The sequence below is a fragment of the Blastococcus sp. SYSU DS0541 genome, from assembly GCF_054050875.1.
The window spans coordinates 57,672-113,281 of sequence record NZ_JBJHAD010000008.1 but is presented as its reverse complement, the minus strand read 5'-3'; the positions used below and the strand labels follow the sequence as shown (position 1 = coordinate 113,281).

Here is a 55,610-nt window from a genome sequence, read left to right as displayed (position 1 = left end):
GGCAGCTGCGCACGGTGCGCGCCACCCGCGAGGTGGTGCTCTCCGGCGGCGCGGTGAACTCGCCGCAGCTCCTCATGCTCTCGGGGATCGGCCCGGCCGAGCACCTGCGCGAGGTCGGCGTCGACGTCGTCCACGACCTCCCGGGGGTGGGCGCCGGCCTGCAGGACCACCCGCTCGTGCCGGTGGTCTGGAACGTGCGCTCGGGGAGGTCGCTGCGGCTGGCCGAGACACCGGTCAACCTCGCGAGGTGGAAGGTGGCCGGCCGCGGCCCGCTCACCTCGAACCTCGCCGAGGCGGGCCTCTTCACCCGCTCGAACCCGGAGCTCGCCGAGCCGGACCTGCAGATGCACTTCCTGCCCGTGAAGTTCTGGAAGCAGGCGGAGGTCGACCCCGACGCCGAGGCGTTCACCTCCGCCGTCGTGCTGGTGCGCGTGCACTCGCGCGGCTCGGTGCGGCTGCGCTCGGCCGACCCGACGTGGGCGCCGGCCATCGACGCCGGCTACCTCACCGACGAGCGGGACCTCGACGCGCTGGTGTCCGGCGTCGAGCAGGCGCGGGAGATCGCCCGGGCGGCACCGCTCGCGTCGGTTCTCGCCGAGGAGTGGTCGCCGGGCGGGACGGTGCACGGTCGGGAGGCGCTGCGGCAGTCGGTGCGCGACACCCTGGAGTCGCTGTACCACCCGGTCTCCTCCTGCCGGATGGGCGCCGACGACATGGCCGTGGTCGACCCGCAGCTCCGGGTGCGCGGCATCGAGGGCCTGCGCGTCGTCGACGCCTCGGTCATGCCGACGCTGGTGCGCGGCAACACCAACGCGCCGACGATCATGATCGCCGAGCGGGCGGCCGACCTGATCCTGGGCCGCTCCCCCGCGGCCGTCCTCGCGACCGCGCACTGACGCCGTCCCGCGCCGGGATCAGGGGACCTGATCCCGGCGCGTCCTCCCTCGCGGTCGGCGGTGAGGGAGGACGCGGCGCGGTGAGGGAGGAGCCCCTCGCTCAGCCGTGGGCCTGGGCGGCAGCCGCCTCCCCGCGCTCGGCCGGGAGCGCGGTCGTCGTGGGCGGGGGCAGGTTCCGGCGGATGGAGATCGACGCCGCCGCGGCCAGCAGGCACAACCCGCCGGCGAGGAACCAGGCCAGGTCGTAGGAGCCGGTGACGTCGCGGATCACCCCGCCGCCGAACGCCGCGACCGCCGCGCCGACCTGGTGGGAGGCGAAGACCCAGCCGAAGACGACGGGCGCGCGGGCGCCGAAGTGCTCGCGGCAGAGCGCCAGCGTGGGCGGCACCGTGGCCACCCAGTCCAGGCCGTAGAAGACGATGAACGCGATCATGCTGACGTGCAGGTCCGGCCCGAACAGGGTGGGCAGCGCGAACAGCGACAGCCCGCGGAGGCCGTAGTAGGCCAGGAGCAGCACCCGCGGGTCGACGCGGTCGGTGAGCCAGCCGGAGAAGATCGTGCCGGCGATGTCGAAGAGCCCGACCACGGCGAGCAGGCCGGCCGCCGTCGTCACCGGCATGCCGTGGTCGTGCGCGGCCGGGATGAAGTGCGGCTGCACCAGCCCGTTGGTCGACATGCCGCAGATGAAGAAGCCGGCCGCCAGCAGCCAGAACGGCCGTGACCTCGCCGCGAGCACCAGCCCCTGCACCGCCGCGCGGGCGGCCCCGGCGCGGACGGGCTCGACGTCGTCGGCCGCCGTCCCGCCGTAGGGGACGGCGCCCACGTCGCGGGGCCGGTCGCGGAGCAGCCAGGCCACCAGCGGGAGGACGGCGAGGGCGGCGGCCGTCGTCCCCAGGGATGCCGCCCGCCAGCCCCAGGCGGAGTCGATCCAGGCCACGAGCGGCAGGAACACCAGCTGCCCGGCGGCGCCGCCGGCGGTGAGGATGCCGGAGACCAGGCCGCGGCGGGCGACGAACCAGCGGCCGGTCACCGTGGCCACCAGCGACAGCGCCATGGACCCCGAGCCCAGGCCGACCAGCACGCCCCACAGCAGCACCAGCTGCCAGCTCGCGGTCATGAACACGGTCAGCCCGCTGCCGAGCGCGACGACGACGAGCGCGGCCATGACCACCCGGCGGATGCCGAAGCGCTCCATCAGCGCGGCGGCGAAGGGAGCGGTCAGCCCGTACAGCGCCATGTTGACCGCGACCGCGGCCGAGATCGTGGAGACCGACCAGCCGAACTCCGCGCGCAGCGGGTCGATGAGCACGCCCGGCACCGCGCGGAACGCAGCGGCCCCCACGAGCGCCAGGAAGGTCACCGCGGCGACCCACCAGGCCGGGTGGATCCGGTGCGTGCGCGGCGGGGCGAGGGCGGTCACGGCGGAGAGCATGACGGGCGGGCGGCCTGCCGGGCGAGTGGCCGGGCGGCCAACCTGTGCAAGGATCCGGCCATGCCGACGAGCGGTCGCCCACCGCGGCACGAGGTCGCCGTCCTGGCGCTGCCCGAGACCATGGCGTACGAGGTGGGCCTCCCCCACCAGTTCTTCGGCAGCGCCGTGGACGCCCGGGGCAGCAGGCTCTACCGGGTGCGGGTGGCCAGCCTTGACGGCGGGCCGGTGCGCACCTCGGCCGGCTTCTCGCTGCTCCCCGAGCACGACGCCTCGATCCTCGACACGGCGGAGACGGTCGTCGTCCCGGGCGTCCACGGCACCTCGGCCATGCGCGACGGCACCGTGCCCGAGGAGCTGGCCCGGCTGCTCCGCCGGGCGGCCGGGCGCTCCCGCCTGGTCTCGATCTGCACCGGGGCCTTCGTGCTCGCCGCCGCCGGGCTGCTCGACGGCCGGCGGGCGACCACCCACTGGGTGCACGCCCCGGCCTTCGCCGACCTCTTCCCGCTGGTGCACCTGGACCCCGACGTGCTCTTCGTCGACGACGGCGACGTCCTCACCTCGGCCGGCAACGCGGCCGGGATCGACCTCCTCCTGCACGTGATCCGCCGGGACCACGGCAGCGAGGTGGCCGGCCGGGTCGCCCGGCGCAGCGTCGTCGCCCCGTGGCGGGACGGCGGCCAGTCGCAGTTCATCGAGCGGCCCGTGCCCGAGCTCGGTGACTCCGGCACGGCGGCCACCCGCGCCTGGGCGCTGGAGCACCTCGCCGAGCCGCTCACCCTGGCCGACCTCGCCGCGCACGCGCGGATGAGCGTCCGCACCTTCACCCGGCGCTTCCGCGAGGAGACCGGGTCCTCGGCCACCCGGTGGCTGGTGCAGCAACGGGTCGCCCTCGCCCGCCGGCTGCTGGAGTCGACCGACGTGCCGGTCGAGCGGGTCGCCGAGCGGTCCGGCTTCGGGACGACGGCGTCGATGCGCCAGCACCTGCACGCCGCCATCGGGGTCGCGCCGCTGGCCTACCGCCGCACCTACCGCGGACCGACGGCTCACCCGATGTGACGGGGGACTCCCCCCACCTGGGACCACGACGCGGTGATCTCTGGTTGAGTACTACGTACCGGCGCCGCCCTCGCTCATCCGGAGCGGCAGGAATCGACGTCGGGCTGAGGCTGCGCCACCTTGGTGCGCCCGGCTGACCGACGTCTCGCCGACGATGCGACCCGCCCTGCCACCGTGCAGACGTGCCGGGGCTCGCACTCGCCGAGGTGCTCGTGCGGCCACTCGAGCGTCGAAGGACCCCAGTGACCTCCATCAGCAACTCCCCTGCCTCCTCCGAGACCCCCCGCCGCCGTCGCGGTGGGCGCGGCCGCGGCACCCGCCCGGCCGGCGAGCAGCAGGTCCAGCACAGCCCCGCGCCCGCGGCCGTGCCCGCGCCCGTCGTGGTCCCGGTCGGCGCCGACGCCACCGTGCTCCCCACCGACACCAGCTTCGAGGCCCTCGGCGTCCCCGCGCCGCTGGTCGAGGTGCTCACCGGCAGCGGCATCACCGCGCCGTTCCCGATCCAGGTCGCCACGCTGCCCGACAGCCTCGGCGGCCGCGACGTCCTCGGCCGCGGGCGCACCGGGTCGGGGAAGACCCTCGCCTTCTCGATCCCGCTGGTCTCCCGGCTCGCCACCTCCGGCTCCCGCCGGCAGGCCAAGCGCCCCCGCGCCCTCGTGCTGGTGCCGACCCGCGAGCTGGCCAACCAGGTCTTCGCCGTCGTCGACCCGCTGGCCCGCGCGCTCGGCATGAACGCCACCACGATCTTCGGCGGCGTCGGCCAGAACCCGCAGGTCCAGGCGCTGTCCCGCGGCGTCGACATCGTCATCGCCTGCCCCGGCCGGCTCGAGGACCTCATCGGCCAGGGGCACTGCGACCTCGGCGGCGTGGAGATCACCATCCTCGACGAGGCGGACCACATGGCCGACCTGGGCTTCCTGCCGGGCGTCAAGCGCCTCATGGACCGCACCCCGAAGACCGGTCAGCGGCTGCTGTTCTCCGCCACCCTGGACAACGGCGTCGACGTGCTGGTGAAGCGCTACCTGAGCAGCCCGGTGACCCACTCGGTCGACCCGGCCGTCGCCCCGGTCAGCACCATGACCCACCACGTCTTCCACGTGCAGACCGCTGACAAGGGTGAGGTCGTCCGCCAGCTCGCGTCCGGCCTGGGCCGCAGCGTGCTGTTCACCCGCACCAAGCACCAGGCGAAGAAGCTCGCCAAGCAGCTCACCGCCCAGGGCATCCCCGCGGTCGACCTGCACGGCAACCTGAGCCAGAACGCGCGCGAGCGCAACCTCGAGGCGTTCAGCAACGGCTCGACCCGGGTGCTGTGCGCGACCGACATCGCCGCCCGCGGCATCCACGTCGACGACGTCGCGCTGGTCGTGCACGTCGACCCGCCGACCGAGCACAAGGCCTACCTGCACCGCTCGGGCCGCACGGCCCGCGCCGGTGCCGGCGGCATCGTCGTCACCATCACCACGCCCGACATGGTCGGCGAGGTGCGCACGCTCACCCGCCAGGCCGGCATCAACCCGGTGGTCAGCCAGGTGCGCCCGGGTTCCACGGAGATCGCGGAGCTCGCCGGTCCGGCGGCCCCCTACGTGGAGCCGGCCCCCGCGCCCGAGCCGCAGCCGCAGGGCTCCGGCGGTGGACGCCGCCGGCGTGGCGGCTCGGGCTCCGGTTCGGGCTCGGCCGCGGCCAAGCCCGCCGGCTCGTCCGGGCGCAGCGGCGGCTCGGGTTCCGGCCGGCCCAGCGGCCCGGCCCGCACCCGCGCCGAGCTCGCCGCCCGGGCCGGCTCGTCGTCGGCCGCCTCGTTCAGCGCCCGCTCCCGCCGAGGCCGCTGAGCACACGGGTGGGGTGGCCGGACGTCTCCGGCCACCCCACCCGTCCTCCCTCACCGCCGCGCGTCCTCCCTCACCGCCGACCGTGCGGGAGGACGCTCGATGATCAGGTTCCCTGATCCCAGCGGCGGCGCGGAGTGCTCAGTTCCCGCTGGAGAAGGCGGCGTCGAACGCCGCGGACGGCGGGTCGAACGCCAGCCGGCGGACGAACTCCAGCGCCTCGGGGGCGCCGATCAGGCGGTCCATGCCGGCGTCCTCCCACTCCACCGAGATGGGGCCGTCGTAGCCGATGGTGTTGAGCATGCGGAAGCAGGCCTCCCACGGGACGTCGCCGTGCCCGGTGGAGACGAAGTCCCAGCCCCGCCGCGGGTCGGCCCAGGGCAGGTGGGAGCCCATCCGGCCATTGCGGCCGTTGCCGACCTGCTTCTTCGCGTCCTTGCAGTCGACGTGGTAGATCCGGTCCTTGAAGTCCCAGATGAAGCCGACCGGGTCCAGGTCCTGCCACACGAAGTGCGACGGGTCCCAGTTCAGCCCGAAGGCCTCGCGGTGCCCGATCGCCTCCATGGTGCGGACCGTCGTCCAGTAGTCGTAGGCGATCTCCGACGGGTGCACCTCGTGGGCGAACCGCACGCCGACCTCGTCGAACACGTCGAGGATCGGGTTCCAGCGGTCGGCGAAGTCGCGGTAGCCGTCCTCGATCATCGACTCGGGCACCGGCGGGAACATCGCGACGGTCTTCCAGATCTTGCTGCCGGTGAACCCGACGACGGTCTTCACGCCCAGCTTCGCCGCCGCGCGGGCGGTCAGCTTCATCTCCTCGGCGGCCCGCTGCCGCACGCCCTCGGGGTCGCCGTCGCCCCACACGCGCGGGTGCACCATGCCCCGGTGCCGCTCGTCGATCGGGTCGTCGCAGACGGCCTGGCCGTTGAGGTGGTTGGAGATGGCGAACACCTGCAGGTCGTGCCGCTTGAGCAGGTCGAGCTTCTCCTGGACGTAGGAGTCGTCGTTCGCGGCGCGCTCGACGTCGAGGTGGTCGCCCCAGCAGGCGATCTCCAGGCCGTCGTAGCCCCAGCCGGAGGCCAGCCGGCACATCTCCTCGAAGGGCAGGTCGGCCCACTGGCCGGTGAAGAGGGTGACGGGACGGGGCATCAGCTGTCTCCTCGCGGGTCGGTGATCATGAGGGGATCTCGGTCCAGGCCGAGCGGTCGGCGGCGCTGCGCTCGACGGCGTCGAGCACCCGCTGGACCTGCAGGCCGTCGGCGAACGACGGCGCCGGGTCCTCGCCGGCGGCGATGGCGGTGACCAGGTCGACGACCTGGTGGGTGAAGCCGTGCTCGTAGCCCAGGCCGTGGCCGGCCGGCCACCAGGCGCCGACGTAGGGGTGCTCGGGCTCGGTGACGATGATCCGGCGGAAGCCGGCGGTCTCCGCGGGCTCGCTGCCGTCGAAGAACTGCAGGACGTTCATGTCCTCGAAGTCGAAGGCCAGGCTGCCGGCCGAGCCGTTGATCTCGATGCGGATCCCGTTCTTGCGGCCGAGCGCGAAACGGGTGGCCTCGAAGACGCCGAGCGCTCCCCCCGTGAACCGCGCGAGGAAGGCGGCCGCGTCGTCGACGGTGACCTGTCCGGTCCCCGCTCCGCCCACGCCCCCGAGCTTGCCGCTCTCCGCGGGCAGCGGGCGCTCGGTCACGAAGGTCTCCAGCGCCGCGCTGACCCCGGTGAGGGTCTGGCCGGTGATGTACTGGGTCAGGTCGACGACGTGCGCCCCGATGTCACCAAGCGCGCCGGAGCCGGCCTTGTCCTTCTCCAGCCGCCACGACATCGGTGCCGACGGGTCGGCGATCCAGTCCTGCAGGTACTGCGCGCGGACGTGCCGGACCTCCCCGATCCGGCCCTCGGCCACCAGCTTGCGGGCCAGCCCGATGGCGGGCACCCGCCGGTAGGTGAAGCCGACCATCGACCGCACGCCGCGGGTCGCCGCCTTCGCCGCGGCCTCGGCCATCGCCTCGGCCTCGGCGACGGTGTTGGCCAGCGGCTTCTCGCACAGCACGTGCTTGCCGGCCTCGAGTGCGGCGATCGCGATCTCGGCGTGGGTGTTGCCGGGGGTGCAGACGTCGACCAGGTCGACGTCCTCGCGCTCGACCACCCGGCGCCAGTCGGTCTCGGTGCCGCGCCAGCCGAGCTTGCCGGCGGCCTCGGCGACCTTGGCGGGGTCCCGGCCGGCCAGCACGGTCAGCTCCGGGCGCAGCGGGAGGTCGAAGAAGTGGGGGGCGGTGCGCCAGGCGTGCGAGTGCGCGGCGCCCATGAAGGCGTAGCCGATCAGCCCGATGCCGAGGGTGGGGGTCATCTGCAACTCCGGAGCGGGGGTGGCGCGGCAGGGGAGCGCGAAGGCTCCCCTGCCGCACCGTGGACGGATCAGGACTCGAACGCGCGGTCGATGTAGTCCTCGACGTTCTCGGCGGTGACGACGGGGGCGTTGAGCACGATCTCCCGCGGGACCTCGGGCGAGACCAGGTCGGACAGCGACTTGCCCTGCGCGACCAGGCGGGCGAGCGCGATGCCGTCAGCGGCCTGGGTGTGCGGGTAGATGACGGTCGCCTGGAGGACGGAGTCGCCCTCCTGGATCTCGCGCATGGCGTTCGCCGACCCGGCGCCGCCGACCATCACGAACTCGTCGCGGCCGGCGTTCTCGATCGCGGCCAGGACGCCGACGCCCTGGTCGTCGTCGTGGTTCCACAGGGCGTCGATCTGCGGCGCGGCCTGCAGCAGGTTGGCCGCGGCCTCCTCGCCGCCCTCGACGGTGAAGTCGGCCGCGACGCGGTTGTCGACGTCGAGGCCGCAGTCGGCGAGCGCGTCGGCGAAGCCCTGGCTGCGGTCCTGGGTCAGGGGCAGCGAGTCGATGCCGGCGATCTCGGCGACGACGGCGTCGGGGTTGTCGCCCACCTGCTCGCAGATGTAGGTGCCGGCGGAGACGCCCATGCCGTAGTTGTCGCCCAGGATGGTGGCGCGGGCGGCGAACGGGCTGTTGAACTCGCGGTCCACGTTGATCACCGGGATGCCGGCCTCCATCGCCTGCAGCGCGACCGGGGTCATCGCGGCGCCGTCGAAGGGCAGCAGCACGATCGCGTCGACGCCCTCGTTGATGAAGGTCTCGACCTGGCTGATCTGCGTGCTGACGTCGTTGGTGCCCTCGGCGACGATCAGGTCGACGTCCTCGTAGTTCTCGGCCTCGGCGCGGGCGGCCTCGGTGATGCCCGCCATCCAGCCGTGGTCGGCGGCCGGTGCCGAGAAGCCGATCCGGACGGTCTCGCCGACCTCGTCGTTCGAGCTGGCGACCGCGTTCCCGCCGCCGCCACCCCCCGACGCGGGGGTCTCCGGCTCGTTGCTGGTGCAGCCGGCGACGAGCACGCCGGCACCGGCCAGGGCGACCGCGGTGGACATCAGGCGACGGTAGGGGCGCTGCCTCGCTGCGGACATGTTCTCTCCTCGGGGTGCTTCTCCGGCGGGTCGCCGGCAGGTGCGGGTGGGTGGGACGGGTGGTTCGGTCAGGGGGTGGGGCCGGCGCCGGGCCGGTCCCCGCCGGGGGCGCCGGGCACGCTCGTGCCGCCGGCCACCGCGCCCGCCGGGGAACCCCCGGCAACCGGTCCGCCGGAGGACGACTCGCCCCGGCCGGAACGAAGGCGGTGCAGCCAGCCCGAGCCGCCCCCGCGGCCCTCGGCGAGCCGCATCTGGAGCAGGACGGCGACCACGATGATCACGCCGCGCGCGACCGCCTGGACCGAGCTGGAGAGGTTGTTGAGCGTGAAGATGTTGCCGAGCGTGACGAAGATCAGCACGCCCAGGACGGTGCCGACGATCGTGCCGCGCCCACCGGTGAGCAGGGTGCCGCCGATCACGACGGCGGCGATCACCTCGAGCTCCAGCAGCGTGCCGTGGGTCGAGCTACCGGTCGTCGTCCGGGCCATGAGCATCACGGCGGCGATGCCGCAGGTGATGCCGGAGAGCACGTAGAGCTTGAGGGTGTGCCACTGCACCCGGATCCCGGCGAGCCGCGCGGCCTCGGCGTTGCCGCCGACGGCGAAGGTGTGCCGGCCGAACGTGGTGCGGTTGAGCAGGATCCAGCCGCCGATCGACACCAGCGCCCAGATGATCACCAGCATCGGGACGCCCAGGACGTCGCCGCCGAAGAAGTCGAGGAAGCCGTCGTTCTGCACGATCTGGGTCCGGCGGTTGGCGATGATCTCGGCCAGCCCGCGCGCCGCGGCGAGCATGGCCAGGGTGGCGATGAAGGCCACCAGGCGCCCGTAGGCGATGACGATCCCGTTCACCAGCCCCGCCCCGGCGCCCACCGCAATCGCCGTGAACACCATGACGATCCAGTGGAAGTCCTCGGCCATGGCCTGGGTCGCCAGCGTGGTCGCCCACACCGACGAGAGGGCGACCAGCGCACCGACCGAGAGGTCGATGCCGCCGCCGATGATCACGAAGGTCATGCCGATGCTGACCACGCCGACGACCGCGGCCAGCCGCAGGATGGTCAGGACGTTGTCGATGTCCACGAACCGCTCCGGCGCGGTCACCGCGCCGACGACGCAGAGCAGGGCCAGGGCCACGACGAGGCCGAGCAGCGGCCCCGCCGACCCGGCCATGAGACCGGGACGCTTGCCGTTGGTGCTCTCGGGTGCGCGGTCCTTGGAGGGCGCGGGCGCGCCCGCTCCCCCGGTCGTCGCGGTGCTGCCGGTCATGCCACGTCCCCTTCGTGCGGCTGTGCGGTGGCCTGCTGCCGGTTGCCGCGTGGGCGCGGGCCGACCGTTCCCTCCATGACGAGGTCGAGCACGGCGTGCTCGTCCAGCGCGTCGGCCGGTTGCTCGGCGACGACCGCTCCGTCGGAGATCACCAGCACCCGGTCGGCGAGGCCCAGGACCTCCGGGATCTCGCTGGAGACGACGACGACGGCGACCCCGCGGTCGGCCAGCTCGCGGATCAGCGCGTAGATCTCCGAGCGGGCCCCGACGTCGACCCCGCGGGTGGGCTCGTCCAGGAGCAGCACCCGGCAGTCGCGCAGCAGCCAGCGGGCGAGCACGACCTTCTGCTGGTTGCCGCCCGAGAGCGTCCGCACCTCGCGGTTGACGTCGGCCGGGCGGACGTCGAGGGCCTGCACCTGCTCCCGGGCGGCGTCCTTCTCGCTGCTGCCGGAGAGGAAGCCCCCGCGGGCGAAGCGGGCCAGGCTGGCGATGCTGATGTTGCGGTAGACGGCGTCGCCGAGCAGCAGCGCCTGGCTCTTGCGCTCCTCGGGGGCGAGCCCCACCCCGGCCGACACCGCGGCGGAGACGCGACCCGGCCGCAGTGGCTTCCCCGCGACCGAGACGGTGCCGCTGGTGGCCCGGCGCGCGCCGTAGATGGTCTCGAGGATCTCCGAGCGCCCCGAGCCGACGAGGCCCGCCAGCCCGACGACCTCGCCGGGCCGGACGTCGAAGGACACGCCGTGGAAGGTGCCGCGCAGGCCGAGGTCGCGGACCGAGAGCAGCGGTTCGGCGGCGGCGACCGGCCGGCGGTCGGGGAAGACGTACTCGATGTCCCGGCCGGTCATCAGCTCGATCACCTGGCGGGTGGAGGTGTCCCGCACCGGCAGCCCGGTGGCGACGGTGCGCCCGTCCTTGAGCACGGTGATCCGGTCGCCCACCTCGCGGATCTCCTCGAGCCGGTGGGAGATGTACACGACCGCGACACCGTCGCGGGTCAGGTCGCGGATGACCTCGAACAGGTGCTGGACCTCTTCGTTGTCGAGGACGGCCGAGGGCTCGTCCATCACGATGAGCTTCGCGTCCTGCGAGAGCGCCCGGGCGATGCTGACCATCTGCTGCGCGGCCGCGGGCAGCGAGCCGACCTCGGCGGTCGGGCTGATCTCCGGGTGCCCGAGGCGGGCCAGCAGCGTGCCGGCGGCCTCGTTCGCCGGTGCCGGGCGGGCCAGGCCGAACCGCGAGAGCTCCCGCCCGAGGAAGATGTTGTCGGCCACGGTGAGGCCGGCGACCAGGTCGAGCTCCTGGTAGATGGTGGCGATCCCGTGCTTCATCGCCGCCTGCGGGTTGGTCAGCGCGACGGGCTCGCCCCGCCACTCGATCCGGCCGCCGTCGGGCTGGTGCGCCCCGGCGAGGACCTTGATCAGCGTCGACTTGCCCGCGCCGTTCTGCCCGAGCAGGCAGTGCACCTCACCGGCGCGCACGTCGAGGTCCACGCCGTCGAGCGCCCGCACGCCCGGGAAGGTCTTGACGATGCCGTGCATCTCCAGCAGGGGCGCCCCCGCGCCGTCCCTGCCCCGTGCACCCGGTGCACCGGCCACGTCGCCACCTCCGGAAGACTTTTGCTCAGCACTGACCATTAGTCCGTTGAGGCGACAACATATGGGGGGTGTCACACGGGGTCAAGGCTGCTGGGCCGCGGTTACCGAACCGAGACCGGCGATGACTTCGTCGACCTCCCTGCCGACACCGCGACCGAGACGTCGCGGTCCTCCGGACCGCACCGCGGCCAGGTACCGTCCCGGCCGCCGCGGAGCCCGCTGCGTCGCGCCCGCGCGGAGCGCTCCGGGCCCCGCCCGGCCCGACCGGGCGCTACCTGGCGAGGGCGCCGACGGAGTCCTCGTCGAGGAACTCCTCGATGGCCATGAGCGCGGCTCCCACCCGGCCGGAGAGGTCGGGCGCCTCGCTCACGGTGATCTCCAGGGTCCGGGCGGCCAGCGGCATCGCGCGCCGGTAGACGGCCTCGCGGATCCCTGCGAGCAGCGGGACGCCGGCCTGCGCCACCCCGCCGGTCATGACGATGCGGTGCGGGTTGAAGAAGTTGACCAGCGAGGCGAGCACCGTGCCGATCGTGCGCCCGGCGCCCCGCACCAGCTCCAGCGCGACCCCGTTGCCCTCGGCGGCCAGCCGCACGACCTCGCGGACCGTCTCCACCGGCAGGCCCGCCGCGACCGCGTCGCGCAGCAGCGCACCGCCCCCGGCGATCGCCTCGAGGCAGTTCTCCTGCCCGCACCGGCAGACGACGGTGCGCCCGTCGGGCTGGGCCACGTGGATGTGCCCGATGTCCCCGGCGCTGCCCTGCGCTCCGCGGTAGACGCGGCCGTCGACGATCACGCCGCAGCCGATGCCGGTGCCGACCTTGACGACGAGCAGGTCCTGCGAGGAGCCGGCGACCCCGATCTCGCCCAGCGCCATCACGTTGACGTCGTTGTCCACGTAGACGGGGCACTCGTAGCGGCCGAAGGCGCTCGGGATGGGGTGGTCGTGCCAGCCCGGCATGATCGGCGGGTGCGACGGCCGGCCGGTCGAGAACTCCACCGGCCCGGGCACGCCGACGCCGACGGCGCAGACGTCACGCGGGGTCAGCCCCACGTCGGCGAGCACCTTCTGGGCCAGCCGGTCGACCTCGGCGAGCACCGGGCCCGGCCCGTCGGCGATGTCGATCGGGTGCCCCACGGTGCCCAGGATCTGCGCCGACAGGTCGGTGACGGCGACGTCGACGCTGGTGACCCCCAGGTCGACGGCGAGGACGCACCCCGCCCGGCTGTTGAACTGCAGCAGCGTCGGCGGACGGCCACCGGTGCTCCAGCCCCGGCCGCCCTCCTCCAGGAGGTTCGCCGCGATCAACTGGTCGACGCGCGCGCTGATCGTGTTCCGCGACGCGCCGGTGAGGGCCACGAGGTCCGCGCGGCTGCGCGCGCGGCCGGTGCGCACGTGACGCAGCAGCACGCCGGCCGAGGCAGAAGTGGACGCCACGCCGCCATAGTGGCACGCCCGCGGCGCCGTTCCGGGTGACGTGGACCGATGGGGGGACGGCGGCACGGTTGACGACCGGCGCACGGGGCACGCTCGTTGAGCACTGGACCAGCCCCCGACCCGAGAGGTGCACACCCATGGGCCTGCCCATCACCCTGTCCGAGATCGCGCCCCGCATCTCCGCCGGCGCCTTCATCCTCAACAGCGGCCTCGGCAAGCGCGGCGCCGACGAGGAGGCCGCGGCCGGCATGCACGGCTTCGCCGCCGGCACCTACCCGTTCCTGGGCAGCGTGGCGCCGCAGCAGTTCGCGAAGGCGCTGTCGACGGCGGAGATCGCCATCGGCGCCGCGCTGCTCACCCCCTTCGTGCCGACGGCCGTCGCCGGGGCCGCGCTCACCGCCTTCTCCGGCGGGCTGCTCGGCCTCTACCTGAAGACGCCGGGCATGCGGAAGGAGGGCAGCCTGGCCCCCACCGAGCAGGGGCTGGCGATCGCCAAGGACAGCTGGCTCCTCGGCATCGGCATCGGCCTGCTGGTGCGCGGCACCGTCGACCGCGAACCCCGGCGGGTGCGCAAGGCCGCGAAGACGCTGGACAAGGCGAACAAGCGGGCGGCGAAGGCCCGCAAGCGCCTCAACGGCTGACCGACCCCGGGGGCTCCTCCCCCGGCAGGTTCACCAGGCCGACCAGCCGGCGCCGGCGCCCGTCGCCGGGCCGGTTGGCCAGCCGCTCCCGCAGCACCGCGCGCAGGTCGGCCAGGAGCTCGCCGAACTCCGCGTCGGTGAGCCACAGCCCGACCTGGCGGTAGCCGACGCCGTCCCGGGCCAGGTCGGGCTCCCCGCGGTCGAGGTAGCGGTCGAAGTCGGCGAGCAACGAGGCGACGAAGGCGGTGAACGCGCGCCGGTGGTCCTCGGCGGTCATGGCGGCGAGCTCCTCGGCCGGCACGTCCGCCGCCTCGAGCACGAGCCGGTAGCTGCGCTCGGCGGCGCCCCGGACCTTCCGCTCCCCCACGACCGCCAGCACCCCGGCGTCGGCCAGGACGCCGACATGCCGGTACAGCGACGCGACCGGGACGTCGGGCAGCGCCGACCGCAGCTCCCCGGTGGTCAGCGTGCGGTCGCCGAGGAACGCCTGCACGACACGCAGCCGCACCGGGTGGAGCAGTAGGTCGACCGAGTTCACGCGTCACCGTTCTCATGTTTGACAACAGTCTCAGACTTGAGAATAGTGACTGGCATGGCCACGCTGCAACTGACGCCCTCCACCCTGTCCGTCCGCCTCACCCGCAGGGAGAAGATCGCCGGCCTCCTGCGGGACGTCGACGTGCCGCGCTCGGCGATCCGCTCCGTCGAGGTCGTCGCGGACGCCCTCCCCGCGACCCGCGGTCTGCGCGCCCCCGGCCTGGCCCTCCCCGGCGTCCGGAAGGTCGGGACCTGGCGGCGCCCCGGCGAACGCACGCTGGTCTGCGTGCGGCGCGGGCAGCCGGCCGTGCGGGTCCGCCTCGAGGGCCAGCGCTACGGCACGCTGCTCGTCGGCGCCGACGACGCCGCCGCCGTGGCCGCCTCGCTCCGGCCGGTCCGCTGACGTGCGCGACGTCCCGGTCGAGGTGCCCGGTCCGAGCCCGCTCGCCGGCGCCCTCGCGCTCCCCGACGCCGCGCTGCCCGTCCCCGCCGTGCTCCTGGCGTCCGGCTCGGGCCCGCTGGACCGCGACTCGAACCACCGCCGCGCCCGCTTCGACGTCGCCCGCCAGCTGGCGCACGCGCTGGCCGGGGCCGGGATCGCCTCGCTGCGCTACGACAAGCGCGGGGTCGGCGGCAGCCCCGGTGACTGGCGGGCCGCCGGCCTGCACGACAACGTCGACGACCTCGGCGCGGCCCTCGACCACCTGCGCGGTCGGCCGGAGATCGATCCCGCGCGGGTGCTGCTGGCCGGGCACAGCGAGGGCGCGCTCCTCGCGGCCTCGCTCGCCGCGCGCGGCGCCCCGGTGGCCGGGCTGGTGCTCCTCGCGATGAGCGCGACGCCCGGCGAGGAGCTGCTCCGGTGGCAGGCCCGGCAGCTCGGCCCCACGCTGCCGCGGCCGGTGCGCGCCCTGCTCCGGCTGCTGCGCACCGACCTGGAGACGAAGGTGATCGCCAACCACGAGCGGATCCGGGCCACGACCACCGACGTCGCCCGGATCGGCGGCGCCCGGGTCAACGCCCGCTGGCACCGCGAGTTCCTGGCCCACGACCCGCGTGAGGACCTGCGCCGGATCCACGTTCCCGTGCTCGCGGTCACCGGCACCAAGGACCTGCAGGTGCGCCCGGAGGACCTGGCGGTGATCGCGGCGACGGTGGGCGGGCGGGTCGAGACCCGGCTGGTCCCCGACCTCACGCACACGTTGCGCCGCCAGCCCGGTCGCGCCTCGCTGACCGCGTACCGGCGGGAGCTGCGCGGTCCCGTGGACCCTGAGGTGCTCAGCACGGTCGTCACCTGGTGTGAGCAGAAGGTCACACCCGCCGACGGCGCGACGCCCCGCTGAGCGGCGCGCCGGAAGCACTTCCGCCGCGGGGCGCCCGGCCGCAGGATCTCGATCCCACGATGGTCGCCGTCCGGTGGCCGGTCCGGAGGAGGTCCCGTGCGTTCCTGGAACAAGCGTCCAGCGGCCCATCGCCTGGCCGTCGCGATCACGGGCCTCGCCCTGGTCGTGGCCGGCTGCGGCTCCGACGACGGCGACACCGAGGCCGTGGCCGACGCCCCGGCCGAGGTCACCACCGAGTCGACGACGCCCAGCGCGGCCGAGACCTCGGCGTCCACCGCCTCCTCCGCGCCGGCCGGTGAGCAGGAGACGGAGACCGTCGAGGCCCAGCTGATCGACTTCGCGATCGAGTTGGACGAGGACAGCTTCTCGGCCGGCACCTACGAGTTCGCCGTCTCGAACGAGGGCGACGCCAGCCACGACTTCATCGTCGAGCGCGACGGCGAGGACGTCACCGGAACCCAGGTGCTGCAGCCCGGGCAGTCGGAGACCCTCACGGTGGAGCTCGAGCCGGGCAGCTACGTCTTCTACTGCTCCGTGGGCAACCACCGGGCGATGGGCATGGAGGTCAGCGTGGAGGTCGCGTGAAGACGACCCCTACCCGCGACCGGTCCGGGGCGCTCATCTGGCCGCTGCGTCTCATCGGCGGCGCACTGCTCGTCGCGATGGGCTGGCTGCACCTGGACCTGTGGCTGGACGGCTACCGGACCATCGACGTCATCGGCCCGCTGTTCCTGCTCAACGCGATCGCGGGGTTCGGCCTCGCCCTGCTGGTGCTCGTCACCCCCCGCCGGCTGCTGTGGCTCGCCGCGGCGCTGGGAGCACTGACCGCGCTCGGCACCCTCGCGGGCCTCCTGCTGTCGACGACCGTCGGCCTGTTCGGCTTCGTCGAGACCACCGCGGCACCGCTGTGGTGGGAGTCCTTCTGGATCGAGGCGGCGGCGGTCGTCGTGCTCGCGGTGCTCGCCGTCGAGGCCCGGCGGCGACCCGCCTGACCCGCGCGGGTGGGTGGGGGCGTCCCCACCCACCCGCGCGGGGCTGCGCTCAGCGGACGCCGAGCAGGTGCTCCATCGCCAGCTGGTCGAGCCGCTCGAAGTGCAGACCGCGGGCGCCGAGGGCCTCGGGGTCGTGCGCCTCGCTGCGCAGCGCGTCGAGCGACTCCCCCTCGCCCAGGGTCGGGACGGCGAGCTCGCCCACGCGCGCGGCCTCCAGGGCCTCGGCGACCTCGGGGTCGGCCCGGAACGCCTGCACCTTCTCCCGCAGGACCAGGTAGTTGCGCATGCAGGCGCGGGCGGTCTCCCAGACCCCGTCCATGTCCTCGGTCCGCGGCGGCTTGTAGTCGAAGTGCAGGTAGCCGTCGTAGGCCTTGCCCGTGCCCGAGCCCAGGAGTGTGTCGACGGTCCAGAACGCACCGCGCAGGTTGCCGGCGCCGAAGCGCAGGTCCTGGTCGAAGCGGGGGCCGTGCTGGCCGTTGAGGTCGACGTGGAAGAGCTTGTCGTGCCACAGCGCCTGGGCGATGCCCTGGGCGAAGTTCAGCCCGGCCATCTCCTCGTGCCCGACCTCGGGGTTCAGGCCGACGCGCGAGGGCTCCTCCAGCTCGTTGATGAAGGCGATGGCGTGGCCGATGGTCGGGAGGAGGATGTCGCCGCGCGGCTCGTTGGGCTTGGGCTCCAGGGCGAAGCGGATGTCGTAGCCCTTGTCGCGCACGTAGGCGCAGAGGACGTCCAGCCCCTCCTTGTACCGGTCGAGCGCGGCGGCGACGTCCTTCGTCGCGCCGGACTCCGCACCCTCCCGGCCGCCCCACAGCACGTAGGTCTTCGCGCCCAGCTCGGCGGCGAGGTCGATGTTGCGCAGCACCTTGGCCAGGGCGTACCGGCGGACGGCGCGGTCGTTGGCGGTGAAGCCGCCGTCCTTGAACACCGGGGCGCCGAACAGGTTGGTGGTGGCCATCTCCACGCCGACGCCGGTCTCGGCCAGCGCCTTCTTGAAGCGCTCGAGGGTCGCCTCGCGGGTGGCGTCGTCGGGCACCAGGTCGTCGTCGTGGAAGGTGACGGCGGCCGCGCCGAGCTCGGCGAGCCGGTGCACGGCCTCGACCGGGTCGAGCGGGGGCCGGACGGCGCCGCCGAAGACGTCGACGCCCTGCCAGCCGACGGTCCACAGACCGAAGCTGAACCTGTCGTCCTTGCGGGGGGTGTAGTCGCTCATGCGGGGATCTCCGTCCGGGTCGATCGGTGGGTCGTGCTCGGCTCGGCGCCCTCCGGCGCGCGCTGGCTCGCGCGGCCGTCGGCGGACGAGGGGGTGTGCTGCTCGCCGGGGGCGAGGGTGGTCACCAGGTCGGCGACCTGGGCGTCGAGGAAGCGGCCGCGGTCCGGGGCGGGCCGGGTGGTCACCGGGCGCCTGCCCCGGCCGGCTCGAAGGAGGGCACGGGGACCAGCGTCGGGTCGTCGAACACCGACTCGAGGGCGACGTGCGCGCCGCCGCGCACGGCGGCGGTGAAGCCCAGGGTGGAGAGGACGACGCGCGCGCCGGCCACCCCGGGCCCGAGCACCCGGACCTCCAGCTCGGCCATGAGCGGCTCCATCAGCCACTTCCCGAGCACCGCGAAGTAGCCGCCGAGGATGACCACCCGCGGGTTGAACAGGTTGATCAGGACGGCGGCGCCGGTGCCGAGGGAGGTGCCGACCTGGTGGAGCGCGGCGAGCGTGCGGGCGTCGCCGGCCTCGGCCCGGGCGGCGACCTCCGACAGGCGGGCCTCGAGGTCACGAGCCGGGTCGCCGACCGGGTCGCCGGGGTCGGCGGCCGCGCGCAGGAGTGCCGCCATGCCGACCACGGTCTCCCAGCAGCCGCGCCGACCGCAGCCGCAGACGGCGTCCGGGTCGCCCAGCGACGTGTGCCCCACCTCGCCCGAGAGCCCACCGGCACCGCGCAGCAGCCGGCCCGCGACGATGACGCCGCCACCGACGCCGACCTCACCGGTCAGGTAGACCAGGTCGGGGGTGCGCGCCTCCGAGCCCATGGCCCACTCGGCGATGGCGGAGAGGTTGGCGTCGTTCTCCACGCGGATCGGGAAGTCGGCATCCAGGCGGGCGCGCAGGCCGTCCAGCACCGCGACGTCGTGCCAGCCGATGTTGGGCGCCAGCGTCACCACGCCGTCGACGCTCCGGACCAGGCCCGCGACCGCGACCGTCAGGCCGGCCGGGCGGGCGCCGGTGGCGGCGGCCGCCGCGACGGCGTCGGACACCAGCGCGGCGACGGCGTCCAGGGTCCGCTCGGCCCCGAGCGCGGGGAGGTCGAGCGCCAGCCGCTGCTCGAACAGCACCCCGCCGCGGAGGTCGAGCACCAGCACGGCGGCGTAGTCGACGTTGAGCTCGACCCCGATGCCGCAGACGCACGCCCCGTCGAGGTGCACGGTCAGCCCCGGGCGGCCCACCGACCCGGCCCGGTCGACCTCGCCGGCGGTGACGAGGCGGCGGTCGGAGAGCTCGGCCACGAGGCTGGAGACCGTCGCCTTGTTCAGGCCGGTCTCCTGGGCGATGCGGGCCCGGGAGCGCGGCCCGTGGTCGCGCAGGTGGCGCAGGACCAGCCCAAGGTTGGTCCGGCGCACGGTGGCCTGGTCGGCCGGGGCCCGACGCTCCGACGACCCGTCGTACAGCGACGGCGCCTCCCCCATGCCCACCTCCCCGGACGTCGGACCCGAAATTCGTCGGATCAGCAAACAAATTAGGGGTCGCCGGTCGGGCGGTCAAGGCGGAGCGCTCCCGCGCGGCGCGGCGCCCTCCCGCGGGCGCGTGCCCGGCGGTCGGCCTAAGGTCCCGTTCCCATGACGCCCGTGTCCGCGCAGCCCCCCGCCGACCTCACCGCCACCCCCGGGCGGGAGCAGGTCCGATGACGCTCGTCGCAGGAGTCGACACCTCCACCCAGGCCTGCAAGGTGGTGGTCCGGGACGCGGCGACCGGAGAGCTCGTCCGGTCCGGGCGGGCGTCGCACCCCGCCGGCACCGAGGTCGACCCCCGCGCCTGGGAAGGCGCCTTCCGCGCCGCGGCAGCGGAGGCGGGCGGCCTCGACGACGTCGACGCCCTCGCCGTCGGGGGTCAGCAGCACGGGATGGTCTGCCTGGACGAGCAGGGCGAGGTCGTCCGGGACGCGCTGCTGTGGAACGACGTGCGGTCGGCCCCCGCCGCCGCCGAGCTCATCCGGGAACTCGGGGACGGCGACGAGGACGCCGGCCGTCGAGCCTGGGCCGACGCCGTCGGGCTGGTGCCGGTCGCCTCCTTCACCGCGACCAAGCTGCGCTGGCTGGCCGACGCCGAACCCGGCAACGCCGACCGCACCGCCGCCGTCTGCCTGCCCCACGACTGGCTGACCTGGCGGCTGCGGGCCGACCGCGACCTCGCCGCGCTGGTGACCGACCGCGGCGACGCCAGCGGCACCGCCTACTGGTCGGCGCGCACCGGCGAGTACCGCCTCGACCTGCTCGAGCGGGCCATGCGCGGGCGGCTCCCGGCGGTCCCCCGCGTCGCCGGCCCCGCCGAGGGCGTCGGCACCCTCGCCGGCGGCCGCGCCGTCCTCGGCCCCGGCACCGGCGACAACGCCGCAGCGGCGCTCGGCCTGGCGGCGCGGCCCGGCGACGTCGTCGTCTCCATCGGCACCTCCGGCGTCGTGTCGGCGGTGACCCCCACGGCGGTCGCCGACGTGACCGGCACCGTGGCCGGGTTCGCCGACGCCACCGGCAACCACCTGCCGCTGGTGGCCACGCTCAACGCCGCCCGGGTGCTCGACGCCGCCACGGCCCTGCTCGGGGTCGACCACGCGACCCTCTCGGAGCTGGCGCTCTCGGCCCCCTCCGGCGCCGACGGCCTCGTGCTCGTGCCCTACCTGGAGGGCGAGCGGACGCCCAACCTCCCCGACGCGACCGGCGCCGTCCACGGCCTCACGCTGCGCACCTCCACGCCGGCGCACTTCGCCCGCGCCGCCGTCGAGGGGTTGCTCTGCGGGCTGGCCGACGGCATCGAGGCCGTCGTCGCCCAGGGCGTGGACGTGCAGCGGGTGCTGCTCATCGGCGGCGCCGCCCGTTCCGAGGCCGTGCAGCAGCTGGCCCCGGGGATCTTCGGCCGGCCGGTCCTCGTGCCGCCGCCCGGCGAGTACGTCGCCGACGGCGCCGCCCGGCAGGCCGCCTGGGTGCTCTCCGGCGCCGACACCCCGCCCGAGTGGGCGCAGCCGGGGCTCCGGGAGTTCGACGCCCCGGCGGCCACCCACGTCCGGGAGCGCTACGCCGAGGTGCGCGGCCGCACGGACGGCCAGTAGAAGGACCTCCCTGCCCCCCACCACTCGCTGCGCTCGCGGTGGGTCCCTGCAGGGAGGCCGTTCCAGCACGTCACCACGCTCCCGGCGAGCCCCTGCAGGGAGGCCGTTCCAGCACGTCACCACGCTCCCGGCGAGTCCCTGCGGGGAGGCCGTTCCAGCACGTCACCGGGTCGACCTCGCGGTGCGCGGCGGGGTGGGGGCGTGCGGCGAGGACGACGGCGGTCAGAACGCGCCGAGCAGTGCGGCGAGCTCGGCGGGGTGGGTCTGCACGGTCATGTGCGCCGCACCCGGCAGCTCCACCAGCCGGCCGTGCGGCGCGGCGGCAGCCACCCGCTCGGCCCAGTCGTGGGGGCAGAGCGCGTCGCGGTCCCCGCGCACCACGACCACCGGCGCCGTGACCCCCGCCAGCCGGCCCTCGATCGCGTCGGGTGACGCCGACCGCCACAGGGAGCTCATCGCGCGCGGCCCCGTGCGCAGCCACTGCCGGAGGATCAACGGCACCTGCCACCACGGCTCGGCGAGGGCGGTCCGCACCCAGCGCGCCGCGAGCACCCGGAACCGGCGCATCCGCGGGTCGGTGGTCGGCCCGCACAGCAGGACGCCCACCACCCGGGGGTCGTGCGCGGCCGCCGCCACCACCTGGCAGCTCTGCGAGTGCCCGACCAGGACCACGGGCCCCGCGGGCAGTGCCTCGACGAGCCCGCGCGCCAGGTCGTCGACCGACGGCACCGGTGCGCGCCGCCCCATCCCCGGCAGGACGACGACGTCGACCGCAACTTCCGCGCGCAACCTGACCGCGGAACGTTCATCCAGGCCCAGACCGGGAACGAGAACGACGGACACCGATCGCGGCACCCGGATGGTCTACCGGGACCGCGGTCGACCCGCGAGCCGACCGAGGTCGACACGCTGTGACGTGCATCTCCCGGGGTGCTCCCGACCGGCACGGGGGCAAGTGGAAGGATGAAAACATCATGACGACATCACCAGCGCAGGCGTCCGCCCCGATCGACTCCCCCGGTGGCCGGCCTCGCGTCGTCATCGTCGGCTCCGGCTTCGGCGGCCTCTTCGCCGCGCAGGCCCTCAAGAAGGCCCCGGTCGACGTCACGCTGATCGGCAAGACCGCCCAGCACCTGTTCCAGCCGCTGCTCTACCAGGTGGCCACCGGCATCCTCTCCGAGGGCGAGATCGCGCCCGCCACCCGCGAGATCCTGCGCCGGCAGAAGAACGCGCGCGTCGTCCTCGGCGAGGTCACCGACATCGACGTCGCCGCCCGCACGGTCACCTCCGAGATCCTCGGCCGGAAGCTCGTCCACCCCTACGACGAGCTGATCGTCGCCGCGGGCGCCGGGCAGTCCTACTTCGGCAACGACCAGTTCGCCGAGTTCGCGCCCGGCATGAAGAGCATCGACGACGCCCTCGAGCTCCGCGGCCGGATCTTCGGCGCGTTCGAGCTCGCCGAGATCGCGAAGGACCCGGCCGAGGTCGACCGGCTGCTCACCTTCGTGGTCGTCGGCGCCGGGCCCACCGGGGTCGAGATGGCCGGGCAGATCGCCGAGCTGGCGCGCCGCACCCTGCGCCGCGACTTCCGCAACATCAACCCGACGGGCGCGCGGGTCATCCTGCTCGACGCCGCCCCGGCGGTGCTGCCCTCGTTCGGCGAGAAGCTCGGCGAGGCCGCCCGGCGGCAGCTCAACGACATCGGCGTCGAGGTGCAGCTGGGCGCGATGGTCACCGACGTCGACGCCGACGGCCTCGAGGTCAAGGACACCGACGGCCAGGTCCGCCGCATCCAGGCGGCGACCAAGATCTGGGCCGCGGGCGTGCAGGCCAGCGGGCTGGGCCGGATCCTCGGCGAGCAGACCGGGGCCGAGGTCGACCGCGCCGGCCGGATCTCGGTGCAGCCCGACCTCACCCTGCCGGGTCACCCGGAGATCCACGTGGTCGGCGACATGATGGCCCTGGGCAAGCTCCCCGGCGTCGCCCAGGTCGCCATCCAGGGTGGCCGCTACGCCGCCGAGGCGATCGAGCGGCGGGCCACCGGCAAGCAGCCGCAGAAGCCGTTCGAGTACTTCGACAAGGGCTCGATGGCCACCATCTCCCGGTTCTCGGCGGTCGCCGACATCGGGAAGTTCAAGTTCAGCGGCTTCATCGCCTGGGTGCTGTGGCTGGTCGTGCACCTCATGTACATCGTCGGGTTCAAGAGCCGCATCACGACGGTGCTGCACTGGATGGTCAGCTTCCTCGGCCGGGGCCGCTCCGAGCGGGTGGCCACCCAGCAGCAGGTCTACGGCCGGCTGGCCCTGGAGCAGCTGGGCCCCAACTGGGAGGTGTCCAAGACCGGCGGCCCCAAGGACGTCGACCCCTCGGACGAGGACGTCACCCAGCGCGACTCCGCCTGAGCCACCGCACCGGCGCGGGGCCCGGGTCCTCGCGCCGGTGCGTAACGGCCCGGGAACGGGTAGGCGCGCCCCGTGACGCAACGGGGACAGGCGAGCGCAGCACGATCGCAGGCACCTCTCTGGGTGTGGCCCGCGGCCAGCGCCGTGGTGGCCGCGGCCGCCGGGTGGGCCCTGGGCATGGTGGAACCCCGCGGCGGGTTCCTCGCCGCCCTCTGGCCGGCCGACACCAGCGCCGCCGGCACGCTCCTGCAGCTGGTGGCCACGGCCGCGGTCACCATCGCCACCCTGACCTTCAGCATCACGATCGTGGCGCTGCAGCTCGCCTCGCAGCAGTTCTCGCCCCGGCTGCTGCGCGACTTCGTCCGCGACGGGGTCACCAAGCGCGTCCTCTCGGTGCTGACCGCCACCTTCGTGTTCGCCGTCACCGGGCTGCGCGGCATCAACAGCTCCCAGCCGGTGCCGACGCTGGTGTGCCTCGTCGCTGCCCTGCTCGGCATCGCCTGCGTCGGCGGCCTGCTCGCCTTCATCAGCCACATGGTGCGCATGCTGCGGGTCGACACCATGATGACGCGGGTCCACGACGACGCGCGGCGGGCGATCGAGACGTTCTACGGGCCCTACACCGGCCACGGGCAGCGGTCCCCGGACGAGCTGGACCTGGAGACCAGCGCGGGGCGGCTGGTGAGCGCCGACCGCAGCGGGTTCGTCGAGGTGGTCGACACCGACACGTTGGTCGACGCCGCCCGCGACCACGACGCCGTCGTCCGCGTCGAGGTCCGTCCCGGCGACATGATCACCATGGGGAGCCCGATCGCGACGACCTGGGGCGGGGGCGAGGACCTGGGTGGCGTCGTCCGGGCGGCCGTCGTCCTGAACAACGAGCGGACGATCGACCAGGACGCCGCGTTCGGGTTCCGCCAGCTCGAGGACATCGCCGTGAAGGCGATGTCCCCCAGCATCAACGACCCGGTGACGGCGGCGACGGCGATCGGTCACATGGGCGACCTGCTGGTCCGGCTCACCGGCCGGCACCTCGGACCGACCCTGCACGCCGACGGCGACGGCGTCGGCCGGGCGATCGTCCCCGACCGGGACATCCGGTACTACCTGGACCTGACGTGCGGCCAGGTGGCCCGGTTCGGCGGGAGCGAGCCGACGCTGATCACCGCCCTGCTGCGGATGCTCCGCGACGTCGCCGTCGCCTGCCGGGACGACGAGCAGCGCGCCGAGGTGGAGCGAGCCGCCGACCTGGTCGCCGGGGAGCTGTCCTCGGACTGGAGCCGGACGGACGCCGACGGCGTCCGTCTGCACCGCGACCAGGTCACCGCGGCCCTCGACGGGCGGATCGCCGACGCCTTCGCCGACCGCGCCGGGGTGACCCGCTCGATGTGAGCCGGGCTCAGGCCGTGCCCAGCCACCAGTCCAGCGCCGTCACCACGCCGTCCGGCCGCACCACGTGCCCGCCGTCGAACTCGTCGTAGGTGACCTCGTAACCCGACGCGTCGAACGCCGTCGCCAGGCGGCGGCCGCAGCGGTCCACCGGCAGCACCCGGTCACCGGTGCCGTGGGTGATCCACAGCCGCGGTGCCCCCACCTGCGCCGGCGGGTGCGCGAAACCCGGGGAGAAGGCGAGGACGGCGTCGAACAGGTCGCCGTTGGCAGGGCCGACGGAGAGCGCGTAGGAGGCGCCGTCGGAGAACCCGCCGACCGCGCGGCGGGAGACCGGCGCCCGCTCGGCCACCTGCGCGAGGGCGGCGTCCAGAACGGCGACGTCCCGGCCCAGCCGCCCGGTGATCAGGTCCCAGGTGGACGCGCCCGAGCGCGGCGCGAGGACGAGGACGCCGCGCCCGGCGGCGGCCGCGCCCACCGCGGCGAGGCTCTGCGCCGGGGTCCCGCCGGCGCCGTGGAAGAACACCAGCAGCGGGCGCGGGACCGGCTCACCCGGCGGGACGGCGAGCAGCGCCTCCGCTCCCCCGCCGAGGTCCAGCGCGTGCACCCCGGCCGGCCAGGCCTCGCCCGGCGGCGTGGCCGTCGGGCGGCTGACCAGGCGGCCGGTCGCGGCGGCGGCGGGGTCGCTCACGCGTCGAACGCCCCGACCGGCACGTGCTCGTCGGCCCGCTCGAGGTGCAGCGGCTGCAGCGGCGTCGTGTCGTCGAGGTGGAGGAACGCGTCGTAGCGCTCGCCGAGGACCGTGGGCACGTAGTTGCCCCACTTCTCCCGCTCGGGCCGGTAGACGACGCCGATGGCCCGGTGGTCCAGCCGCCGGTCCAGCCACTCCGGCCGCTCCCCGCGCGGGAAGACGAGGAGCGCGTCCTCCCCGAGGGCGTCGTGCAGCAGGGCCTCCAGGCTGCCGGGCCGGGCCGGGGGAACCGTCATCCGCTCCATCTGCGCGCCCCACTGCCGCCCCGCGACCACGCCGCCGCGGTAGCCGCCGAACCCCACGAGGACGACGTCGTCGACGCCGTGCCGCTCGCGCAGCAGCTGCCCGACGTTCGTCATCCCGGCCGCGGCCATGTCGGTCGCCCGGGCGTCGCCGATGTGGGTGTTGTGCTCCCAGACGACGGCCTTCGGGCCGGCATGGTCCAGGAGCCGGTCGAGGGTGTCGACCATGTGCACGTCGCGGACGTTCCACGACTCCGCGGAGCCCCGCACCATGGCGCGGTAGTAGCGCTCGGCGCCCACCACCACGGCGGCGTTCTGCTCGGCGGCGAAGCGCGCGTCGGCCCCGGTGGCGGCCTCGGCGTCGCCCCGCCGCTCGCACAGCGCCCGCAGCAGGTCGACGGCGGCCTGCTCGCAGGACGTGGGCGCGAGCCGGCTGGCGAAGGCGTACTCCGCGCCGTCCTCGCCGAAGGGCTCGAAGCAGGCCAGCGCCTGCTTGGCCTGGTCGACGTGACCGGGCTCGTGCTCGGCGAGCCAGTCCACCAGCGCGTGCATCGAGTCCCACAGGCTGTAGACGTCGATGCCGTAGAAGCCGACGCGGCGCTCCTCGGGCAGCCCGGCGTTGTGGTCGCGCAGCCAGCGGCAGAAGTCGACGACGTCGTCGTTGGCCCACATCCAGGTGGGCCAGCGGGCGAAGGCGTCGAGGGCATCGCGGGGGTCCTCGTCGGCGCCGGCCCGCAGCCGCACGCTGCGGTCCACCCGGTAGCAGTCGGGCCAGTCGCCCTCGACCGCCACCAGGTCGAAGCCGAGCTCCTCGACCAGCCGCCGGGTCAGCGCCGCCCGCCACGCGTAGTACTCGTGGGTGCCGTGGCTGGCCTCGCCGATGGCCACGATCCGGGCGTCGCCGACCCGCTCGAGGAGGGGGTCGAGGTCGGCAGGGGCGCGCAGCGGCCGGGCGAGCTCGCGGATCGGGGCGTGCCCTGGACCTCTCATCGCCGGCTCCCTTCGTGCACGACGGCGGCGGCCACCTCCCGGAGGTCGCCGGTGCGCCGCCAGACGGACCGTTGCCGGTCGGCGGAGGTACCCCGCGCGAAGAGCCGGTCAACCAGGTCGCGCACCTCCCCTTCCTCCCCGCGGTCGGCCAGGTCGTCGGCGAGCTCGGCGAGCAGCCCGTCGACCGCGACGCGGGGGTCGACCAGCACCCCGGCGACCGGGTCGAACAGCGATCCGGAGAGGCCGTCCCGCGCGGCCCGCCAGCGCGCCGCGCGCAGCAGTTCCGATCGCGGCTGCTCGAAGGGCTCGTCGCGCCGCGCACGGGCGACGAGGACGCGGACCAGCGAGGCGGCGAGCGCGGCGTGCAGCACGGCGTCGTCGAGGTCGGTGCAGACGTCGGCCAGCCGGAACTCCACGGTGGGCAGGTGCGCCGAGGGCCGCAGGTCCCAGTACAGGTGGGAGGCGTCCTCGATGACGCCGGCGGCGACCAACCCGTCGACGACCGCCCGGAAGCGGTCCGCGGACCCCAACGGCTCGGGGATGCCGGTGTGCGGCCAGCGGCCCCACCACAGCGTCCGGTAGCTCTCGTAGCCGGTGTCCCCGCCGTCGTGGAACGGGGAGCTGCCGGTCATCGCCAGCAGCACCGGCAGGTACACCCGCGCCCGGTCGAGGACGGCGATCGCCGTGTCCAGGTCGGGGACGCCGACGTGCACGTGGCAGCCGCAGATGTCCTGGCGCTGGGCGAGCCCGGCCCACCGCCGCACCATGGCCTCGTACCGCGGCTCCGGGGTGATGACCTGCTCGCGCCAGCCGGCCCACGGGTGCGTGGAGGCCGCGAGGAGCGCGGCCCCGGCGCCGCCCGCCGCGGCCTGCGCCTCCGCCCGGGTGCCGGCCAGCGCGCTCCGCAGCTCGCCCAGGGTGCGGCAGATGCCGGTGGCCGTCTCCAGCTGGGTGGTGGTGATCTCGGCGTGCACCCGCTCGCCGAACTCGTGCCGCGCGGCGGCGCGGACGAGCTCCGGCCTCGGGGCCAGCGCGAACGACTCGGGGTCGACGAGGTGGAACTCCTCCTCCACCCCGACGGTGGCGCCCGCGGCACCCGGACGACCGGCGGTGGACTGCACACGCTCTCCTGTCCCGGGCTGGACCCCTGGGCGCACCGTACGGCCCCGGCGACGCCGCCGCACCCCGCTGCACCCCGCCGGACCGGCGTGACGGCACCACCCGGACGGGTCGTTCCCCCTCCCCCTCGGGCGCGCAGCCGGGCTCGCCCCGCAGGATGGAGGGGTCGACCTCGGGGGGAGGACGCGGAGGAACTGGGTGCACACCGGACCACGGACGGCCGCGACCCTGCTGGCGGTGGTCTACGGCATCAGCGGTCTCCTCTGCTGGTTCGGCGCCGCGGCGCCGATGGACGACGCCACACCCGTCGGGCTGCTGTGGGCCCTCGGAGGGCTCGGCCTGACCGCGGGCGCGGTGCTGCGGTCGACCGCCGGCCGTGTGCGGCCGTGGCTGCTGCACGCCGGCGTCGCCCTCCTCTCCGTGCTCATCGGCGTGGTCGCGTGGCGCTCGGCGACCGCCGTGGGCGTGGTCGGCCTCGGGCCGGCGCTGATCGCGGTGAGCCTGTACGCCGCGCACTTCCTGCCGCTGCCCGCCGCCCGGGTGCACGGCGCGATCGCGGTCCTCTGCGGCAGCGCCGGTGCCTGGGCCGCCGCCCCCTCGGACTTCCTGTCGGCGTGGGTCGCCGTCGTCGTCTCGGTGGTCGCGCTCACCGAGGTGCAGGGCCGGCTGGCCCGGCAGCTGCGCCGGGCCGCGAGCACCGACCCGCTCACCGGCGTGGCCAACCGCCGCGCCTGGGAGGAGCAGGCGTCCGGGCACCTGTCGCGGGCGGCGCGCACCGGTGAGCCGCTGAGCTTCGCGATCCTGGACCTGGACGACTTCAAGGAGGTCAACGACCGCGAGGGGCACCGCGCCGGCGACGACCTCCTCCGCGAGCTCACCGCCGGCTGGCGCCGCCGGCTGCGGCGGGCCGACCTGCTCGGCCGCTACGGCGGCGACGAGTTCGTGCTGTGCCTGCCGGCGACCGACGAGGCCGCCGCGTGGGAGCTGATGGTCGCCCTGGCGGGCACGCACCCCTTCACCTGGACCGCCGGGGTCACCACGGCCCGGCCGGGAGAGGAGCTCGCGACCGTGCTGGCCCGCGCCGACGCCCAGCTCTACCGGCGCAAGCGCGACCGGCTCAGCTGAGTTCCCGGCGCGCGGTCGCGGTCAGCCGCGGCGCCAGTCGTCGGCCGCCAGGTGGGACCCGGCCATGGGGCCCATCTGCAGCATCCCGCCGTCCACCGCCCACGACGCCCCGGTGACGTAGCCGGCCGCCGGCGAGGCCAGGAAGGCGACCACCGCGGCGACCTCCCGGGCGTCGCCGGGCCGGCGCAGCGGGACGCCGGGGCGCTCGTGGCCGGGTGCGGTCGGGTCGTCGTCCTCCTGACCGGTCATGGGGGTGGCGATCTCGCCGGGCGCGACGGAGTTGACGGTGATCCCGTGCTCGGCGAGCTCCAGGGCGGCGACCTTCGTGAGCAGGCCCAGCCCGCCCTTGGCGGCGCAGTAGCCGGCCGCGCCGACGCGCGGGGCGTGCTCGTGCACGCTGGTGATGTTGACGATCCGCCCGCCCTCGCCGGCGGCGACCATGCGTCGGGCGGCGCGCTGGAGGCACAGGAACGCGCCGTCGAGGTCGGTGGCCAGCACCTCGCGCCAGGTCGCGAACTCCAGGTCCAGCAGCGGGGTCGAGTGGCCGGTGCCGGCGTCGTTGACCAGCACGTCGACGCCGCCGAGCGCGTCGGCCAGCTCGTCGACGACGTCGGCGGCGCCGGGGAGCCGGGTGAGGTCGAGGTGGCGCACCTCGGCGCGCCGGCCGAGGGCCCGCACCTGCTCGGCGGTCGCCTCGCCGGCCGCCCGGTCGCGGTACCAGGTGATGCCCACGTCGCAGCTCTGCTCCGCGAGGGCGAGCGCGATCGCCCGCCCGATGCCCGACTCCGACCCCGTGACGAGGGCGACCCGCCCGCTGCTCCCGGCCATGCCGGCGACGCTAACGATCCCGTGACAGCCCCGCACCGCGACGCGTCCGGCGACCGCGCCGGGTAGGAGACCGGCATGGCCGCCAACGGATCCCTGCTCGCCCGGCTCCTGCTCGCGCTCGCCGCCGTCCTCCTCACCACCACCGGGTGCGTCGCCGTGGAGACCTCGCCCTCGCCCGGCGCCGGGACCGCGTCCGCACCCGAACCCGACGAGCCGCCGTCGGCCGAGGACGGCGACCCCGCCGCCCGGATGGCCCGCGACGTCTTCGACCGGGTGAACGACGAGCGCGCGGCGCGGGACCTGCCGCCGCTGGAGTGGGACGAGGGGCTGGCGACCGTGGCGCGGGCGTGGAGCGAGGAGATGGCCGGCGCCGGCGGGATCTCGCACCAGGACCTGGGTGAGGTGCTCGGCCGGAACGAGCTGGAGGGCTTCACCGGGGTCGGGGAGAACGTCTTCACCGCGTCCGGCCCGGTGTCCGCCGGAACGGCGCACGTCGGGTGGATGCGCTCGGACGGCCACCGGGTGAACGTGCTCAACCCCGGCTGGAACCGCATCGGCATCGGCTTCTTCTGCGCCCCCGACGGCTCGGTGTGGGCGACGCAGCAGTTCGGCCGCACGGCCGGCGCCGACCGCCCCGAGGTCAGCGACGAGACGCCGCCGGAGCAGCCGATCGCTCGACCGGAGGAGGACGGCCCGAGCTGTGGTTGAGGCCCGCGAGAGGGTCCGTCGACTCCGGGAACGGCTGGGGAAGGGCTACCGGCGGGTGCCCCGCCGGGTCCGGCGGTTCGTGGCCTGGCTGCGCAGCCCGGAGTTCCTCACCACCAGCGCGAGCCTGGCCTTCTACGCGATGGTCTCCCTGCCGCCCATGGTGCTGCTGGGGTTCTGGGTCGCCGGTCTGGTGGTCGACGACTCCGCGCTGCAGGACCTCGGGACCCAGGTGGAGGACCAGGCGCCGGACCAGCTCCCGGTGGCCGACGTGCTGCGCGCCCTGATCGACGTGGCGTCGACGACCGGGCCCGTGGCGGCCGTCGCGGCGGTCTGGCCGGCGACCACCTACGGCGCCGCCCTGGCCCGGGCGTTCAGCGCCGTCGCACCCGAGACCGAGCGGCGGATCCGCGGCTGGAAGGGGCGGCTGCTGGCGCTGGCGATCATCGCCGTGCTCCCCGTCGTGGTGTTCTCGGGGCTGGCCTCGCTCTACCTGGTGCCGCGGCTGCTGGGCTCGGGTCCGGCCCTGCGGATCACCCTGGGTCTGGGCGTGCTGCTGCTCCTGGGCCTCGTCATCGGGCTCATCTACACGCTGTTCCGCCTCTGGGAGGCCCGGGTCGTCGACGTCGTCGTCGGCGCCGCCACCGCCACCGGGCTGGTGGCCGCCACCACCGGCGGCTACCTCGTCTACCTGGAGTTCGCCGACTTCACCGCCCGCTACGGGGCGACGGCACTGGCGACAGCGGTGCTGCTCGGCCTCTGGCTGCTGCTGGGCAACGCGGCCCTGATCGCCGGGTACCGCGTGATGGCCCGCCGGGTGCACGCCCGGCGCGCCGCAGGAGCCGACGCCGGCCCCGTCAGCCGGCCGCCCGGGCGAACCGCTGGGCCCACTCGGCCAGCAGGGTCGGCAGCTCCGGGGGCGACTCGACGGTGAACCCGGTCCCGACCGTGCCGAGCGCGAAGGCGGCCCAGCCCAGCTGGTCGGTCTCCATGCGGACCCGGCAGGCCCGGTCCCCGTCGTCCTCGACCGCCGCCCAGGTGCCGATGCGCGGCCGGACCACCGCGGCCGGGGCGTCCACCCGGGCCACGACGGTGAACGACCCGGTGCGCGTGTCCGCGCCGGCCCGGACGAACGCCTCGGGGCTCTCGGCCGGCAGCCGGCGGGGCGCGAAGCGGGCGCCGGTCGGCCGGGGCGCGGTCACCCGGTCGAGGCGGAAGCTGCGCCAGTCCCCCCGCCCGGTGTCGTGGGCGACGAGGTACCAACGGCGGCCCAGGGCCACCAGGGCCGAGGGCTCGACGAGCCGCTCGGTGCGCGCACCGGCCGCGTCGGTGTAGCCGAAGGCGAGCCGCTCGGTGTCCCGGCAGGCCTCGGCGACCGTGGTCAGCACCCCCGGGTCCACGAGCGGCCCCCCGCCCCACGCCCCCCGGGTCGTCACGCGGTCGAGCGCCTCGGCCCGGCGGCGCAGTCGCGCCGGCAGCACCTGCACCACCTTCGTGAGGGCCCGCACCGACGCCTCCCCCATGCCTGCGACCGCCGTCTGCGCGGCCGCCTGCAGCCCGACGGTCAGCGCGACGGCCTCGTCGTCGTCGAGCACCAGCGGTGGCAGCACCGCGCCCGGTGCCAGCCGGTACCCGCCGCCGACACCCGGGCGCGCCTCCACCGGGTAGCCGATCTCGCGCAGCCGCTCGACGTCCCGCCGCAGGGTCCGGAGCGAGACCCCGAGCCGGTCGCACAGGTCGGTACCGGACCACTGGCGTCGGGTCTGCATGAGGGAGAGCAGTCGCAGGGTGCGGTTCCCGGTGTCGGCCACGGGTGCAGATCCTCCTCGATCGAGGCCGGAAAGTGGCACCGATGGCCCCTACCGTCACACCTGACCGCCCCACCCGACGGAAGGAACCTCCCGATGACCGACAGCTCCCTCAGCCCCGAGCGCGCCGACCTGCTGGAGACCCTCGCCGCGCACCGGTACTTCCTGCGCCGCACCGTGCAGGGGCTCAGCGACGAGCAGGCGCGGCAGCGGACGACCGCGAGCGAGCTGACGCTCGGCGGCCTGGTCAAGCACGTGGCCGCGACCGAGGCCGGCTGGGCCCGCTTCGTCGTGGAGGGCACCCAGGCCATGGCCGCGCCGGCCGACGCGGCCGGCGTCGCGGACTGGCAGGACGGCTTCCGGCTGCTGCCGGGTGAGACGCTCGCCGGCGTGCTCGCCGACTACGCCGAGGTGGCCCGGCGCACCGACGACCTGGTGCGCACGCTGCCCGACCTGGACGTCTCGCACCCCCTGCCGGAGGCGCCGTGGTTCCCGCCGGGCGCCACCCGGTCGGCGCGGCGGGTGTTCCTGCACATCGTCGCCGAGACCGCCCAGCACGCTGGCCACGCCGACATCCTGCGGGAGTCCCTGGACGGCCAGAAGACGATGGGCTGAGCCGCTCAGGTGCCCGGCCTGGCGACGGCGGCCGGGCTCTGCAGGACCGGTCCTCGGAACCTCCGCGCGACGTCGGGCGGATGCGGGCAGTCCGGCGCCCCCACCGGCAGGAGTTCGGTACCGGCGGCTCCGGTCAGCCGGTCCGGCTCTCCCGGTCGTAGTTGCGGCCGAGGAACTGCGGCACCCGCGCCCAGCGGAAGGCGAAGATCATGACGACGAGGGTCGCCACGTAGGGGATCACCAGGAGCAGCTGCCCCGGGATGTCGGTCCCTGCGATCTCCGTGCGCAGGGCGACCACCTCCATCGCGGCGAAGAACAGGGCTCCCGCCACGATGAACTGCGGGCGCCAGCCGCCGAAGAAGGTGAGCGCGATCGCCAGCCACCCCCGGCCACCCACGATGCCCTCGGTGAAGGTGCCGGTGTAGATCAGCGGCAGGAACGCTCCGGCGATGCCCATGAGGGCGCCGCCGGCCGTCGTCGTCCACAGCCGGGTGCGGACGACGGCGATGCCGAGGCTGTCGGCCGCCCGCGGGTTCTCCCCGACCGATCGCAGGTCGAGCCCGGCCCTGGTCCGGTAGAGGAAGAAGTAGAGCGCCACGGCGAGCACCCCGGCGAAGTACACCAGCGCGTTGTGCGAGAAGAAGACCGTGCCCAGGACGGGGATGTCGCTGAGCAGCGGGATCTCCAGCCGCGGCAGGGTGTCGGTGCGCGGAGTGGTCGCGGTCTGGCCGATCACCACCCGGTAGAGGAGCCCGGCCAGCCCGGTGGCGGCGAAGAACAGCGCCAGACCGACCACGAACTGGTCCAGTCGCAGGATGGTCGTCGCCCACCCGAGCGCGAAGCCGAAGACGGCGCCCACCCCCGCGGCGAGCAGGATGCCGAGGGTGCTGCTGTCCGTGGCGAAGCTGATCAGGAACCCGACCGAGGCGCCCAGCAGCATGATGCCTTCCTGGGAGACGCTGAAGACGCCGGCCAGCCCACCCAGCATGGTGCCCAGCGACGCCAGCAGGTACGGGACCATCGCGATCACCGTGAGCTGGGCCAGGGACGTGAACTCGGTCATGCGACTCTCCTCGCCAGACGGGCTGCGATCACGTCGGAGAGCAGCAGGAAGATCAGGATCAGGGCCTCGATGATCAGGACCATCTCGGCCGGGACGCCGACGGTGCGCTGCATCGAGCTCGCGCCGACCTCGAGGATCGCGATGCCGAAGGCGACCACGGGCACCCAGAGGGCGCTGCCGCGGGCGATCAGCCCGATGATGATGCCGAGCAGCAGGAAGTTGGCCTGCATGCCCTCGATGGCCCGGCCGTGCACACCGACGACCTCGAGGGCGCCGGCCAGGCCGCCCAGCGCGCCGCCGATGATCAGCGCGACGACGGCGATCTTCTCCACCCGGATGCCGTTGATCGCCGCCGCGCGCGGGTTGGTACCGGCCGCCCGCAGCTCGAAGCCCGCGGGGGTGCCCCGGGTGACCACGATCGTCGCCAGCGAGACGAGCACGGCGAGCAGGATGCCCGCGTGCACGCCGGGCGGCCCGCCGATGTCGGGCAGCAGCGCGCCGGCGCCGACGCGCTGGGTGGCCGCCACGCCCGCGGCCGGGTCGGACCAGATCTCGGTCGCGGCGTAGTCGACCACCTGGAAGGCGACGAAGTTGAGCAGGACGGTGCTGAGGATCTCGTTGACCCCGAACCGGCCCATGAGGAACGCCGCGATCCCGGCCCAGACCGCGCCCGCCAGCACACCGGCGACGATCGCCAGCGGCAGGAGGGCGGCGGCCGGCAGACCGGCGTAGACGATCCCGACACCGGCCGACGCGGTCGCGCCGACCAGGAGCTGGCCCTCACCGCCGATGTTGAACCGGCCGACGGCCAGCGGGATCGTGAAGGCGAGGGCCAGCAGCGTGAGCGGAACCCACTTGGTCAGGGTCTCGGTGAAGCCGAACCCGGTCCGGAAGGACGTCGTGAGGATGGTCCGGAAGGCCCCGCCGACGTCGTAGCCGAGCGCGGCGATGACGATCCCGGAGACCGCGAAGGCGGCCGCCAGGGCGAGCACGTAGGGCAGCAGGCCGCGCAACAGGCGGGCGAGCAGGCTGGGCGCCGCCGGTGCGACGGCGTCCGGCTCGGTGAGCACGGGGCTGGTCATGCGGTCTCCTGGACGCCGGCCATGAGGCGGCCCAGCGCGTATGCGTCGTAATCGCCGCGCCGGCGTTCGCCGACGATCCGGCCCGAGTAGAGGACCACCATCCGGTCGGCCAGCAGGCTGAGCTCGTCGAGGTCCTCGGAGATCAGCACCACCGCGCACCCGCGGTCGCGTGCCTCGTTGACGCGGTCGTAGACGAACCGGGCCGACCGCAGGTCCAGGCCGCGGGTCGGGTTCTGCAGGACCAGGACCGAGGGCTCCCGGTCGAACGCCCGCGCCAGCACCAGCCGCTGGATGTTGCCGCCGGAGAGGTTGCCGGCCGGCGCATCGGGCCCGGGGGTCTTGATGGTGTACCGCTCGATCGTCTGCAGGGCGTGCTCGCGCACCCGCCGCCACTGGATCAGGCCACCGCGGCGGTGCGCCGGGTTGCGTTGGGAGCCCAGCAGCAGGTTGTCGGTGACCGAGGCGGCGCCGAGGATGCCGTCGCGGTGCCGGTCCTCCGGCACGTAGGCGACGCCGGCGTCCAGCCAGTGCCGGGTCGGCCGGCCGGCCAGGCCGGTGCCGCCGATCCGCACCTCGCCCGAGTGCACCGGGCGGACCCCCGCCAGCGCCTCGGCGAGCTCGACCTGCCCGTTGCCGGCCACGCCGGCGACACCGACGACCTCCCCCGCTGCGACGCCGAAGTCCACCCCGTGCAAGGCCGGCACGCCCTGGTCGTTGTGCACCACCAGGCCGGAGACCTGCAGCAGGGTGGCGGACCCGGCCGTGGTCCCCGCGTGGTGCTCGACCGGCTCGGCGCCGACCGCGCCGAGCCCCAGGGCCGCGGCCAGGTCGGAGGACGGCTCGGCGAGCTCGCCCACCATGAGCGAGGCCAGCCCGTTCGCGTCGGTGTCGGCGCGGCGCACCGTGGTCATCCGGCGGCCGTCGCGCATCACCGAGATGCGGTCGCAGATGGCCAGCACCTCGCGGACCTTGTGCGAGATGAACACGATGCTGGTGCCCTCGGCGACGATCTCGCGCAGGGACGCGAACAGGTCGTCGACCTCCTGCGGCGTGAGGTTGGTCGTCGGCTCGTCGAGGATGACCACCCGCGCGCCGCGATACAGCACCTTGAGGATCTCCACCCGCTGCCGGGCGCCCACCGAGAGGCGGTCGGTCCGCTGCCGGGGGTCGACCGCGAGGCCGAACCGGTCGGACAGCTCCGACACCCGGGCGGCGGCGTTGCGCAGGCCGCCGGACCTGCCGCTCGTGCCCAGCACCACGTTCTCGACCACCGAGTAGGTCGACACCTGCAGCAAGTGCTGGTGGACCATGCCGATGCCCAGCTCGATGGCGTCGCGGGGCGAGCGGATCTGCACCGGGCGGCCGTCCACCCGGATCTCGCCCGCATCCGCCCGGTAGAGCCCGTAGAGGACGTTCATCAGCGTGGTCTTGCCCGCGCCGTTGCCGCCGACCAGGCCGTGCACCTCGCCGGGAGCGAGTTCGAAGTCGGCGTCCACGAGGGCGCGGACCGGTCCGAAGGACTTGCTGATCCCCGTCATCGTGAGGGGCCGGGCCTGGTCGGGGCCTGCGCCCCCGACCAGGCCGGTGGTTGCCGGGCCGCTCATTCGACCGGCGTCACGTCACGGTCGACCTCGACCTCACCGGCCGAGAGCTGCTCGAGGACCGTGTTCACCTGCTCCAGCACGGCCGGGTCGACGTTCTGTGGGTCCTGCAGCGAGATGCCCTGGTCGTAGGTCATCCCGAGGTAGCCGCCCGTCTCCCCCTCCTCGACCGAGGTCAGGATCTCGTCGAGCATGACCTCGAAGTCGTACAGCACCGAGGTCAGGTAGTGCTCGGGGGCGAGGTTGGACTTGTCGGTGTACTTCGCGGTCATGAGGGCCCCGGGCGGGCCGTCGCCGACCGCCTCGAACGCCCCCACGACGCCGAGGTTCAGCGACGTGAGGATGACGTCGTTGCCGGCGGCGAGGAGTTGGCTGGTGAACTGCTGCGCCCGCGTCGGGTCGTTGAAGTCACCGGTCCACACCGCCGTCAGGTCGGCATCCGAGCCGGTGTCCTCGAGGGCCTGCTCCACGGCGTGCACCTCGGAGTAGGAGAAGGGCAGGGTGACCCCGCCCAGGTAGGCGATCTGGCCGGTCTGCGAGGCGGCGGCGGCCAGCACCCCGAGCGGGTAGAAGGCCAGGTGGAAGTTCCGGTCGAGGACCCAGACGTTGTCCGGCACGTCGGCGGGCTCGGTGTCCTGCTCGGCGATGAAGACGACGTCGGGGGCCTCGGCGGCGACCGCGACCGTGGCGTCGTAGAACTGGCTGCCGTGCGTCCAGATGACGTTGTAGCCGTCGGCCACGTACTCGCGCAGGACGCGCTCGGCGTCGGGCACCTGGACGCTCTCCGAGTAGGTCGTCTCGGCGCCGTGCTCCTCCTCGGCGGCCTCCAGGGCCTGCAGGCCGAGGAACGTGTAGTCCGCGTCGGTCGTCACGCCGGAGAAGACGGCGGCGATCCGGGGCGCCTCACCGCCGCCGGTCGCACCCCCGCCCCCGGCCCCGGCGTCACCGGCTCCGCCTCCGCAGGCGCTGACGGTGAGCAGCATCGCGGCGCCGAGGGCGCTCGCGGACAGTCGGGCGGATCGCATGGACGACACCATCCTCGGGATCGGTGGACGTAGGAAGAGACACTTACCTCAGCGCTAAGGTGTGGCCCAGGGCACAGCCTGCACCGCAACGCAATCGAGATCGAGCTCCCCGCCCCCGCGCGGCGTGGCGGATCCACCTGGAGCAGGGCGGGCAAGGGCACGCTAGGTGCCCGGCGTGACCGACCTGTGGCGGGAACGTTTCCGGCTGTGACGTCTCGTGTTGCGATCCGGTCACGCTCTGCCGCTGACCACCTCTCCGACCCTGGACACCCCGTGCGCCACAGCCGGGAGGGAGCCCGCGGTACCGCCGGCCTGCCGAACAGGCGGGGGGCGCGGGGCGGTGCGCATCAGCCCGGCGCCTCGTCGGACAGCGAGGCGAGCCCGGCGACGGCGCGGTCGCGCGCCTCCGCCGCCTCCGCGGCGTCCCGCTCGGCACCGGCCCGCCGGCGCTCCTCGCGCCGCAGAGCCGCCGCCGCGTCCCCCGCCTGACGCTCGGCGTCGGCCAGCTGGTCGGCCAGCTCGTCGACGCGGGCGCGGAGCTCCTGCTCCCGGGCGGCCAGCTCCGCCGTGGCGCGGCGGTGCTCCTCCAGCACCTCCGCCGCCTCCGCGGCGGCCGCCTCCGCCCGGTCGACCGCCTCCTGCGCGGCGGCCAGCTCGCGCCGCCGCTTCTCCTCCGCGGCCCGGGCCCGCTCCTCCTCGGCCCGGCGTCGCCGGGCGGCCGCCGACTCCCCCGCCTCCTCCCGCTTCGCGCGTGCCGGCGGCCGGGCGAGCTTCTCGGCGGGCTTGGGGCGCGGTGGGTGGACCAGCCGCAGGTCGGGCCGGGCGACCGTCGTCCCCATGCCGCTGTAGGACATCGGTGAGGTCAGCCGGCCGGTGAGCAGGGCCCGGCCCGCCTCCGGGTCGGACATCGCGGCCCGCAGTGTCTCCTCGACCTGCGTCGCCACCGACGCGCTCACCGGGTGACCCTGGGCGTGCGCCAGCGCCCGCGCCTGGCGGGTCAGGGCGGTGAGCAGCTGGCGGCGCTGCACGTCCAGGGCCCGCAGCTGGTCGCCGGCGAGGTTCTCCTGGGCCTCCCGCAGCAGCTCGCCCAGCTCGACGAGGCCCTCGATCTCGGTGCGCTGCTCCCGCACGAGCACATTGCACGCCCACGCGGCGGCCGAGGCCTTGGGCAGCCCGCCGATCTCCTTGGCCAGCGCCTTGTCGCCCTCGGCCCGGGCCTCGTCCTGGCGCGCCTTCCGCAGGGCGACGAACTCCTCGGGCGGGACGGCGTACAGCTCGTCGGCCACCTCGTCGAGATCCACGGCGGCATCCTGCCCTCCCGTGTCGACCAGGTCACCTGGTCTCCTGGGGTCCCGGCTCACGGTCGGTGCCGAGCCAGGACCCCGAGCGGTGGGCCAGGAGCGGCGGGGGCTCCGCTCGTGCGGCGTCAGCAGCAGGCGGCGGCGGGTTGCGCGTCCGTCCGGCAGCAGGTGCCGTCCCCGGAGACGGCGGAGAGCTCCGCGTCCGTCCTCCCCTCCAGGTCGGGACGCGCGTCCGCCGTGACGGTGTAGACCTCCCACGGCTCCCCACCGGGCCCGGTCACCCAGACCTTGTCCTGGACGGCGTAGCAGCAGGTCGTGCCCTCCTCGGGCCGCGTGGCCAGTCCCGCCTCGGCGAGCCGGCCGGTCGCGGCGGTGACCTCGTCGGTCGAGGCGACCTCGACCCCGAGGTGGTCCATGCGGGTGGGCTCCCCGGCCTCGCCCTCCAGGAGCACGAGCTTCAGCGGCGGCTCGACGACCGCGAAGTTGGCGTAGCCGGGGCGGCGCTTGGCCGGCGCGGTGCCGAAGAGGCGCGAGTAGAAGTCGACGGCGGCGTCGAGGTCGGCGACGCGGAGGGCGAGCTGCACACGGGACACGGGGGCCTCCTGGAGGAAAACGTGACATAGACGGACGTCGATGTCTGAACGCAGAATGAACACCTTGTATCGATGCTTGTCAATACGATGGTCATCGTTACGATGGCGGTCGACGTCCGACGAAGGAGACCCGATGAGCGAGCCCGCCCTGGCCTGCTGCACCCCGCTGTCCGGCACCGCGATGTCCGCCGAGCAGGCCGAGCAGGTCGCGCCGCTGCTCAAGGCGCTGGCCGACCCGGTCCGCCTGCGGCTGGTCAGCCTCATCGCCTCCAGCGCGAGCGGCGAGGCCTGCGTGTGCGACCTGAACGACGCCTTCGACCTCACCCAGGCGACGATCAGCCACCACCTGAAGGTGCTGCACTCGGCGGGACTGCTGGACCGGGAGAAGCGCGGGGTGTGGGTGTACTACGCCGTCCGCCCGGCCGCGCTGCGCGCCGTCGCCGGCCTGTTCGAGACCGCGGTGCCCGCGTGAGCGACGCCGTCCGCGAGACCGCGCGCACCGACGTCCCGGACGACGCCCCCGTCCTCCGGAAGCTCTCCACCCTCGACCGCTTCCTGCCGGTCTGGATCATCGCGGCGATGGCGCTCGGCCTGGTGCTGGGCCGCGGGGTGCCGGGTTTGGACGACCTCCTCTCCGCCGTCGAGGTGGGCGACGTCAGCCTGCCCATCGCCATCGGCCTGCTGTTGATGATGTACCCCGTGCTGGCCAAGGTCCGGTACTCCGAGCTGGACCGGGTCACCGGCGACCGGCGGCTCCTCGGCGCCAGCCTGGTGCTCAACTGGCTGCTCGGCCCCGCGCTGATGTTCGCCCTCGCGTGGCTGCTGCTGCCCGATCTCCCCGAGTACCGGACCGGGCTGATCATCGTGGGCCTGGCCCGCTGCATCGCGATGGTGCTCATCTGGAACGACCTGTCCTGCGGCGACCGCGAGGCGGCCGCCGTCCTGGTCGCGATCAACTCGGTGTTCCAGATCCTCGCGTTCGCCGCGCTGGGCTGGTTCTACCTGCAGGTGCTGCCCGGCTGGCTGGGGCTGCCGACGACGTCCGCGGAGTTCAGCGTCTGGGCGATCCTGCTCTCGGTGCTGGTGTTCCTCGGGATCCCGCTGCTGGCCGGCTTCCTCACCCGCACGCTGGGCGAGCGCCGCAAGGGGCGAGACTGGTACGAGGGCACGTTCCTGCCGCGCATCGGCCCGGTCGCCCTCTACGGCCTCCTCTTCACGATCGTGATGTTGTTCGCGCTGCAGGGCGACGCGATCACCTCTCGCCCCTGGGACGTCGCCCGCATCGCCCTGCCCCTGCTCACCTACTTCGTCCTCATGTTCGGCGGGTCCTTCCTGCTCGGCATGCGGCTGGGCCTCGGCTACGCGAAGACGGCGACGCTCGCGTTCACCGCGGCCGGCAACAACTTCGAGCTCGCCATCGCCGTCGCCATCGGCACCTTCGGCGTCACCAGCGGGCAGGCCCTCGCCGGCGTCGTCGGCCCGCTCATCGAGGTGCCGGTCCTCGTCGCCCTCGTCTACGTCTCCCTCTGGGCCGCCCGGCGCTGGTTCCCCGGCGACCCGACCGTCCCCACGACCGCCAGGAGCACCCGATGACCGCCAGCGTCCTGTTCGTCTGCGTGCACAACGCCGGCCGCTCGCAGATGGCCGCCGGCTGGCTGCGCCACCTGGGCGGCGACGCCGTCGAGGTGCGCTCGGCCGGCTCGCTGCCCGGCGACCAGGTCAACCCCGCCGCGGTCGAGGCCATGGCCGAGGTCGGCATCGACATCTCCGACCAGCGCCCGAAGGTGCTCACCACCGAGGCGGTCGAGGCCTCCGACGTGGTGATCACCATGGGCTGCGGCGACGCGTGCCCGGTCTTCCCGGGCAAGCGCTACCTCGACTGGGCCCTCGAGGACCCGGCCGGCAAGGGCGTCGAGTCGGTGCGGCCGATCCGGGACGAGATCGAGCGGCGCATCCGCGGGCTGCTCGCCGAGCTGGGGGTCAGCTCTCCCGCGTGAGCAGGAAGAAGAACGGGTCGGGCAGGCCGCGCAGGTCCATCAGGCCGAGCACGGTGCGGCCGTCCACCCGCCGGAAGACGTCGATGATCGGCAGCCGGTCGTAGACCATGGCGGCGGTGACGACGCCGCGGTGCTCCAGCGCGCGGAGCCGCGCCGTGGGGCGGGTCGTCATCAGCAACGGCCGGACGGCGGTGAACGCCAGCCGGGCCGCCGTCGAGCGGGCCACTCCGGGGAGGCCGCGCAGGACCCCGACGGGGACGAGCGCCGGCTCCACCGGGCGCGGGCCCGAGCGGGTCGCGAACAGCAGCGGGTGCGCGGTCTCGGCGTCGAAGAACTCCTTGCCCCACCAGCCGTAGGCCTCCAACAGCCCGTCCAGCGGCGACCCGGTGGGCACCCCGCTCCCCCGCCACCGTCCGGTCATCTCCTCCACGGCGACCGCCGAGCCGCTGTCGAACATCGAGAGAGCCTCGGCGCGGGGTATCCCCCGGACGGCCCTCGCGACCCGCTGGTCGCTGCTCCGGGAGTCCGTCGTCACGCCACCGGGCGCTCGAAGGTGACCAGCACGCCGTCGACGCCGCCGGGGCCGATGCGGCCCTTCACCTCCACGGAGGTGATCGCCTTGAGCTGCCAGCCCGACCGGGCGTGCTCGTTGAGCACCTTCTCCAGCTTCCCGCCGGACATCTTGCCGCCGATGAGCCCCTCGCGGATCTCCTCGACCTTGTACTCGTAGCGCGCCGCAGCCATGGTCGCCCGTCCTCTCAGCCGTCGGGTCGGTCACCCGCCAGCCTGCCGACGTCGTGACGAACCTGCCACCGCGCCCGGCGAGAGGCAGCGCCACCGCCGGGCGCTACCTGCCGTCGGCACCGGAGAGCGCGCGCTCCAGCTCCGGCGTCAACCGCGGGATCGGCCGGGTGTCGTCGTGTCCCGGGCGCCGGGCGAGCGGGGAGACGAACGGGCTGCGCACCGCGGCAGCCACCGCGTCCGGGTTGGCCCGGGCGGCCGGCACCCGGCCACCCGCGACGGCAGGCTCGACCGTCACCGGCGTGACCTCCACGGCCGCCGAGCGGGCGGCGCCCGCGCCGAACGCCGTCGCCGAGAGCGCGGCCAGCTCGCGCCACTGCCGCCCGACGAACTGCAGGCGGTGGACGTCCTCGGCGCGGGACCGGACGACCGCGCGGAACACGACGTGCGCGGCGCGGTCGGGCACGCGGATGGCCAGCGCGACCTCCGCACCGACGGCGACGCCCCCGCCGCGGACCCGCACCTGCGCACCGCCGAGCGAGACGTCGACCAAGCGGGCGGGGGCGCCGTCGACGACGGCGGGCAACGCGGCCGGGAAGCGATGGCCGTCCCGGCGCTCGGCGGAGAAGCGCGGGTCGCGGATGCGGCGGATGCCGGCGACGACGAAGCCCAGGGTGCTCGCCACCCAGAAGACCGGAACCAGGGTGGTCCCGCCCAGCCGGTGCTCGACCGGCGTCCAGCCGGCCAGGCTCGCGGCGGTCCAGAGCAGGCTTCCGCCGAGCACGGCCGCGAGCACGAGCAGCAGCGCGGGCACCCGGGCGCGGGTGCGGTCCTCCCCCGTGCGCCCCTTCGCGGTGACCGCGAAACGACCCCTGCCGCGGAGCACCAGCGACAGCGTGGCCGCGAGGTTGGAGGGCAGCCGGACGACCTCGAACAGCAGGGAGAAGCGCGCCGGGGCGAAGCCGCGTGACAGGAGGCCCAGCGCCACCTGCTGCAGGGCGAACGAGATGCCCGCCGTCACCGCGAACAGGACGGGCGGCGCGTCCACCGGGAACACCCCGGTCAGGAGCACGGCGACCGGGACGAGGGCCAGACCCAGCGTCCGCCACGAGTCGAACCACGCCGACAGCGAGTAGAGGTAGCCCAGCCGCTGCCGAGCGGTGAGCCCCGTCGCGGTCAGCGGGTTGTCGTGCCGCAGCACCTGCATGGCACCCCGGCCCCAGCGCCGGCGCTGGGCGTAGAAGGCGTCCGGGCTGCCCGCCGCCAGTCCCCGGGCGAGCACCTCGTTGTGGTACGCGCTCCGCCACCCGGCGCGGTGCAGCTTCATCGTCGTGTGGAAGTCCTCGGTGAGCGACTCGGTGGCCACTCCCCCGATCTCGCGGAGCGCCTCGGCCCGCAGCACGGCGTTGGTCCCGCACCAGAAGGCGGCGCCCGCGTGGTGCTTGCCGGCCTGGATCACCCGGTAGAACAGCGACTCCTCGTGCAGGTCGACGCCCGGGCGCAGGTGTTCGAAGGAGCTCGTGTTGTAGAAGTGCTGCGGCGTCTGGACCAGCGCCAGCCGCTCGTCGGCGAAGTAGGGCAGCGTGCGGGTGAGGAAGTCCGGATCGGGCACGTGGTCGGCGTCGAACACGGCGACGAGATCCGTCCGCACCAGCGCCAGCGCGTGGTTGAGGTTGCCCGCCTTGGCGTGGTCGTGCTCCGCGCGGGCGACGTAGCGGGCGCCCAGCGCGGTCACCATCTCCTCGACCTCGAGCCGGTCGCCGTCGTCGAGCACCCAGGTCTCGTGCTCGCCCTCCATGGCCAGGCAGGCGGCGACGGTGGGCAGCAGCACGTCGAGGTGCTCGTTGTAGGTCGCGACGAGCACGGTGACCGACGGCGGCGGTCCGGGGCGGGGCGCCGGCACGGTCGCCGGCGCGACGTCCCAGGTGGTCATCACGAACAGCACCAGGGCCAGCCCGCCGTAGAGCTCCAGCGCCAGGAAGGGCACGCCGAGCCAGAGGGCCGGCCCCTCGGGCAGGGTGACCAGCAGCCGCCAGGTGAGGTAGCCGGCGGTCGCCAGGACGGCGGCGACGGCGACGGCGCGCACCACGAGCAGCCGCGCGGCGCTCTCCGGCGCCGGAACGGCATCCCGGGTCCCGCTGGGGCGGCCCAGGGCCGCCCGATCGATGCTCACCCCGGGGTGATCGACACGCTCGCCCTGCGAGCGCATCCCCCCGAGGGGTGAGGTCGCTGCGGCGGTCAGCCCACGGTGAGGCGGAGACGCTCGGCGGTCCGGTCCGCCATGTCCGCGACGTGCTCCCCCTCGTGCAGCAGCGTCCAGGACATGACGAGCTCCACCGCCGTCGGCACGCCGTGCACGTCCACCGCTCCCGGCGGCGCGACGAGGTGGCGGACGCTCTCGACGAGCAGGCCCTCACCCGGCCCGCCGGTCTGCCGCGCCACCCGTCGGACACGCAGCGCCGGGCCGGCCGGCGCGGAGGGTCACGAGGACGCCGTGGGCGGGGTCGGGGAGCCACATCGCGACGAGGTCGGGCGTGCCCTCGCGGAGCGCCTCGCCCAGCGAGCGCAGCTGCGCCCCGAGCCAGGCCGCCTCAGCTCCGCTGGCGTGGAGGTCGTCGCAGACCTGCTGCGCCCAGGCGGTGACGTCGCCGGTCCCCGGCAGCCACACCCACCCCTCGCCGGACGGCGCCACGGTGTAGCTCCAGCGGTGCGCGGCGCCGGTCACGGGAGCCACCGGAAGGAGCCCGCCACGGCGTCGAAGAGCGCGGTCAGCGGTTCGAGCAGCTCGAGCAGCGGCGTCGAGAAGCTGAGCAGCACGAAGCCGCCGCCGGGCATCGGGTGCTGGTACTGCACCAGCTCCGTCGCGACCTGCCGGCCGTCCGGCGCCGGCGCGTGCGCCCGGCGGCGCACGCGGGCCACGGGGCCGCAGGCGAGCTCGACCACCTCGGCCGACGCTCCCCCTCCCCCCGCGGCGAGGAAGGCGGCGACCTCCGCACCGGGCCGGTCCCCCCGGTGCGGCGGGACCACCCCCACCGCCAGGGCGCAGGCGACCGGCGGGGCCCCCTCCTCGACCACCGGGAGGTGCACCTCGACGGTGCGGCTGTCGCGGCGCGCGGCGACCGCACCGTGCAGCAGTCGGGCGACCTGCGGCTCCAGCCGGTCGCGGTCGGGCCGGCCCCGGGTGACCGCCCGGGCGATCCGGCGGACGTCCGCGTCCCGCTGCGCGTCGTCGAGGACCCGGATCCGCACCCAGTTCCCGGGCACCGCGAAGGTGAAGTCGCGGGGCTGCCCCACGGCTGTTCCCGCCGCCACGGCCGTCACCGGGCCGCCCGGACGTGGGGGTGGGCAGCGGACGGGCCCCCGCTGCCGGCGAAGGCGTTGGCCGCGGGGACGCCGCCGGCGGCGTTGGCGAGCAGGGTCCCGCCGTTCGCCCGCGCCGCACGGGCCAGCCCGGCCTGCACCTGGGGGGCCGCCGTCGTGGCCGGGTGGATGAACGGGTGCGGGCCGGCGACCGGACCCCGCAGCAGACCCGACGGGCGGTACGCCTGGCCCCACTCCCCGCGGGTGGGCAGCCAGCCGCGCGGGTCGCGCGCCCGGGACGCGAGCGCAGCGGCCGCCCGTCCGGGCGCCGGGACGACGGCCACCGCGCGCTGCGCCTCCCGGCGGGTCATGCCCGAAGCCCGCAGGTGCTGGATCAGCGAGGGGCCGGCCAGCCCGCGGGTGCCCGTGGCGACCGCGTGGCCGGCCAGCGCGAAGGCGCGACCGGCCCCGAAGGTCAGCACCCCCACCGCGTCCCACAGCACGGCCGAGAGCTCCGCCCGGCCGCTCACCAGCAGCACGGTGTTGCCCACCAGCGAGACGGCGCCGGCCACGAGAGCCAGCCCGGCGGACGCCGCCGCGAAGGGCTGGAGGCCGGGGATCGCGCCGAGGAACAGCGCCACGAGGCCGAGGGCCCCCGAGAGCTTCCCCGCCCAGCCGGTGACGGCGGCGACCACGTCCAGGACGTCGCCCCGGAGACCGTCCGCGAGGTCGTCCGCGCCGAGGACGTCGTCGATGGCGTCGGCGGCGGTGGTCCCCGCGGCGCACCACTCGGCCTCCAGCTCCTCGAGCTCCACGTCGGCGGCCCGGATGCCCCCGGTGGCCGCCGCGGCGTCGTCGTGCGCCCGGCGCTCGGCGACCGGGTCGCGCTCCGGCTGTGCGGCGGCCCGTTCGTGGGCCCGCCAGGCGGCGTCGCGGGCCTCCTCGGCCCGCTTCGCACGCGCGAGGACGACGTCGGCGCGGGCCTGGACGTCGTCGAGCGTGCGCGCGTACCCGGCGAGCGCCCGCGCCGTCCCCTCGTACCGGGCGAGCGCCTGCTCGATCGTGCCGGCCACCTCGGCGGTGCGCTCCCGGAAGGCCCGCCCCGCGTCGGAGTCCCACGCCGTCGCGCCGTCGTGGATCTCGCGGAGCGCCCTCGCCGCGGTGGTGATCGCCACGGCCGTGTCCGCGTACCGCTGCGCGAGCCGGGCGATCGCCGCGGCGTCGCCGCCGACCGGGTCCGACGGGCGCAGCGGCGACCAGTCCCGCGGGCGGCTCACCGCTGACCGGCCAGCGCGGCGACCAGTTCGGTCTCGATCCGCTCGTAGACCTCCGCGGCGTCCTGAGCGGCCTGGCCGAGCCCCGCGATCAGCCCCGTCATCTCGGTCCGCCGCCGGTCCCAGTTGCCGCCGAACTCCCGCAGCCGCTCCCGCAGCCGGTCGTGCGCGATCACGTCCCCGCCGACGTCGGCGGTGTCCCGCGCGCCGTCGAGCTCACCGTGCACGACGAGCAGCGCGCGCCCCGCGTCGCGCAGGACCGCTGTCTCCACCTCGAGGCCGTCACCCACACCGCGGACCCTAGGCAGCGGCGGCCCTCCGCCGGGTCCGTTGTCCACAGGCGGCTCAGGCGGTGCGGGGGCCCTCCCACAGGTCGATGCCGCCCTCGACGGCGTGCTGGTCGATCGCCGCGAGCTCGCCGTCGGTGAACGCCAGGTTCTCCAGCGCCCCGACGTTCTGCTCGAGCTGTGCCACGCTGCTGGCCCCGATGAGCACGGTGGTCATCCGTGGGTCGCGCAGAGCCCAGGCCAGCGCCATCTGGGCCAGCGACTGCCCGCGCTCCCGGGCGAGGCCGTCGAGGGCCCGGACGTGGGTGAGGGTCTGCTCGGTGAGCAGGTCGGGCGAGAGCGACTTGCCCTGGCTGGCGCGGGACCCCTCGGGCACCCCGCCGAGGTACTTGTCCGTGAGCATGCCCTGCGCGAGCGGGGAGAAGGCGATGCACCCGGCCCCGACGTCGGCGAGGGCGTCGAGCAGGTCCTCGCGCTCGATCCAGCGGTTGAGCATCGAGTAGGAGGGCTGGTGGATCAGCAGCGGCGTCCCGAGGTCGGCGAGGATCGCGGCGGCGCGCCGGGTCTGCTCCGGCGAGTACGACGAGATGCCGGCGTAGAGCGCCTTCCCGGAGCGGACGGCGGTGTCCAGTGCGCCCATCGTCTCCTCGAGCGGCGTCGTGGGGTCGGGCCGGTGGCTGTAGAAGATGTCGACGTACTCCAGGCCCATCCGCCGCAGCGACTGGTCCAGGCTGCCCAGCAGGTACTTGCGGGAGCCACCGCCCTGGCCGTACGGCCCGGGCCACATGTCGTAGCCGGCCTTGGTGGAGATGACCAGTTCGTCGCGGTAGGGCCGGAAGTCGTCGGCCAGGTGGCGCCCGAAGTTGGTCTCGGCGCTGCCGTGGGGCGGCCCGTAGTTGTTCGCGAGGTCGAAGTGCGTGATGCCCAGGTCGAAGGCCCGCCGCAGGATGTCGCGCTGGCGGTCGAAGGGCATGTCGTCGCCGAAGTTGTGCCACAGGCCCAGGCTCAGCGCGGGGAGGTCCAGGCCGCTCCGCCCGGTGCGGCGGTAGCTCATCGAGTCGTAGCGGTCGTCGGCTGCGGTGTAGGCCATGCACCGATCCTGCGTCACCGGCGGCCGGCCCGCCGCACCTACCCCGGATCGCCGGCGCCCGTGGGCGGGTCCCGGCCCCTAGGGTGGACGGCGGCCGCCCCGCCTTCCCCCTGGAGCTCCCGTGCTGCTGCGCCTGATCGGTCTCCTGCTCGTCGTGTGGCTGGTGCTCTCGATCATCGGCGCGCTGGTGGAGGGACTCTTCTGGCTGCTGCTCGTCGGCGCGGTGCTCTTCGTGGCCACCGCCGCCTACGGCTGGCTGAAGCGCGACGACCGGGTCTGACCCCGGCGGCTGCCCGTCCGGGGGTCAGTCGCCGTCGGCGTCGCCGGCCGCCCCGCCGGCGTAGGGGTGCGGGTCGCCCACCTGGCCGGTGGGCGGCGGGCCGGATGCCGGTTGCTCGGGGACCTGGTCCGCGGGCGCGACGCGGACCGTGGCCTCGAGTGCGTCCAGGCCGATGGCGAAGCGGCTGTCGGTCACGGGGTCACCATCCACCCGCGAGGGCCGGTCGTCCAGACCGACGGTCCGCCGGGTGCGCCAGGTCAGGCTCCGCCCGGCCGGTGGGCGTAGGTGTGGCGGTAGTGGTCGGCCAGGCGCAGCCGGGAGGCGGCCGCCTCGTCGAGGTAGACCCCTGCCCGTCGGTGCAGCTGCAGCACCGAGGCGGGGCACATGCTGCTCAGCGGACCCTCCACCGCCGCCGCGACGGCCTCGGCCTTGGCCTCGCCCTGCGCGACCAGGACCAGCTCCCGCGCCTCGAGGATGGTGCCGAGCCCCTGGGTCAGGCAGTGCACCGGCACCTCCTCCGGCGAGGCGAAGAACCGGGCGTTGTCCGCGCGGGTCCGGGGCGCGAGCGCCTTCACCCGGGTGCGCGACGTCAGGGACGACGTCGGCTCGTTGAAACCGATGTGCCCGTTGGCGCCGATCCCGAGGAGCTGCACGTCGATGCCGCCGGCGGCGCGGATCTCCTGCTCGTAGCCGGCCGCCTCGGCGTCCAGGTCCGCCGCGCAGCCGTCGGGCACGCGCACCCGCGCCGGATCGAGCCCCAGCGGTTCGACGACGGTGCGCCGGATGACCGACGCGTAGCTCTGCGGGTGCGCCGGCGGGAGACCGACGTACTCGTCCAGCGCGAAGCCGCGGACGCCGGAGACGTCGAGCTCACCGGCGGCCACCTGCCGGGCGAGCTCGGCGTAGGTGCCCAGCGGCGAGGAGCCGGTCGCCAGCCCGACGACGGCGTCCCTGCGCCGGCGGACCGCCTCGGCGACCCGCCGCGCGGCGACCCGGGCCACCTCGTCCGGCCCGGGAAGGATCACCACCTCCACCGGCCCAGGATCCCACCGGTCGGGGCCCGGGTGGCGCCTGCTCCTGCGACCTGCGGGTGGTCGCCGGCCGACCGCTTCAGCCGCGGCCCCGGGCGGCCGATGGGATGGGGTGCGACGACTGCCCACCGTGACCCTGTCCGCGCTGACCGCGACCGCGCTCCTCGCCGGCTCCGCCTGCGGCACGGCCGAGGACGGCGGCACGGAGGCGGGCGGTGTGACGTGCCGCGTCGCGGAGCTCCACCGACCGGGCGCGGGCGACGGGGTCTACCTGGGGGTGAACCTCGACTGGGGCGACCGGACGCTGGCCGAGCACGCCGCCGCGCTCGGCTCGCAGCCCGCCGTCGCCGTCTCCTTCACCGGCTTCCCCTTCTCCCCCGCCGACGAGGGCAACCTCGACGCCGCCGTCGAGCAGGTGCGCGGCGAGGGCGGCCTGCTGCTGCTCACCCTGGAGCCGCACGAGGGCCTGGCCGCCGTCACCGAGGACGTCTCGACCGGCCTGGCCGAGCGGCTGGCCGGCTACAACGAGCGCGGCGTGCCCGTCGTGGTCCGGTTCGCCCACGAGATGAACGGCTCCTGGTACCCGTGGGGCCAGCAGCCGGGCGCCTACGTCCAGGCGTTCCGGCGGGTGGCCGCCGCCGTCCACGCGGGCGCGCCGGGCTCGGCGGTGATGTGGGCACCCAACTACGGCGGCGGCTACCCGTTCACCGGCGGCGCCCACGCGGCGACCGGGCCCGGCGACGTCGCCGCGCTGGACACCGACGGCGACGGCGCGGTCTCGGCGGCCGACGACCCCTACGCCCCGTACTGGCCGGGCGAGGACGCCGTCGACTGGGTCGGGATGTCGCTCTACCACTGGGGCGACGCCCACCCGTGGGGCGAGAACGAGGTGCCCGAGGCCGGCAAGTTCCTCGCCCAGCTGACCGGCAGCTACGCCGGGCGGGGCGGCGACGACCGCGGGCTACCGGACTTCCACGCCGAGTACGGCGAGCGGTACGGCAAGCCGGTCGCCGTCCCGGAGACCGCGGCGTTCTTCGCCCCGGGCGGCGGCGGCGCCGGCGAGCTGGCCGTCAAGCAGGCCTGGTGGCAGCAGCTGTTCGACCCGGGGCTGCCCGAGCGCCTGCCCCGCCTCGCGATGGTCAACTGGTTCGAGTGGGCCAAGGAGGAGCCGGAGGTCGGCGGCCGGGTGGACTGGCGCGCGACCGGTTCCGCGCCGGTGCGCGACGCCTTCCGCGCCGACCTGCCGGAGTGGGCCCTCGGCGCCGGCGACGTCCCCCGCTGCGGCGGCTGACCCGGCAACCGGCAGCAGGGCCCGCCGGGCGCGCAGCATCCCGCAGACGACCAGCGAGCAGCACAGCCCGACGCCGGCGGACAGCCACACCGCGGCCTGGTCGAGGCACCACCCGTAGCCGGTCCACGCGGCGCAGGAACCCGAGCCGAGCCACCACCGCGCCGGCGAGAGCCCGGAGAGGTCCTGGGTGCGGTCGCGCAGCAGGCTGACCGGCTGCGGCAGCGCGGCCGCCGCGCCGACCACGGAGGCGACGCCGCCCAGCAGCGCCGCGGCTGCCGCCGGGTCGGCGCCGAGCAGCCCCGCGCCGGCGAGCCCCCCGGTGGCCAGCGCGGCGAGGACGGCGGCGCCGGACGCCGTCCGCAGGAGCACGCGCCCGGCGCGCAGCCGCGGCTGGGTGAGCAGCAGCGCCACGAGGACGGCGGCGTTGCCGGTACCGACGACGGCGTTGGTGGCGATCTGCACGGGATCGCGGGCGAGCAGGCCGAAGGCGAGCCAGCAGAGGTTGAGCGCGACGGCGAGCCAGGCGCTGGTGGGCGAGAGCCCCAGGGTGCGGCGGTGCCGGCAGGAGAGCCAGACCTGGGGCCAGACGACGGCGATGCTGAGCGAGGCCGCGAGGATGCCGAGAGCGGCGGACATGGTGGAGCCGGGATCCGTTCGGAATCGGTGCGAGGAGCGGCCACCGGGAACGGGGGGCGCGCTCGTCGGGAGCGACGCCGGCGGAGGGCCGGGCGGTGACCGGGGACGTCATCGGCGTCCTGCCTCCGTGACCGGAACGCGATCTTCTGGTTCCGCCGTGTGACCTCCGCTGCACGCTCCTAGGCTGGGCGGCCGTGACCCCCCGGACCGAGACCATCCGCGCCGCCGCGGGCTACCTGCGGTCGTGGCTGGACGCGCAGGTGCGGCACCGCCGCGTACCGGGCGCGCAGGTGGCGGTCCGCCACGGCGGTGAGCTGGTGCTCTCGGCCGCGTTCGGGGTCGCCGACGTCTCCACCGGCGCACCGCTGACCCCCGCACACCTGTTCCGCGTCGCCTCGCACTCCAAGACGTTCACCGCGACCCTCGTGCTCCAGCAGGTGGAGGCGGGGCGGATGCGGCTGGACGACCCGATCGGCGCGCACGTGCCGGAGCTGGCGGCGGCCGGCTCGCCGGTGGCCCGCGTGACCGTCCGGGAGCTCCTCGGCCACCAGGCCGGCGTCACCCGGGACGGCGCCGACGCTGATTTCTGGCAGCTGGAGCAGCCGTTCCCGGACCGGTCGGGGGTGATCGCGGCGGCGCTGCGGGCGGGCCCCGTGCTCCACCGCAACGAGCACTTCAAGTACTCCAACGTCGGCTACGCGCTGGTCGGCCTGGCGATCGAGGCCGTCACCGGCACTCCCTACGCCGAGGCGGTGCGCACCGGGATCCTCGAGCCGCTCGGCCTCACCCGCACCGGGGCCGACCACGACCCCGCGCGGGCCGGCGAGCACGTCAGCGGGCACACCGGGCTGCTGCTGGGCGAGGACACCCGCGAGCCCCTCGGCTCGGTCGGCACCGGGGCCTTCGCGGCGGCGACCGGGTTCTTCTCCACCGCCGAGGACCTGGCCCTCTACGGCTCGGCGCACGCGCTCGGGGAAGACCGGCTGCTCGGCGACGACGCGAAGCGGCTGATGCAGCGCGTGGAGTCCGTGGTCACCGCCTACGGCACCGAGGTCGCCAGGTACGGGTTGGGGCTGGTGCTGACCACCGTCGGCGAGCGGCAGCTGGTCGGGCACAGCGGCGGGTGGCCGGGGCAGATCACCGTCACCTTCGTGGACCCGGCCGACGGGCTGGTCGTCAGCGTGCTCACCAACGCGATCGACGGCCCGGCCGAGGAGCTGGCGACCGGGCTGGTGAAGCTGGTCGACGTCGCGCTGCACCCGCGCACCGAGGTGCCGGCCGCGCCGCCCGGCGCGCCGCCGCCGTCGTCGTCCACCGGCCGGTTCGCCGGCCTGTGGGGCGTGGTCGACGTCGCCGAGCTCGCCGGGCGGCTGGTGCTCGTGCGGCCGACCTGGCCCGACCCCCTGCCCGGGGTCGAGGAGCTGCAGGTGGTCGACGCCGGCACGCTGCGGATCGCCCCGCAGCCGGGGTTCGGGCCCGCCGGCGAGCTGGTGCCGCTGGAGCGGGACGCCGGCGGCCGGGTCGTGTCGCTGCGGCTGGGCGGCGTGACCTACCGGCGGCTCCCCGACTAGGAGCCTGCTGGACGGGGGGCTTGCCGGCGGACCCGCACGCCCTGGAGGAGGCCGCGACCAGCCACCCGTGGGCCGTCGTCGTCGGCCGGGGCGGCGGTGCGGTGACCTGCCGGCTGCTCGACCGGCGCTCCGCCCCTCCCGCTCCGTCGGCGGCGCCTCCGGCCCGCGAGCCCGTCGGGAGCCAGGCGCGACGGTCAGCGGACCGTCGCGGGTCCGGGGTGGAAGGGGGCGCCGTGCGCGCAGACCACGAGGGTGGCGAGGTCGAGCACGCGCTCGCGCTGCCGGCGCAGCTCGTCGCGGTCGTGGCTGTAGGGGTCGTCGGCCGGTCCCTCCTCGGTCCACCACAGGTGCGTGAGGGCGACGACGTCGTCGGGCGTGCCGACCAGCGTGGTGATGTCCTGCGGGGTGTGCCCGGGCGTGGCCAGCAACCGGATGCCGGGGCTGAGCTGCACGCCGTCGGCGGCCCTGCGGGCGAAGGTGTCCCCCTCGATCACGGACTGGAAGTCGTGCACCGGCACCACCGGGAAGAGCGCGACGTTGAGCGTGTGGTCCAGGTGGTGGTGGCTGACGACGATGTCGGTGACGTCCTCGGGGCGGACACCGAGTGCGCGCATCGGGGCGAGTATGAGGTCCCGGTCGGACACCATGCCGGGATCGACCACGACCACCCGGTCGGCGTCCCGGACGAGGCTCACCGTGCCCGCCACGTGCGGCATGCGCACGTACCCCTCGACGAGGACGTCCAGGCGGGCGGTGCGCGACAGCTCCGGCATGCGCGGACCGTAGCAACCGCGGCGGCCCGGCGCCGGGTCGCCGCGGGGCCCCGACCCGGCGGTGGCCGGACCCGGCCAGGGATGCCGCCGGGCCTACCCGCCGGCCGGTGCCGGGGCGCGCGGACCGCTCGCGGAACGGCCGAGCGCCTGCTGGTGTGCGGCGACGTCGCGGGCCGATACTCGGTACGTGCCGGCAGGACGATCGACCGCGCCGACCGTGGGCCGCCCCGGCCCGGCGATGTCGTACGAGGACGTCCCGCCCTCCACGGCCCACCGCGAAAGACGCCTCCGGCGGCACCGCACCCGGGCATGAGCACCGGGAGCCCGCTGCAAGTTCTGGTCGCGCCGGACTCGTTCAAGGGGACGGCCACCGCCCACGAGGTCGCCGTGGCGATCCGTGACGGGTGGCTCGCCGAGCGGCCGGCCGACCCGGTCGTGCTCGCCCCCATGGCGGACGGCGGTGAGGGCACCGTGGACGCCTTCGCCGCCGCCGTGCCGGGGTCCCGACGGATGCCGGTGGAGGTGGAGGGCCCCGAGGGCCGCCGGGTCCGCTGCGACTGGCTGCTCCAGCCCGACGGCACCGGGGTCGTGGAGCTCGCGGCGGCGAGCGGCCTGCCGCTCATGCGCCGTCCGGCCCCGTTCGCCGCGCACACGCTCGGCTTCGGGCAGGTCGTCGCGGCCGCGCTGGACCACGGGGTGCGCCGCCTGCTGCTCGGCATCGGCGGGAGCGCGAGCACCGACGGAGGAACCGGCCTGCTCACCGCGCTGGGCGCCCGGTTCCTGGACGCCGCCGGCCGGCCGATCGGGCTCGGCAACGCCGGCCTGGCCGACCTCCACCGGGTGGACCTCGGCGCGCTGCGCCCGGTGCCCCCGGACGGCGCCGTGGTGCTCGGCGACGTCGACGCCCCGCTGCTCGGGGTCCGCGGCGCCGCCGCCGTCTTCGGGCCGCAGAAGGGCGCCGGCCCGGCCGACGTCCCCCTGCTCGAGGCGGGGCTGCGCCGGCTGGCGGAGCTGACCGGCGGCGATCCGACGGCGGCCGGGACCGGCGCCGCCGGCGGGACGGGCTTCGGCCTGCGGCTGTGGGGTGCCGCGCTCTCCGCCGGCGCGGTGGCCATCGGGGAGGCGCTCGGGCTGCCGCGGCTGATCCCGGCGGCGGACGTGGTGATCACCGGCGAGGGTCGGTACGACGACCAGAGCGCCGCGGGGAAGGTCGTGTCGCACGTGCTGTCGCTCGCCCGCCCGGCCGGCGTCCCGGTGCTCCTCGTCGCCGGCAGCGCGACCGCCTCGACCGGGGTGTTCGCCGATGCCGTCTCGCTGGTCGACGTCGCGGGCGGAACGGAGGCGGCGCTCGCCGATCCCGGCCGGTGGCTGCGGTCGGCCGCAGCGGGCCTCGCCGCCCGCCAGTAACCGCCCGCAGCTCCGTGACGCTCGCGCGGCCCCGGAGGCGTCCTCCCGCGCTGCGGCGGACCGGGCGGCACGGAGGGCTGAGACGCCACTGGCCCGGTCCCTCGCGGGACCGGGCCAGTGGAACGGGTGGCTCAGGCCACGGGGAGTCGGTGCTCCCGAGGCCGGGACACCGTCGTGGCCGACCGCATCAGCTGCAGCCGCTGGTGGAGCCGCAGCCCTCGCAGACGTAGCAGCTGCCGGCGGGGCGCATCTTCGTGCCGCAGGTCATGCACAGCGGCGCGTCGGTGGCGGTGCCGGTGACCAGCTCGAGGAGCTCGGCCGAGGAGTGTGCCTCCTTGACCGACTTCGGGCCCTCGGGGGTGACCTTCTCCTCCGTCCTGGCGGTCTCGATCGGCGCGGAGCCGCGCAGCTGCTCCAGGTCGACCTCCTCCTCCTGGACGGTGGCCGTCGACGCGGAGGCCCCGTAGCCGGAGACCTGCGCCGCCCGCTCCTCGG

General features: G+C 75.1%; 58 protein-coding genes and 1 pseudogene (2 of these 59 cut by a window edge). 22 read left to right on the top strand and 37 right to left on the bottom strand.

All coding sequences use genetic code 11. The annotated features are described in order from the left end of the window. Positions 1–896 carry the 3' portion of a GMC family oxidoreductase gene (locus tag ACI794_RS11150; RefSeq protein ID WP_456603547.1) on the top strand. It extends 730 nt beyond the left edge of the window, so 896 of the gene's 1,626 nt are visible here — the last part of the coding sequence; its start codon lies off the left edge, out of view; it ends in the stop codon at positions 894–896. Between the two features lie 100 nt (positions 897–996). Here ACI794_RS11150 and ACI794_RS11145 read toward each other — a convergent pair whose 3' ends face one another. Further along, positions 997–2,316 carry an MFS transporter gene (locus tag ACI794_RS11145; protein ID WP_456616377.1) on the bottom strand — a complete coding sequence of 440 codons (1,320 nt, stop codon included), beginning with the start codon at positions 2,314–2,316 and terminating at the stop codon, positions 997–999. A 72-nt stretch (positions 2,317–2,388) separates the two neighbouring features. Here ACI794_RS11145 and ACI794_RS11140 point away from each other — a divergent pair, with 72 nt between their 5' ends. Next, positions 2,389–3,384, top strand: a complete 996-nt coding sequence (locus ACI794_RS11140; protein ID WP_456603545.1) for a GlxA family transcriptional regulator — start codon at positions 2,389–2,391, stop codon at positions 3,382–3,384. Between the two features lie 242 nt (positions 3,385–3,626). Further along, on the top strand, positions 3,627–5,210 hold the full coding sequence (locus ACI794_RS11135) for a DEAD/DEAH box helicase (protein WP_456616376.1): 1,584 nt from the start codon (positions 3,627–3,629) through the stop codon (positions 5,208–5,210). 138 nt (positions 5,211–5,348) lie between these two features. On the opposite strand, the gene ACI794_RS11130 is transcribed toward ACI794_RS11135, so the two are convergent. The 6 genes from ACI794_RS11130 to ACI794_RS11105 form a co-directional block, all read right to left on the bottom strand. After that, a complete protein-coding gene (locus ACI794_RS11130; protein WP_456616375.1) occupies positions 5,349–6,356 on the bottom strand; it encodes a sugar phosphate isomerase/epimerase family protein in 1,008 nt (335 codons plus the stop codon). 25 nt (positions 6,357–6,381) lie between these two features. Further along, on the bottom strand, positions 6,382–7,551 hold the full coding sequence (locus tag ACI794_RS11125; RefSeq protein WP_456616374.1) for a Gfo/Idh/MocA family protein: 1,170 nt from the start codon (positions 7,549–7,551) through the stop codon (positions 6,382–6,384). Between the two features lie 68 nt (positions 7,552–7,619). Continuing rightward, positions 7,620–8,645 carry a substrate-binding domain-containing protein gene (locus ACI794_RS11120; protein WP_456603163.1) on the bottom strand — a complete coding sequence of 342 codons (1,026 nt, stop codon included), beginning with the start codon at positions 8,643–8,645 and terminating at the stop codon, positions 7,620–7,622. A gap of 104 nt (positions 8,646–8,749) precedes the next feature. Beyond that, positions 8,750–9,949: an ABC transporter permease gene (locus tag ACI794_RS11115; protein WP_456616373.1), complete on the bottom strand. Its 1,200-nt coding sequence runs from the start codon at positions 9,947–9,949 to the stop codon at positions 8,750–8,752. Beyond that, positions 9,946–11,544, bottom strand: a complete 1,599-nt coding sequence (locus tag ACI794_RS11110) for a sugar ABC transporter ATP-binding protein (protein WP_456603161.1) — start codon at positions 11,542–11,544, stop codon at positions 9,946–9,948. Before ACI794_RS11110 ends, ACI794_RS11115 begins: the two co-directional genes overlap by 4 nt. A 271-nt stretch (positions 11,545–11,815) precedes the next feature. Further along, positions 11,816–12,979, bottom strand: a complete 1,164-nt coding sequence (locus ACI794_RS11105; RefSeq protein ID WP_456603160.1) for an ROK family protein — start codon at positions 12,977–12,979, stop codon at positions 11,816–11,818. A 137-nt stretch (positions 12,980–13,116) separates the two neighbouring features. On the opposite strand from ACI794_RS11105, the gene ACI794_RS11100 reads away from it, so the two are divergent. Further along, the gene (locus tag ACI794_RS11100; protein ID WP_456579955.1) at positions 13,117–13,620 is read left to right on the top strand and encodes a hypothetical protein; all 504 of its coding nucleotides are present in this window, start codon (positions 13,117–13,119) and stop codon (positions 13,618–13,620) included. Here the strand turns inward: ACI794_RS11100 and ACI794_RS11095 are convergent. Then, positions 13,610–14,158, bottom strand: a complete 549-nt coding sequence (locus tag ACI794_RS11095) for a helix-turn-helix domain-containing protein (protein ID WP_456603158.1) — start codon at positions 14,156–14,158, stop codon at positions 13,610–13,612. The two genes, ACI794_RS11100 and ACI794_RS11095, sit on opposite strands and share 11 nt — an antisense overlap. A gap of 54 nt (positions 14,159–14,212) precedes the next feature. Between ACI794_RS11095 and ACI794_RS11090 the strand changes: the two genes are divergently transcribed. The 4 genes from ACI794_RS11090 (at position 14,213) to ACI794_RS11075 (ending at position 16,489) form a co-directional block, all read left to right on the top strand. Continuing rightward, positions 14,213–14,560: a hypothetical protein gene (locus tag ACI794_RS11090; RefSeq protein WP_456603157.1), complete on the top strand. Its 348-nt coding sequence runs from the start codon at positions 14,213–14,215 to the stop codon at positions 14,558–14,560. 1 nt (position 14,561) lies between these two features. Then, positions 14,562–15,497, top strand: coding sequence for an alpha/beta hydrolase family protein (locus ACI794_RS11085; protein ID WP_456616372.1), 936 nt, complete (start codon positions 14,562–14,564; stop codon positions 15,495–15,497). 96 nt (positions 15,498–15,593) lie between these two features. After that, complete coding sequence (locus ACI794_RS11080; RefSeq protein WP_456603155.1) at positions 15,594–16,082, top strand: cupredoxin domain-containing protein; 489 nt, start codon at positions 15,594–15,596, stop codon at positions 16,080–16,082. Further along, complete coding sequence (locus ACI794_RS11075) at positions 16,079–16,489, top strand: hypothetical protein (protein WP_456603154.1); 411 nt, start codon at positions 16,079–16,081, stop codon at positions 16,487–16,489. Before ACI794_RS11080 ends, ACI794_RS11075 begins: the two co-directional genes overlap by 4 nt. A gap of 49 nt (positions 16,490–16,538) precedes the next feature. Here ACI794_RS11075 and xylA read toward each other — a convergent pair whose 3' ends face one another. From xylA to ACI794_RS11060, 3 genes are read right to left on the bottom strand one after another with little or no spacing between them, the layout of a single operon-like run. After that, complete coding sequence (xylA, locus tag ACI794_RS11070) at positions 16,539–17,699, bottom strand: xylose isomerase (protein WP_456603153.1); 1,161 nt, start codon at positions 17,697–17,699, stop codon at positions 16,539–16,541. Further along, positions 17,696–17,884 (bottom strand): hypothetical protein, encoded by a 189-nt coding sequence (locus ACI794_RS11065; protein ID WP_456616371.1) that lies wholly within the window; start codon positions 17,882–17,884, stop codon positions 17,696–17,698. The genes xylA and ACI794_RS11065 overlap by 4 nt, the downstream gene beginning before the upstream one ends. Beyond that, positions 17,881–19,164 (bottom strand): ROK family transcriptional regulator, encoded by a 1,284-nt coding sequence (locus tag ACI794_RS11060; RefSeq protein ID WP_456603151.1) that lies wholly within the window; start codon positions 19,162–19,164, stop codon positions 17,881–17,883. Before ACI794_RS11060 ends, ACI794_RS11065 begins: the two co-directional genes overlap by 4 nt. A gap of 215 nt (positions 19,165–19,379) precedes the next feature. On the opposite strand from ACI794_RS11060, the gene ACI794_RS11055 reads away from it, so the two are divergent. Further along, positions 19,380–20,798, top strand: coding sequence for a xylulokinase (locus tag ACI794_RS11055; protein ID WP_456603150.1), 1,419 nt, complete (start codon positions 19,380–19,382; stop codon positions 20,796–20,798). Between the two features lie 222 nt (positions 20,799–21,020). Here the strand turns inward: ACI794_RS11055 and ACI794_RS11050 are convergent, their stop codons facing one another. After that, the gene (locus tag ACI794_RS11050; RefSeq protein ID WP_456603149.1) at positions 21,021–21,641 is read right to left on the bottom strand and encodes an alpha/beta fold hydrolase; all 621 of its coding nucleotides are present in this window, start codon (positions 21,639–21,641) and stop codon (positions 21,021–21,023) included. 131 nt (positions 21,642–21,772) lie between these two features. Here ACI794_RS11050 and ACI794_RS11045 point away from each other — a divergent pair, with 131 nt between their 5' ends. After that, positions 21,773–23,200 (top strand): NAD(P)/FAD-dependent oxidoreductase, encoded by a 1,428-nt coding sequence (locus tag ACI794_RS11045; RefSeq protein WP_456603148.1) that lies wholly within the window; start codon positions 21,773–21,775, stop codon positions 23,198–23,200. Between the two features lie 123 nt (positions 23,201–23,323). Then, the gene (locus ACI794_RS11040; RefSeq protein ID WP_456616370.1) at positions 23,324–24,592 is read left to right on the top strand and encodes a DUF2254 domain-containing protein; all 1,269 of its coding nucleotides are present in this window, start codon (positions 23,324–23,326) and stop codon (positions 24,590–24,592) included. 7 nt (positions 24,593–24,599) lie between these two features. Here the strand turns inward: ACI794_RS11040 and ACI794_RS11035 are convergent, their stop codons facing one another. The 3 genes from ACI794_RS11035 to ACI794_RS11025 are packed head-to-tail and all read right to left on the bottom strand — an operon-like array spanning position 24,600 to position 27,693. After that, positions 24,600–25,280: an alpha/beta hydrolase gene (locus ACI794_RS11035; protein WP_456616369.1), complete on the bottom strand. Its 681-nt coding sequence runs from the start codon at positions 25,278–25,280 to the stop codon at positions 24,600–24,602. Further along, a complete protein-coding gene (locus ACI794_RS11030) occupies positions 25,277–26,572 on the bottom strand; it encodes an erythromycin esterase family protein (RefSeq protein ID WP_456603145.1) in 1,296 nt (431 codons plus the stop codon). The genes ACI794_RS11035 and ACI794_RS11030 overlap by 4 nt, the downstream gene beginning before the upstream one ends. Beyond that, positions 26,569–27,693: a carboxylate-amine ligase gene (locus tag ACI794_RS11025; protein WP_456616368.1), complete on the bottom strand. Its 1,125-nt coding sequence runs from the start codon at positions 27,691–27,693 to the stop codon at positions 26,569–26,571. Before ACI794_RS11025 ends, ACI794_RS11030 begins: the two co-directional genes overlap by 4 nt. A 196-nt stretch (positions 27,694–27,889) precedes the next feature. On the opposite strand from ACI794_RS11025, the gene ACI794_RS11020 reads away from it, so the two are divergent. After that, complete coding sequence (locus tag ACI794_RS11020; RefSeq protein ID WP_456603143.1) at positions 27,890–28,816, top strand: GGDEF domain-containing protein; 927 nt, start codon at positions 27,890–27,892, stop codon at positions 28,814–28,816. A gap of 21 nt (positions 28,817–28,837) precedes the next feature. Here ACI794_RS11020 and ACI794_RS11015 read toward each other — a convergent pair whose 3' ends face one another. Next, on the bottom strand, positions 28,838–29,644 hold the full coding sequence (locus ACI794_RS11015; protein ID WP_456616367.1) for an SDR family oxidoreductase: 807 nt from the start codon (positions 29,642–29,644) through the stop codon (positions 28,838–28,840). 75 nt (positions 29,645–29,719) lie between these two features. On the opposite strand from ACI794_RS11015, the gene ACI794_RS11010 reads away from it, so the two are divergent. After that, on the top strand, positions 29,720–30,352 hold the full coding sequence (locus ACI794_RS11010) for a CAP domain-containing protein (RefSeq protein WP_456603142.1): 633 nt from the start codon (positions 29,720–29,722) through the stop codon (positions 30,350–30,352). Continuing rightward, complete coding sequence (locus ACI794_RS11005) at positions 30,345–31,283, top strand: YhjD/YihY/BrkB family envelope integrity protein (protein ID WP_456603141.1); 939 nt, start codon at positions 30,345–30,347, stop codon at positions 31,281–31,283. The genes ACI794_RS11010 and ACI794_RS11005 overlap by 8 nt, the downstream gene beginning before the upstream one ends. Here the strand turns inward: ACI794_RS11005 and ACI794_RS11000 are convergent. Then, complete coding sequence (locus ACI794_RS11000; RefSeq protein ID WP_456616366.1) at positions 31,207–32,160, bottom strand: helix-turn-helix transcriptional regulator; 954 nt, start codon at positions 32,158–32,160, stop codon at positions 31,207–31,209. The genes ACI794_RS11005 and ACI794_RS11000 overlap by 77 nt on opposite strands. Before the next feature lie 93 nt (positions 32,161–32,253). On the opposite strand from ACI794_RS11000, the gene ACI794_RS10995 reads away from it, so the two are divergent. After that, the gene (locus ACI794_RS10995) at positions 32,254–32,772 is read left to right on the top strand and encodes a DinB family protein (RefSeq protein ID WP_456603139.1); all 519 of its coding nucleotides are present in this window, start codon (positions 32,254–32,256) and stop codon (positions 32,770–32,772) included. A gap of 133 nt (positions 32,773–32,905) precedes the next feature. On the opposite strand, the gene ACI794_RS10990 is transcribed toward ACI794_RS10995, so the two are convergent. The 6 genes from ACI794_RS10990 to ACI794_RS10965 form a co-directional block, all read right to left on the bottom strand. After that, a complete protein-coding gene (locus tag ACI794_RS10990) occupies positions 32,906–33,835 on the bottom strand; it encodes an ABC transporter permease (RefSeq protein WP_456579977.1) in 930 nt (309 codons plus the stop codon). Next, entirely contained in the window at positions 33,832–34,917 is a 1,086-nt protein-coding gene (locus tag ACI794_RS10985) for an ABC transporter permease (RefSeq protein WP_456603138.1), read from the bottom strand. The genes ACI794_RS10990 and ACI794_RS10985 overlap by 4 nt, the downstream gene beginning before the upstream one ends. Next, entirely contained in the window at positions 34,914–36,521 is a 1,608-nt protein-coding gene (locus ACI794_RS10980; protein ID WP_456603137.1) for an ABC transporter ATP-binding protein, read from the bottom strand. Before ACI794_RS10980 ends, ACI794_RS10985 begins: the two co-directional genes overlap by 4 nt. Further along, entirely contained in the window at positions 36,518–37,543 is a 1,026-nt protein-coding gene (locus ACI794_RS10975; protein WP_456603136.1) for a BMP family ABC transporter substrate-binding protein, read from the bottom strand. The genes ACI794_RS10980 and ACI794_RS10975 overlap by 4 nt, the downstream gene beginning before the upstream one ends. Before the next feature lie 347 nt (positions 37,544–37,890). Then, on the bottom strand, positions 37,891–38,844 hold the full coding sequence (locus ACI794_RS10970) for a hypothetical protein (protein WP_456603135.1): 954 nt from the start codon (positions 38,842–38,844) through the stop codon (positions 37,891–37,893). A gap of 125 nt (positions 38,845–38,969) precedes the next feature. Further along, positions 38,970–39,437 carry an ArsI/CadI family heavy metal resistance metalloenzyme gene (locus ACI794_RS10965; protein WP_456603134.1) on the bottom strand — a complete coding sequence of 156 codons (468 nt, stop codon included), beginning with the start codon at positions 39,435–39,437 and terminating at the stop codon, positions 38,970–38,972. Between the two features lie 133 nt (positions 39,438–39,570). Between ACI794_RS10965 and ACI794_RS10960 the strand changes: the two genes are divergently transcribed. Genes ACI794_RS10960 through ACI794_RS10950 form a run of 3 tightly spaced genes read left to right on the top strand, consistent with a single transcriptional unit; the run spans position 39,571 to position 41,434 of the window. Beyond that, a complete protein-coding gene (locus ACI794_RS10960) occupies positions 39,571–39,909 on the top strand; it encodes a metalloregulator ArsR/SmtB family transcription factor (protein WP_456579983.1) in 339 nt (112 codons plus the stop codon). Beyond that, positions 39,906–41,030 (top strand): ACR3 family arsenite efflux transporter, encoded by a 1,125-nt coding sequence (gene arsB, locus ACI794_RS10955; RefSeq protein WP_456603133.1) that lies wholly within the window; start codon positions 39,906–39,908, stop codon positions 41,028–41,030. Before ACI794_RS10960 ends, arsB begins: the two co-directional genes overlap by 4 nt. Further along, entirely contained in the window at positions 41,027–41,434 is a 408-nt protein-coding gene (locus ACI794_RS10950; RefSeq protein WP_456603132.1) for an arsenate reductase ArsC, read from the top strand. The genes arsB and ACI794_RS10950 overlap by 4 nt, the downstream gene beginning before the upstream one ends. Here ACI794_RS10950 and ACI794_RS10945 read toward each other — a convergent pair. From ACI794_RS10945 to mgrA, 9 genes are all read right to left on the bottom strand, one after another. Then, on the bottom strand, positions 41,418–41,891 hold the full coding sequence (locus ACI794_RS10945; RefSeq protein WP_456603131.1) for a DUF4334 domain-containing protein: 474 nt from the start codon (positions 41,889–41,891) through the stop codon (positions 41,418–41,420). The two genes, ACI794_RS10950 and ACI794_RS10945, sit on opposite strands and share 17 nt — an antisense overlap. Positions 41,892–41,965: 74 nt before the next feature. Beyond that, positions 41,966–42,178 carry a DUF4177 domain-containing protein gene (locus tag ACI794_RS10940; protein ID WP_091930363.1) on the bottom strand — a complete coding sequence of 71 codons (213 nt, stop codon included), beginning with the start codon at positions 42,176–42,178 and terminating at the stop codon, positions 41,966–41,968. A 103-nt stretch (positions 42,179–42,281) separates the two neighbouring features. Beyond that, positions 42,282–44,348, bottom strand: coding sequence for a glycosyltransferase (locus ACI794_RS10935; RefSeq protein ID WP_456616365.1), 2,067 nt, complete (start codon positions 44,346–44,348; stop codon positions 42,282–42,284). A gap of 65 nt (positions 44,349–44,413) precedes the next feature. Then, complete coding sequence (locus ACI794_RS10930; protein WP_456616364.1) at positions 44,414–44,617, bottom strand: hypothetical protein; 204 nt, start codon at positions 44,615–44,617, stop codon at positions 44,414–44,416. Next, entirely contained in the window at positions 44,589–44,900 is a 312-nt protein-coding gene (locus ACI794_RS10925) for a hypothetical protein (RefSeq protein ID WP_456616363.1), read from the bottom strand. Before ACI794_RS10925 ends, ACI794_RS10930 begins: the two co-directional genes overlap by 29 nt. Continuing rightward, entirely contained in the window at positions 44,897–45,469 is a 573-nt protein-coding gene (locus ACI794_RS10920; protein ID WP_456603128.1) for a hypothetical protein, read from the bottom strand. The genes ACI794_RS10925 and ACI794_RS10920 overlap by 4 nt, the downstream gene beginning before the upstream one ends. Before the next feature lie 23 nt (positions 45,470–45,492). Next, positions 45,493–46,752, bottom strand: coding sequence for a hypothetical protein (locus ACI794_RS10915; RefSeq protein ID WP_456616362.1), 1,260 nt, complete (start codon positions 46,750–46,752; stop codon positions 45,493–45,495). Beyond that, a complete protein-coding gene (locus ACI794_RS10910) occupies positions 46,749–47,039 on the bottom strand; it encodes a hypothetical protein (RefSeq protein WP_456603126.1) in 291 nt (96 codons plus the stop codon). The genes ACI794_RS10915 and ACI794_RS10910 overlap by 4 nt, the downstream gene beginning before the upstream one ends. 55 nt (positions 47,040–47,094) lie before the next feature. Continuing rightward, the gene (gene mgrA, locus ACI794_RS10905; protein ID WP_456579992.1) at positions 47,095–48,126 is read right to left on the bottom strand and encodes an L-glyceraldehyde 3-phosphate reductase; all 1,032 of its coding nucleotides are present in this window, start codon (positions 48,124–48,126) and stop codon (positions 47,095–47,097) included. Positions 48,127–48,247: 121 nt separating this feature from the next. Between mgrA and ACI794_RS10900 the strand changes: the two genes are divergently transcribed. Beyond that, on the top strand, positions 48,248–48,406 hold the full coding sequence (locus ACI794_RS10900) for a hypothetical protein (RefSeq protein WP_456579993.1): 159 nt from the start codon (positions 48,248–48,250) through the stop codon (positions 48,404–48,406). Positions 48,407–48,430: 24 nt separating this feature from the next. Here the strand turns inward: ACI794_RS10900 and ACI794_RS10895 are convergent, their stop codons facing one another. Further along, positions 48,431–48,601: a hypothetical protein gene (locus ACI794_RS10895; protein WP_456603124.1), complete on the bottom strand. Its 171-nt coding sequence runs from the start codon at positions 48,599–48,601 to the stop codon at positions 48,431–48,433. Positions 48,602–48,663: 62 nt separating this feature from the next. Then, positions 48,664–49,440, bottom strand: a complete 777-nt coding sequence (nagB, locus tag ACI794_RS10890) for a glucosamine-6-phosphate deaminase (RefSeq protein ID WP_456616361.1) — start codon at positions 49,438–49,440, stop codon at positions 48,664–48,666. Positions 49,441–49,567: 127 nt separating this feature from the next. Between nagB and ACI794_RS10885 the strand changes: the two genes are divergently transcribed. Next, a complete protein-coding gene (locus ACI794_RS10885) occupies positions 49,568–50,728 on the top strand; it encodes a glycoside hydrolase family 26 protein (RefSeq protein ID WP_456603122.1) in 1,161 nt (386 codons plus the stop codon). Positions 50,729–50,773: 45 nt separating this feature from the next. On the opposite strand, the pseudogene ACI794_RS10880 reads toward ACI794_RS10885, so the two are convergent. Further along, a pseudogene (locus ACI794_RS10880) lies at positions 50,774–51,364 on the bottom strand (SemiSWEET transporter); the annotation flags it as partial. Positions 51,365–51,558: 194 nt separating this feature from the next. On the opposite strand from ACI794_RS10880, the gene ACI794_RS10875 reads away from it, so the two are divergent. Continuing rightward, the gene (locus ACI794_RS10875; RefSeq protein WP_456616360.1) at positions 51,559–52,935 is read left to right on the top strand and encodes a serine hydrolase domain-containing protein; all 1,377 of its coding nucleotides are present in this window, start codon (positions 51,559–51,561) and stop codon (positions 52,933–52,935) included. 194 nt (positions 52,936–53,129) lie between these two features. Here the strand turns inward: ACI794_RS10875 and ACI794_RS10870 are convergent, their stop codons facing one another. Continuing rightward, complete coding sequence (locus ACI794_RS10870) at positions 53,130–53,708, bottom strand: MBL fold metallo-hydrolase (RefSeq protein ID WP_456616359.1); 579 nt, start codon at positions 53,706–53,708, stop codon at positions 53,130–53,132. 309 nt (positions 53,709–54,017) lie between these two features. On the opposite strand from ACI794_RS10870, the gene ACI794_RS10865 reads away from it, so the two are divergent. Beyond that, positions 54,018–55,115 carry a glycerate kinase gene (locus tag ACI794_RS10865; RefSeq protein ID WP_456616358.1) on the top strand — a complete coding sequence of 366 codons (1,098 nt, stop codon included), beginning with the start codon at positions 54,018–54,020 and terminating at the stop codon, positions 55,113–55,115. Positions 55,116–55,302: 187 nt separating this feature from the next. Here the strand turns inward: ACI794_RS10865 and ACI794_RS10860 are convergent, their stop codons facing one another. Beyond that, on the bottom strand, positions 55,303–55,610 hold the 3' portion of the coding sequence (locus ACI794_RS10860) for a vitamin B12-dependent ribonucleotide reductase (RefSeq protein ID WP_456616357.1). The gene runs 2,572 nt beyond the window's last position; the window shows 308 of its 2,880 coding nt (coding positions 2,573–2,880); its start codon lies beyond the right edge, outside the window; its stop codon occupies positions 55,303–55,305.

Coding starts and splice junctions, on each gene's coding strand:
- ACI794_RS11090 (WP_456603157.1), top strand. CDS start 14,213: ATGGCCACGCTGCAACTGACGCCCTCCACCCTGTCCGTCCGCCTCACC.
- ACI794_RS10950 (WP_456603132.1), top strand. CDS start 41,027: ATGACCGCCAGCGTCCTGTTCGTCTGCGTGCACAACGCCGGCCGCTCG.
- ACI794_RS10865 (WP_456616358.1), top strand. CDS start 54,018: ATGAGCACCGGGAGCCCGCTGCAAGTTCTGGTCGCGCCGGACTCGTTC.
- ACI794_RS11010 (WP_456603142.1), top strand. CDS start 29,720: ATGGCCGCCAACGGATCCCTGCTCGCCCGGCTCCTGCTCGCGCTCGCC.
- ACI794_RS10985 (WP_456603138.1), bottom strand. CDS start 34,917: ATGACCAGCCCCGTGCTCACCGAGCCGGACGCCGTCGCACCGGCGGCG.
- ACI794_RS11125 (WP_456616374.1), bottom strand. CDS start 7,551: ATGACCCCCACCCTCGGCATCGGGCTGATCGGCTACGCCTTCATGGGC.
- ACI794_RS11060 (WP_456603151.1), bottom strand. CDS start 19,164: ATGGGGGAGGCGCCGTCGCTGTACGACGGGTCGTCGGAGCGTCGGGCC.
- ACI794_RS11115 (WP_456616373.1), bottom strand. CDS start 9,949: ATGACCGGCAGCACCGCGACGACCGGGGGAGCGGGCGCGCCCGCGCCC.
- ACI794_RS10995 (WP_456603139.1), top strand. CDS start 32,254: ATGACCGACAGCTCCCTCAGCCCCGAGCGCGCCGACCTGCTGGAGACC.
- ACI794_RS11140 (WP_456603545.1), top strand. CDS start 2,389: ATGCCGACGAGCGGTCGCCCACCGCGGCACGAGGTCGCCGTCCTGGCG.
- ACI794_RS11120 (WP_456603163.1), bottom strand. CDS start 8,645: ATGTCCACCGCGGTCGCCCTGGCCGGTGCCGGCGTGCTCGTCGCCGGC.
- ACI794_RS10945 (WP_456603131.1), bottom strand. CDS start 41,891: ATGTTCGACAGCGGCTCGGCGGTCGCCGTGGAGGAGATGACCGGACGG.
- ACI794_RS10940 (WP_091930363.1), bottom strand. CDS start 42,178: ATGGCTGCGGCGCGCTACGAGTACAAGGTCGAGGAGATCCGCGAGGGG.
- ACI794_RS11055 (WP_456603150.1), top strand. CDS start 19,380: ATGACGCTCGTCGCAGGAGTCGACACCTCCACCCAGGCCTGCAAGGTG.
- ACI794_RS10960 (WP_456579983.1), top strand. CDS start 39,571: ATGAGCGAGCCCGCCCTGGCCTGCTGCACCCCGCTGTCCGGCACCGCG.
- ACI794_RS11030 (WP_456603145.1), bottom strand. CDS start 26,572: ATGAGAGGTCCAGGGCACGCCCCGATCCGCGAGCTCGCCCGGCCGCTG.
- ACI794_RS11045 (WP_456603148.1), top strand. CDS start 21,773: ATGACGACATCACCAGCGCAGGCGTCCGCCCCGATCGACTCCCCCGGT.
- ACI794_RS10870 (WP_456616359.1), bottom strand. CDS start 53,708: ATGCCGGAGCTGTCGCGCACCGCCCGCCTGGACGTCCTCGTCGAGGGG.
- ACI794_RS11100 (WP_456579955.1), top strand. CDS start 13,117: ATGGGCCTGCCCATCACCCTGTCCGAGATCGCGCCCCGCATCTCCGCC.
- ACI794_RS11130 (WP_456616375.1), bottom strand. CDS start 6,356: ATGCCCCGTCCCGTCACCCTCTTCACCGGCCAGTGGGCCGACCTGCCC.
- ACI794_RS10980 (WP_456603137.1), bottom strand. CDS start 36,521: ATGAGCGGCCCGGCAACCACCGGCCTGGTCGGGGGCGCAGGCCCCGAC.
- ACI794_RS11015 (WP_456616367.1), bottom strand. CDS start 29,644: ATGGCCGGGAGCAGCGGGCGGGTCGCCCTCGTCACGGGGTCGGAGTCG.
- xylA (WP_456603153.1), bottom strand. CDS start 17,699: ATGAGCGACTACACCCCCCGCAAGGACGACAGGTTCAGCTTCGGTCTG.
- ACI794_RS10975 (WP_456603136.1), bottom strand. CDS start 37,543: ATGCGATCCGCCCGACTGTCCGCGAGCGCCCTCGGCGCCGCGATGCTG.
- mgrA (WP_456579992.1), bottom strand. CDS start 48,126: ATGGCCTACACCGCAGCCGACGACCGCTACGACTCGATGAGCTACCGC.
- ACI794_RS10990 (WP_456579977.1), bottom strand. CDS start 33,835: ATGACCGAGTTCACGTCCCTGGCCCAGCTCACGGTGATCGCGATGGTC.